General features: G+C 69.0%; 44 protein-coding genes (1 of these 44 only partly in view). 10 read left to right on the top strand and 34 right to left on the bottom strand.

Annotated elements, in window-relative coordinates:
* A protein-coding gene (locus ACL03I_RS14210) for a RelA/SpoT family protein (RefSeq protein WP_364425894.1) crosses the window boundary here: on the bottom strand, positions 1–1,562 show its 5' portion. It extends 847 nt beyond the left edge of the window; 1,562 of the gene's 2,409 nt are visible here — the first part of the coding sequence; its start codon is at positions 1,560–1,562; its stop codon lies off the left edge, out of view.
* A gap of 342 nt (positions 1,563–1,904) precedes the next feature.
* Entirely contained in the window at positions 1,905–2,882 is a 978-nt protein-coding gene (locus ACL03I_RS14215; RefSeq protein WP_412806169.1) for an alkaline phosphatase family protein, read from the bottom strand.
* Positions 2,883–3,141: 259 nt separating this feature from the next.
* Here ACL03I_RS14215 and ACL03I_RS14220 point away from each other — a divergent pair, with 259 nt between their 5' ends.
* The gene (locus ACL03I_RS14220) at positions 3,142–3,927 is read left to right on the top strand and encodes a metallophosphoesterase family protein (RefSeq protein WP_412806170.1); all 786 of its coding nucleotides are present in this window, start codon (positions 3,142–3,144) and stop codon (positions 3,925–3,927) included.
* The gene (locus ACL03I_RS14225; RefSeq protein WP_355070497.1) at positions 3,924–4,256 is read left to right on the top strand and encodes a YnfA family protein; all 333 of its coding nucleotides are present in this window, start codon (positions 3,924–3,926) and stop codon (positions 4,254–4,256) included. The genes ACL03I_RS14220 and ACL03I_RS14225 overlap by 4 nt, the downstream gene beginning before the upstream one ends.
* Positions 4,257–4,524: 268 nt before the next feature.
* Here ACL03I_RS14225 and ACL03I_RS14230 read toward each other — a convergent pair whose 3' ends face one another.
* Positions 4,525–5,034 carry a winged helix-turn-helix transcriptional regulator gene (locus ACL03I_RS14230; protein ID WP_412806171.1) on the bottom strand — a complete coding sequence of 170 codons (510 nt, stop codon included), beginning with the start codon at positions 5,032–5,034 and terminating at the stop codon, positions 4,525–4,527.
* Positions 5,035–5,114: 80 nt separating this feature from the next.
* Between ACL03I_RS14230 and ACL03I_RS14235 the strand changes: the two genes are divergently transcribed.
* Together ACL03I_RS14235 and ACL03I_RS14240 are read left to right on the top strand one after the other, a co-directional pair.
* The gene (locus tag ACL03I_RS14235) at positions 5,115–5,528 is read left to right on the top strand and encodes a nuclear transport factor 2 family protein (protein ID WP_356961648.1); all 414 of its coding nucleotides are present in this window, start codon (positions 5,115–5,117) and stop codon (positions 5,526–5,528) included.
* Between the two features lie 10 nt (positions 5,529–5,538).
* Positions 5,539–5,892 carry an MmcQ/YjbR family DNA-binding protein gene (locus tag ACL03I_RS14240; protein WP_412806172.1) on the top strand — a complete coding sequence of 118 codons (354 nt, stop codon included), beginning with the start codon at positions 5,539–5,541 and terminating at the stop codon, positions 5,890–5,892.
* A gap of 7 nt (positions 5,893–5,899) precedes the next feature.
* Here ACL03I_RS14240 and ACL03I_RS14245 read toward each other — a convergent pair whose 3' ends face one another.
* The 8 genes from ACL03I_RS14245 to ACL03I_RS14280 form a co-directional block, all read right to left on the bottom strand.
* Entirely contained in the window at positions 5,900–7,489 is a 1,590-nt protein-coding gene (locus ACL03I_RS14245; RefSeq protein ID WP_364425906.1) for an ABC-F family ATP-binding cassette domain-containing protein, read from the bottom strand.
* A 163-nt stretch (positions 7,490–7,652) separates the two neighbouring features.
* On the bottom strand, positions 7,653–8,258 hold the full coding sequence (locus tag ACL03I_RS14250) for a DUF4291 domain-containing protein (protein ID WP_412806173.1): 606 nt from the start codon (positions 8,256–8,258) through the stop codon (positions 7,653–7,655).
* A 93-nt stretch (positions 8,259–8,351) separates the two neighbouring features.
* Positions 8,352–8,924: an adenine phosphoribosyltransferase gene (locus tag ACL03I_RS14255; protein ID WP_355070486.1), complete on the bottom strand. Its 573-nt coding sequence runs from the start codon at positions 8,922–8,924 to the stop codon at positions 8,352–8,354.
* A 37-nt stretch (positions 8,925–8,961) separates the two neighbouring features.
* Positions 8,962–10,683, bottom strand: a complete 1,722-nt coding sequence (locus ACL03I_RS14260) for an ABC transporter substrate-binding protein (RefSeq protein ID WP_412806174.1) — start codon at positions 10,681–10,683, stop codon at positions 8,962–8,964.
* A gap of 18 nt (positions 10,684–10,701) precedes the next feature.
* On the bottom strand, positions 10,702–11,937 hold the full coding sequence (secF, locus tag ACL03I_RS14265; protein WP_355070482.1) for a protein translocase subunit SecF: 1,236 nt from the start codon (positions 11,935–11,937) through the stop codon (positions 10,702–10,704).
* Positions 11,938–11,942: 5 nt separating this feature from the next.
* The gene (secD, locus tag ACL03I_RS14270) at positions 11,943–13,622 is read right to left on the bottom strand and encodes a protein translocase subunit SecD (RefSeq protein ID WP_355070480.1); all 1,680 of its coding nucleotides are present in this window, start codon (positions 13,620–13,622) and stop codon (positions 11,943–11,945) included.
* A gap of 120 nt (positions 13,623–13,742) precedes the next feature.
* The gene (gene yajC, locus ACL03I_RS14275; protein WP_355070478.1) at positions 13,743–14,102 is read right to left on the bottom strand and encodes a preprotein translocase subunit YajC; all 360 of its coding nucleotides are present in this window, start codon (positions 14,100–14,102) and stop codon (positions 13,743–13,745) included.
* Positions 14,103–14,274: 172 nt separating this feature from the next.
* On the bottom strand, positions 14,275–15,765 hold the full coding sequence (locus ACL03I_RS14280) for a flavin-containing monooxygenase (RefSeq protein ID WP_412806175.1): 1,491 nt from the start codon (positions 15,763–15,765) through the stop codon (positions 14,275–14,277).
* A gap of 36 nt (positions 15,766–15,801) precedes the next feature.
* Here ACL03I_RS14280 and ACL03I_RS14285 point away from each other — a divergent pair, with 36 nt between their 5' ends.
* A complete protein-coding gene (locus ACL03I_RS14285) occupies positions 15,802–16,467 on the top strand; it encodes a TetR/AcrR family transcriptional regulator (RefSeq protein ID WP_355070474.1) in 666 nt (221 codons plus the stop codon).
* A gap of 151 nt (positions 16,468–16,618) precedes the next feature.
* Positions 16,619–17,182 carry a DivIVA domain-containing protein gene (locus ACL03I_RS14290; RefSeq protein ID WP_355070472.1) on the top strand — a complete coding sequence of 188 codons (564 nt, stop codon included), beginning with the start codon at positions 16,619–16,621 and terminating at the stop codon, positions 17,180–17,182.
* A 36-nt stretch (positions 17,183–17,218) separates the two neighbouring features.
* On the opposite strand, the gene ruvB is transcribed toward ACL03I_RS14290, so the two are convergent.
* From ruvB to ACL03I_RS14315, 5 genes are all read right to left on the bottom strand, one after another.
* On the bottom strand, positions 17,219–18,301 hold the full coding sequence (gene ruvB, locus ACL03I_RS14295) for a Holliday junction branch migration DNA helicase RuvB (RefSeq protein WP_364425919.1): 1,083 nt from the start codon (positions 18,299–18,301) through the stop codon (positions 17,219–17,221).
* A 6-nt stretch (positions 18,302–18,307) separates the two neighbouring features.
* Entirely contained in the window at positions 18,308–18,913 is a 606-nt protein-coding gene (gene ruvA, locus ACL03I_RS14300) for a Holliday junction branch migration protein RuvA (RefSeq protein ID WP_412806176.1), read from the bottom strand.
* Positions 18,910–19,479, bottom strand: coding sequence for a crossover junction endodeoxyribonuclease RuvC (gene ruvC / locus ACL03I_RS14305; protein WP_355071042.1), 570 nt, complete (start codon positions 19,477–19,479; stop codon positions 18,910–18,912). Before ruvC ends, ruvA begins: the two co-directional genes overlap by 4 nt.
* Positions 19,480–19,563: 84 nt before the next feature.
* Entirely contained in the window at positions 19,564–20,016 is a 453-nt protein-coding gene (locus tag ACL03I_RS14310; RefSeq protein WP_355070466.1) for an acyl-CoA thioesterase, read from the bottom strand.
* A 97-nt stretch (positions 20,017–20,113) separates the two neighbouring features.
* Entirely contained in the window at positions 20,114–20,629 is a 516-nt protein-coding gene (locus ACL03I_RS14315; protein WP_355070464.1) for an O-acetyl-ADP-ribose deacetylase, read from the bottom strand.
* A 115-nt stretch (positions 20,630–20,744) separates the two neighbouring features.
* On the opposite strand from ACL03I_RS14315, the gene ACL03I_RS14320 reads away from it, so the two are divergent.
* On the top strand, positions 20,745–22,181 hold the full coding sequence (locus ACL03I_RS14320; RefSeq protein ID WP_412806177.1) for an alpha/beta hydrolase: 1,437 nt from the start codon (positions 20,745–20,747) through the stop codon (positions 22,179–22,181).
* 20 nt (positions 22,182–22,201) lie between these two features.
* Here the strand turns inward: ACL03I_RS14320 and ACL03I_RS14325 are convergent, their stop codons facing one another.
* Positions 22,202–23,173, bottom strand: a complete 972-nt coding sequence (locus tag ACL03I_RS14325) for a GlxA family transcriptional regulator (RefSeq protein WP_355070462.1) — start codon at positions 23,171–23,173, stop codon at positions 22,202–22,204.
* A 97-nt stretch (positions 23,174–23,270) separates the two neighbouring features.
* On the opposite strand from ACL03I_RS14325, the gene ACL03I_RS14330 reads away from it, so the two are divergent.
* The gene (locus ACL03I_RS14330; protein WP_412806187.1) at positions 23,271–24,206 is read left to right on the top strand and encodes an NADP-dependent oxidoreductase; all 936 of its coding nucleotides are present in this window, start codon (positions 23,271–23,273) and stop codon (positions 24,204–24,206) included.
* Positions 24,207–24,248: 42 nt separating this feature from the next.
* Positions 24,249–24,455, top strand: coding sequence for a DUF5988 family protein (locus tag ACL03I_RS14335; RefSeq protein WP_355070461.1), 207 nt, complete (start codon positions 24,249–24,251; stop codon positions 24,453–24,455).
* Between the two features lie 176 nt (positions 24,456–24,631).
* Here the strand turns inward: ACL03I_RS14335 and ACL03I_RS14340 are convergent, their stop codons facing one another.
* The 3 genes from ACL03I_RS14340 to ACL03I_RS14350 all read right to left on the bottom strand — a co-directional run bounded on the left by ACL03I_RS14340 (position 24,632) and on the right by ACL03I_RS14350 (position 27,057).
* Positions 24,632–25,384 carry a YebC/PmpR family DNA-binding transcriptional regulator gene (locus tag ACL03I_RS14340; protein WP_355070459.1) on the bottom strand — a complete coding sequence of 251 codons (753 nt, stop codon included), beginning with the start codon at positions 25,382–25,384 and terminating at the stop codon, positions 24,632–24,634.
* A 118-nt stretch (positions 25,385–25,502) separates the two neighbouring features.
* Complete coding sequence (gene pdxT / locus ACL03I_RS14345; RefSeq protein ID WP_356962455.1) at positions 25,503–26,099, bottom strand: pyridoxal 5'-phosphate synthase glutaminase subunit PdxT; 597 nt, start codon at positions 26,097–26,099, stop codon at positions 25,503–25,505.
* A 136-nt stretch (positions 26,100–26,235) separates the two neighbouring features.
* The gene (locus ACL03I_RS14350; protein ID WP_355070457.1) at positions 26,236–27,057 is read right to left on the bottom strand and encodes an acyl-CoA thioesterase; all 822 of its coding nucleotides are present in this window, start codon (positions 27,055–27,057) and stop codon (positions 26,236–26,238) included.
* Positions 27,058–27,162: 105 nt separating this feature from the next.
* On the opposite strand from ACL03I_RS14350, the gene ACL03I_RS14355 reads away from it, so the two are divergent.
* Positions 27,163–27,789, top strand: a complete 627-nt coding sequence (locus ACL03I_RS14355) for a nucleoside/nucleotide kinase family protein (RefSeq protein ID WP_412806178.1) — start codon at positions 27,163–27,165, stop codon at positions 27,787–27,789.
* A gap of 112 nt (positions 27,790–27,901) precedes the next feature.
* Here the strand turns inward: ACL03I_RS14355 and ACL03I_RS14360 are convergent, their stop codons facing one another.
* The 14 genes from ACL03I_RS14360 to ACL03I_RS14425 form a co-directional block, all read right to left on the bottom strand.
* Positions 27,902–28,636, bottom strand: a complete 735-nt coding sequence (locus tag ACL03I_RS14360; protein ID WP_355070453.1) for an SDR family oxidoreductase — start codon at positions 28,634–28,636, stop codon at positions 27,902–27,904.
* Between the two features lie 178 nt (positions 28,637–28,814).
* Positions 28,815–29,312, bottom strand: coding sequence for a WKL family lipoprotein (locus ACL03I_RS14365; RefSeq protein ID WP_355070451.1), 498 nt, complete (start codon positions 29,310–29,312; stop codon positions 28,815–28,817).
* A 163-nt stretch (positions 29,313–29,475) separates the two neighbouring features.
* Positions 29,476–30,363 carry a LysR family transcriptional regulator gene (locus ACL03I_RS14370; protein WP_412806179.1) on the bottom strand — a complete coding sequence of 296 codons (888 nt, stop codon included), beginning with the start codon at positions 30,361–30,363 and terminating at the stop codon, positions 29,476–29,478.
* Positions 30,364–30,387: 24 nt separating this feature from the next.
* Complete coding sequence (pdxS, locus tag ACL03I_RS14375) at positions 30,388–31,290, bottom strand: pyridoxal 5'-phosphate synthase lyase subunit PdxS (RefSeq protein ID WP_195042546.1); 903 nt, start codon at positions 31,288–31,290, stop codon at positions 30,388–30,390.
* Between the two features lie 456 nt (positions 31,291–31,746).
* On the bottom strand, positions 31,747–32,790 hold the full coding sequence (locus ACL03I_RS14380) for an NUDIX hydrolase (protein ID WP_355071036.1): 1,044 nt from the start codon (positions 32,788–32,790) through the stop codon (positions 31,747–31,749).
* Positions 32,790–33,914, bottom strand: a complete 1,125-nt coding sequence (locus tag ACL03I_RS14385; protein WP_355070447.1) for a glycosyltransferase family 4 protein — start codon at positions 33,912–33,914, stop codon at positions 32,790–32,792. Before ACL03I_RS14385 ends, ACL03I_RS14380 begins: the two co-directional genes overlap by 1 nt.
* Positions 33,911–34,879, bottom strand: a complete 969-nt coding sequence (locus tag ACL03I_RS14390; RefSeq protein ID WP_412806180.1) for a phosphatidylinositol mannoside acyltransferase — start codon at positions 34,877–34,879, stop codon at positions 33,911–33,913. The genes ACL03I_RS14385 and ACL03I_RS14390 overlap by 4 nt, the downstream gene beginning before the upstream one ends.
* 88 nt (positions 34,880–34,967) lie before the next feature.
* Entirely contained in the window at positions 34,968–35,663 is a 696-nt protein-coding gene (gene pgsA, locus ACL03I_RS14395; RefSeq protein ID WP_412806181.1) for a phosphatidylinositol phosphate synthase, read from the bottom strand.
* Between the two features lie 23 nt (positions 35,664–35,686).
* The gene (locus ACL03I_RS14400; protein ID WP_355070441.1) at positions 35,687–36,286 is read right to left on the bottom strand and encodes an ATP adenylyltransferase; all 600 of its coding nucleotides are present in this window, start codon (positions 36,284–36,286) and stop codon (positions 35,687–35,689) included.
* On the bottom strand, positions 36,283–38,346 hold the full coding sequence (gene thrS / locus ACL03I_RS14405; protein ID WP_355070439.1) for a threonine--tRNA ligase: 2,064 nt from the start codon (positions 38,344–38,346) through the stop codon (positions 36,283–36,285). Before thrS ends, ACL03I_RS14400 begins: the two co-directional genes overlap by 4 nt.
* Before the next feature lie 223 nt (positions 38,347–38,569).
* Entirely contained in the window at positions 38,570–39,184 is a 615-nt protein-coding gene (locus tag ACL03I_RS14410; RefSeq protein ID WP_364425941.1) for a (2Fe-2S)-binding protein, read from the bottom strand.
* A gap of 2 nt (positions 39,185–39,186) precedes the next feature.
* Complete coding sequence (locus ACL03I_RS14415; RefSeq protein WP_355070436.1) at positions 39,187–39,612, bottom strand: TIGR02611 family protein; 426 nt, start codon at positions 39,610–39,612, stop codon at positions 39,187–39,189.
* Positions 39,613–39,722: 110 nt separating this feature from the next.
* Positions 39,723–41,972, bottom strand: a complete 2,250-nt coding sequence (locus tag ACL03I_RS14420) for a solute carrier family 23 protein (protein WP_412806182.1) — start codon at positions 41,970–41,972, stop codon at positions 39,723–39,725.
* Between the two features lie 244 nt (positions 41,973–42,216).
* On the bottom strand, positions 42,217–44,445 hold the full coding sequence (locus tag ACL03I_RS14425; RefSeq protein WP_412806183.1) for a SulP family inorganic anion transporter: 2,229 nt from the start codon (positions 44,443–44,445) through the stop codon (positions 42,217–42,219).
* Positions 44,446–45,025 lie beyond the last annotated feature (580 nt).

A 45,025-nucleotide genomic window follows, 5' to 3' on the forward strand; every position in this document is an offset into this window, starting at 1 on the left:
ACCTCGACGACCTCGCCGTTCTCCAGCTGACGCTCCAGCGCGACCAGGCGCCCGTTCACCCTGGCGCCGATGCAACGGTGCCCCACCTCGGTGTGCACGGCGTAGGCGAAGTCCACCGGCGTCGACTTCTGCGGCAGCGTGATCACGTCACCCTTCGGCGTGAACACGAAGATCTCCGGCGATTTCAGGTCGAAGCGCAGCGACTCCAGGAACTCGGCGGGGTCGGCGGCCTCGCGCTGCCAGTCCAACAGCTGGCGCATCCACGCCATGTCGTCGACCTCGGCGGTGTCGTTGGAGTGTTTACCCCTGGTCTCCTTGTAGCGCCAGTGCGCGGCGATGCCGAACTCCGCGGTGCGGTGCATGTCCTGGGTGCGGATCTGCACCTCCAGCGGCTTGCCGTCCGGCCCGACCACGGTGGTGTGCAGCGACTGGTAGACGCCGTAGCGCGGCTGGGCGATGTAGTCCTTGAACCGTCCCGCCATGGGTTGCCACAGCGAGTGCACCACGCCGACGGCCGCGTAGCAGTCGCGCACCTCGTCGCACAGGATGCGGATGCCGACCAGGTCGTGGATGTCGTCGAAGTCCTTACCCTTGACGATCATCTTCTGGTAGATCGACCAGTAGTGCTTCGGGCGGCCCTCGACGATCGCGTTGATCCGGGACGCGGCCAGCGTGTTGACGATCTCGGCTCGCACCTTCGCCAGGTAGGTGTCTCGCGAGGGCGCGCGGTCGGCGACCAGCCGGACGATCTCGTCGTATTTCTTCGGGTGCAGGATCGCGAAGGCGAGGTCCTCCAGCTCCCACTTCACCGTCGCCATGCCCAGGCGATGGGCGAGCGGTGCGATGACTTCCAGCGTTTCCTTGGCCTTCTTGGCCTGCTTCTCCGGCGGCAGGAAACGCATGGTGCGCATGTTGTGCAGCCGGTCGGCCACCTTGATCACCAGCACACGCGGGTCGCGGGCCATCGCGATGATCATCTTGCGGATCGTCTCGGCCTCGGCGGCCGCGCCCAGGTTGACCTTGTCCAGCTTGGTGACGCCGTCGACGAGGTGCGCGACCTCGGAGCCGAAGTCCTGGGTGAGCTGTTCGAGGCTGTAGCCGGTGTCTTCGACCGTGTCGTGCAGCAGCGCGGCCACCAGCGTGGTGGTGTCCATGCCGAGTTCGGCGAGAATGTTCGCCACGGCGAGCGGATGGGTGATGTAGGGGTCACCCGATTTGCGGAACTGATGCTTGTGCCGCTCGTCGGCCACATCGAACGCGCGTTGCAGCAGCGTCAGGTTCGCCTTCGGGTACAGCTCGCGGTGCACGGTGGCCAGCGGCTCCAGCACCGGCTTGACCGCCGCGATACCGCGCTGCCCGGTCATGCGGCGGGCCAGACGGGCTCGCACCCGGCGCGAAGCCGAGGTCGGAACGGCGGAAGAGGTGCCGGGCTGACGCGGCGGGGTCGCGTTCGCCGACTCCGGCGATTTCGGGGTCTGCGCGGCGTCGGTGGCGCCCGCACCGTTCGACCGCGGGCCCGACGTCGATTGCTCGACCTTCGCCTCGCCCAGATGCTGAGTCATGCCACCACCTCTCCGCGCCTCGATCGGACCACCCTATCCGACCGGTGCAACCTCCCGGACCACCAACTTTAGTCCGGGCGGAGCACCCACGTCCGCTCTGCTGAGGAAGGATGCGCGCCGGAGTGCCGGGACGACGAACCGGCGCGGGCGCGCAGGGGTCCCGGCCACCCTCTTCCACCGTCGTATTTCGGACACATACGGAGCGCGGCGCTCGGTAGCCTCCCTGCGCACGCGACGCTCTCCGCAGCGAGATTCATTCACTTGACCAGCGCTTTTACCCGATGAGGCGTGATACCCGAACCGGTGGGGCGAGAACTACGAGCCGAGGCGAGACAGGCGCGGTCAGCGAATGGCGGCGGGCTGGGGTCCGGCGAACGGCGTCCGGTCGGAGCCGGGCTCGGAACGAAGCGAGCGACCGTCGAGATCGGCGGCGGGAGCGACGTCGAGCAGGTCGAGCACGGTCGGGGTGATGTCGACCAGGGTGGCTCGGGTACTGGTGGCGCCGGGCCGGAAGTCCGGGCCGCGAGCGATGACGAAGTTGGTCGTCTCGTCCGAGGACTGGCCGCCGTGCCCGCCTTCGGGGGTGTGGCCGTGGTCGGCGGTGACCAGGACGGTCCACCGCTCGGCGGGGTGGGCGGCGGCGCGGGCGTCCACCGCGGCGACGATGCGTCCGACCAGGACATCGATGCGCCGCACCGCGTCGAGGTAGGCGCGCGAGGCGCCACCCGCGCCGTGACCGGCGTGGTCCACCTGGTCCAGGTGGGTGAACAGCAGGTCGGGCGCGAACCTGCCGATCACGGACGCCACGGCGTCGGCGGTGGCGGCGTCGGTGCGCGACTCGTCCGGATCGTCCGGCACGGGCGCGGTGGAGACGACGACGTCGGCGCGCGGGCTGCCGCTGCCGGTCATCGTGGCGATCTGGTCCCAGGTGGCGATGGACTGGGTCTTCGACGCGGGCCGAGCGCGTTCGAGTTGGGTGAACACCGTGGGGTAACGCGCGAACGGCGCGGCGGTGAACTGGTTGTCCGTGATGCCGTGCTTGCGATCCCACACGCCGGTCAGCACGGTGGCCCAGGACGGACCGGAGATGGTGATGTGCGGGGCGATGGACGAACGGCTGAGCAAGCCCTCGCCGCTCAGCCGCAGCAGATTAGGCGCCTGCGCGTGCTCGACCTTGCCGTACATCAAGCCGTCCAACCCGATCACGACCACTTTGGCCGCGGGCGCCTCGCCCTGCGCGACTCCGGCCGCGGCGGAGAGTGGGAGGAACACAGCCGCCGCGGTGGCAACGACTTTCGACACCAGTTGCGCTCCGCTCATATCGCGACCATGCGGGAGCGACCGGCGCGCGCGATAGTCCGACGCGGCAGTGTTCATGGACGTTTCATCGGACGCCACACTGCCCGTAGTCTCACTGAACAGCCCTTGAACAAGGAATAGCCAACAGCTATATACCGATCTCACGGCGGGTCGCTGCCGGGTGAACGCCGAGTTTCCTGCTTCGCCCCGGTCGGCCGTCGCGGACGTGCTTCGCGCCGTCGCTTGACACGCCCTTCGCCGGTATGGCTGGCTGGCCGTTGTGACCCCAGCGCGCACCGCCGAGCGCATTCGCGTCGCGGCCGTCGGCGACCTGCATATGCACGCGGCCGTGGCCGGGCGTTTTCGTCCGGACTTCCTGCGCCTGCCCGATGCCGCGGATGTCCTTTTGCTCGCAGGCGATCTCACCGATGGCGGCACCCGCTCGCAAGCCGATCTGCTGTGCGCGGAACTCGAAAGTCTTCCCGTGCCGGTGGTCGCCGTACTCGGCAATCACGACCATGACGACGAATCGGGCGACCTGATCGCGGCACGGCTCACCGCGGTGGGCGTCCATGTACTCGACGGCACTTCGATCTATCTCGAGATCAACGGCATTCGGCTCGGCGTCGCCGGAGTCATGGGCGGCAGCGGTGGCTTCCCCGGCCATCCCGGCACACCGGACGAGGGGTCCGCCGAACACCGCGCTCGCATGCGGCGCGGTCCGGTCGACGCCCTTCGCCTACGCCGGGCACTCGGCCGGATCGACTGCGAAACTCGCATCGCGCTCACGCATTTCGCGCCGGTCGTCGACACCCTGGCCGGGGAACCGCCGAAGATCTACCCCGGCCTGGGTTGCCAGGATCTGGCCGAGGCGGTCGACGCGGGCGGGGCGGTGCTCGCCATCCACGGGCATGCCCATGGCGGTACCGAATTCGGCCGCACCCAGGGCGGCGTGCCGGTACGCAACGTCTCCTACCCGGTACTGCGGCGCACCTACGCCGTCTACGAGGTCGGGCCGGGCTCGCGACGTCCGGCGGACCACGAGCAAGTACCGTCCCCGCCATGATCGTCGCCCGTTCACTGCTGCTGTTCGCCCTCGCCGCGCTCGCCGAAATCGGCGGTGCCTGGCTGGTGTGGCAGGGCTGGCGAGAACAGCGCGGCGTCGTCTGGATCGCCGCGGGCGTGCTCGCGCTCGGCGTCTACGGATTTGTCGCCACCTTCCAGCCGGACCCGAACTTCGGCCGCATCCTGGCCGCCTACGGCGGTGTCTTCGTCGCGGGCTCGCTGGCCTGGGGCATGCTGGTGGACAAGTTCCGCCCCGATCGCTGGGACTACCTCGGCGCGGCGATCTGCCTGGTCGGCGTCACGGTCATCATGTACGCGCCGCGCCGCTGACCGGAGTATCGCGGCGCCCTCGATCGTTGTCTCGCGAATCCGGTGCACGCCCTCGAGGAACGACCGCGCGAGCGTCCCGCGGGCGGGTGCTCCGATTCACTCGGGTGCGCCGAACGCCCACACCGCCGCAGGCCGGCCGGTCGCTTTGACCCGACGCCGTTCGGCGGTGCGCGCCAGTCCCGGGATGGCCGCCGGCGTCCGGTTCAGGTTCGCCGCACCGGGACGGGCTCCGGACAGCGCCGTGGCGGCCTCCACCGCCGGACTTCGGTCAGTCCGCGGCGTCTGTGGCTTCGAGCACTCCCCCGATCAGCATCGTTCCCGGCGCTTGCCTGCCACCGGGTCCGGAAAGCCACCGGACATTGTCCGCGGTGAGCGACCCACCGCACTCCCGGCACACCACCACGCCCGAGGTTGGCCGCCCGCACTCGCGATGGACCACTACGGCGGGCGGCCCTTCCGGGCCCGCGAGCCATTTGTCACCCCAGGTGAGCAGCATCGCGAGGACCGGATACAGGTCACGGCCACGTTCGGTGAGCAGATACTCGTAGCGGGCCGGATTCGATTGGTACGCCCGCTTTTCCACGATGCCGTGCTCACGCAGCACCTCCAGACGAGCGGCGAGCACATTGGAAGCGATGCCGAGGTCGCGACGCAGATCCTCGAAGCGGGTCAGGCCGACGAACAGATCGCGCAGGATCAACGGCGTCCAGCGCTCGCCGATCGCGTCGACCGTGCGCGCGATCGAGCAAACGATGTCGGAGAAAGCGGCCTTGGGCATTTGCCCAGTCTAGTCCATTGCTTTTTGCAAGTGACTTGAACTAGGTTCGGAATCAGCGACGAGCGAAGGGGTTGACCAGCATGTCCGACGCCATCACCGAGTTCCGATCCGCGACCGAAAGCGGCGACATGGATGCGCTGGCGCGGGTACTCGCGCCCGATGCCGAATTGATCTCACCGCTGTCCGGCCGACTGGTCTTCCGCGGCCGGGACGACCTGCGCGTGCTGCTCTCCGCCGCGTACGGCAGTCTCACCGGCTTGCGGTGGACCGAGGAGATCGGCGACGGCGCGCGGCGCGTCCTGCTGGCCGAAGCCGGGATCGGACCGTTCCGGCTGACCGAAGCGCTGGTGCTGCGGCTCGACGACCAAGGCCGCATCCGCACGTTGCAGCCACACCTACGTCCGTGGCTGACGCTCACCTACCTCGCGGTGCGCCTGGCGCTCGGCCTGTCCAAGCATCCCGGCCTCATGCGGCGTGCGGCCAAGGCCACATAGACTCCCACTCGTGGACCCGCTCGCCCGAATCCGCGCGATCTGCCTGGATCTGCCGGAAAGCACCGAACGGCCCAGCCACGGCTCCCCCACCTTCTTCGTGGCGGCGAAGAAGGCGTTCGTGTACTACCTCGAGGACCGGCACCGGGAGCCGGGTACGACGATCTGGTGCCCGGCTCCCCTAGGCGTGCAGGCCGAAATGGTCGCCGCCGAGCCCACCCGGTTCTTCGTGCCGCCCTACGTCGGGCACCGCGGCTGGATCGGCGTCCGGCTGGACGTGGAACCCGACTGGGACGAAGTCGCCGAGATCGTCCGGGACGGTTACCGACTCGTCGCCCCGAAGCGGCTCTCGGCGCTGCTGACCTGACGGCGGGTCAGGTCACCAGCGTCTCCGTCAATCCCGCCGCGGTGAGTTCCAGACGCCGGGTCACCCCGATGTCGTCGAGGAAGCGCGGATCGTGGCTGACCACGATCAGCGCGCCCTCGAAGCCGGCCAGCGCCTGGGTGAGGTGCTCCAGGCTGGGCAGGTCGAGGTTGTTGGTCGGCTCGTCCAGTAGCAGCAGGCGCGGCGCGGGGTCGGCCAGCAGCAGCATCGCGAGCGCCGCGCGCAACCGTTCACCGCCGGACAGCGCCGCCGCCGCGACGTCGGCGTCCGCGCCGCGGAACAGGAAGCGGGCCAGCTGCGCCCGGATCCGCTCCGCGGAGGCGTGCGGCGCGGTGGAGGCGACATTCTCGAATACCGTCTTCCGCTCGTCGAAGACGTCCAAGCGCTGCGGCAGCATCCGCCACGGCACCTTCGGCCCCTCCTCGACGATGCGCCGCAGCAGCGTCGTCTTGCCGACGCCGTTGCGGCCGGTCAACGCGATCCGCTCCGGACCGGACACCCGCAACGCCACCGTCGGCCCGCACGCCAGCTCGACTCCGTCCAGCTCGATGACGTCCTGACCGGGATACAGCCGCGTGTCGGGCAACTCCACCCGGATCTCCCGATCGTCGCGCAACAACTCCTTGGCCTGCTCGAGCTGTTCCTTGGCGGAGTCCAACTTTTCGATGTGGTTGTTGCGCAACTTGCCCGCGGACACCTGCGCCTGCCGTTTGCGTTCGCCCATCACGATTTTCGGCTCCCGCTTCTGGTCCCACATCTTCTGCCCGTACCGCTGCCTGCGGTCCAGTTTGATGCGCGCCTCGACGAGTTCGCGTGCCTGCTTGCGGACATCGCTGCGCGCGTCCCGGATCGCGGCGCGGGCGGCCTCCTGCTCGGCGGCGACGATCCGCTCGTATTCGCTGAAATTGCCGCCGAACAACCGGAGTTCGCCGTGGCGCAGCTCCGCGATGGTCGCCATCCGATCCAGGAGCGCACGGTCGTGGCTGACCGTGAGCACCGTGCCGGAGAATTGGCCGATCACCTCGTAGAGCCGCGCGCGAGCCACCCGATCCAGGTTGTTCGTCGGTTCGTCCAGCAACAGCACGTCGGGCTCGGCGAGCAGCTCGGCGACCAGTCCGAGCAGCACCGTCTCGCCGCCGGACAGGGTGTCGAGCGTGCGATCGAGATGCTCCACCGAGTCGGCGACATAGTGCAGGCCGAGCCGGGCCAGCAGCGCCAACGCCCGCTCCTCGACATCCCACTGGTTGCCGACCGAGTCGAAGTCGGCCTCGCTGCCGACTCCGGATTCGATGCGGTGCAAGGCTTTTCGCACCTCCGCGATGCCCAGCACCGCGTCGACGCGCTGCCCCAAGCCCAGACCGAGGTCCTGGCGCAGATACCCGAGATGCCCGGCGACCGTGACGGACCCGCGAACGGGCTTCAACTCCCCCGCGATCAACCGCAGCAAAGTGGATTTACCCGCACCGTTCCCGCCGACCAGGCCGATGTGACCGGGCCCGAGCACAGCGTCGAGGCCCTCGAAAACGGGGGTGCCGTCCGGCCAGCCGAAAGTGAGATCGGAAAAAGACAGATTGGTCATGCCAGCTCCCAGAGGTTGCGACGAGACACGGCGCGCGAATGTGGGCCGCACGGTGGCTACCTCAAATGAGCAACGGCAGAACTCCGATCAACGGAAATAAGACCTCTACAGGTTAATCACAACTTCGGCAGATGCGCCAGTGCGATTCGGATCACACGGTTCGTCAGGACGACGCGCCGATGGCGGCGGCGACGGCCGCGGGCAACGGATAGGGGCGCTCCTCGGGAAGGGCCCGAGTCGCCGCCTCCAGCTTCCCGTCCGCTACCAACTGCCGCAGCTGCCGCGCTTCCCCGGTGACATCACGGATCCCGGTGATCCAGCGGTCGAGGAAATGCCCCACGGCGATACCGCCCAAGCCCACTTGCAGGGAGCGGTACGCCAGCGGACGATGCGCGTGGTCACGTTCCGGATCCCACTGGACGCGTACCGGACTCGCCCGCAACCGCTCGGCCCACACCTCACGATCCGGGTGGAGCTTCCGGTCGTAATGGCTGAGGCAGGCATGCGCCAGTGCCCATTCGAACCCGGCACGGGTGATCGTCACCGCCAAGACCCGCTCCTGGCCGGGCTTGCTCGCCCACCCGCAGCGATACATCATCCACAGGAACGAGGGCTTGATCCACGTCATCCGCTCCCGGCGAAACGGCTCGACGAAAGTCCCAGCGGCAACGGCGGGTTCGGCGATCTCCGGGGAGTAGGCCTGATAGACGACGATCGTCCGCTCGTCGTAGACCGCCCGGATCCGGCGCGGCGGCTCCTCAGGTCGCATGCCGCGATCCTGACAGTCGCCGCGGTGGCGAGCAACAGAATTAGGCTGCGAGCGGCTCCCCGCGGGCGGCCCCCGCGCACGGCCGGTGTCGGCTCAGAGCTGAACGATCGAGGTCAGCGGGTAGTCGCCCTGCCGGGCGCGCCCGCCAAGGAAGCCGAGTTCCAGCACCACCGCGGCGGCGGCCACTTCGGCGCCCGCCTGCTTGAAGAGCTCGGCCGCGGCGGCGAGCGTGCCGCCGGTGGCGAGGACGTCGTCCAGCAACAGAACGCGACGGCCGGTCAGGTCGAGGCCGTCCGCGGGAATCTCCAGCGCGGCGGTGCCGTATTCGAGGCTGTACTCGCGGCTGATCACCGGCGGCGGCAGTTTGCCCGCTTTGCGGACGGCGAGCACGCCGGTGCCGAGGGACGCGGCGACACCCGCACCGAGCAGGAAGCCACGGGCGTCGACGCCGGCAACCAGATCGGCGTCGGGCGCGCACGCGGCCAGGCAATCGACCACGGCGCGGAAGCCCTCGGCGTCGGCGAACACCGGGGTGAGATCCGCGAAACGTACACCGGGCGTGGGGAAGTCGTCGTGCCAACGGGTCAAACGGTCGACCACCTCGGCGGCTCTGGTGGTCCGTTCGGCGGCTACATTCTCGGACTCGATCGCCGCGTGCTTGCTCATCGACACCTCTCCATGATCACATCACCCACACCGTCTATCACCGCTCGAGCACCCACCGGTCCATGTTCCAGCCGGTTCCGGCCTGGTTGGGGGCGGCGATCCCGTTGCGCAACCCCTTGCCGAAGGCGATCGTGCGCGGGGTGGCGAACAACGGAATGCTCGGCAGCTCCGCCCACAGCAGGTTCTCGGCCTCGGTGAGCAGATTCAGCTGTGCGGCCGAACTGTCGTCGGCCCCGAGCTGATCGGTGATCGCATCGTAACGGCCGTTGCCGTACCGTCCGAAATTGAGACCGTTACCGGTGCGCAACGCGCTGGTCGCGGCCACTCCCCCGATCGAGCCCGCCGGACCGGGGGCCGACGCGGTGCTGCCGAGGACGGCGTCGACCTTGCCCTCGGTGAGCCGGGCGGGAGTGAAATCGGGCGCTGCGGCGTCCACCACGGTGATACCCGCGGGTTTGCAGGCCTCGGCGATCATGGTGACCGTCTGCGCGCGCCGGTCGTCCGGACCCGCGTAGCCGATCCGGACGGTGGGATTCGGGGCGCCGGAGGCGGCGACGGCCCTGGTCGCGTTCGCCACGTCACCGCCGGAATATTTGTTCGACGCGCCGATGACCGCCGGGTAGAGCAGTGAATCCTGTTGCAGGATATGCGCGTTCAGCGGTCCGGAGCCGAGCCCGGCCTTGGGTGCGTCCGGCACCTTCCCGAGCTTGTCGAACAGCGTCTGGCGCGGCAGGCACAGCGCGAACGCCCGGCGCGCCTCGACCGAGGCGAATACCCCGCCGGTGGACAGCGTCAACTGCTCGGCGCCGCGGCCGGGCAGGGTCTGCACCGAGAATCCGTTCAGATTCAGGTCCTTCACCGAGTGCGCACCGACGTCGAGCACGCCGACGGCGTTGTCGCCGACCTTCTTCTTCAAGTCGAAGGTCTTCGGCCACACCACGATCCGCCCGGTCGCCGGTTTGTTTCCCCACCAGCGCTCGTTGGCCACCAGCACCAAACCGTCTTCGCTGCCGAAGGATTCGATGCGGTAGGGCCCCGACGAGGGGAACCGCGACAGGTCGAGCCGTCCGTCGGCCGGAATGGTCCATCCGGTGTTCCAGAACTCCGCGATCCTGCCGAGGGCGTTCGGATCGCCGGTCTGCAACGCCGACACCACGTTGGGCACGTTCGCCACTTGGGCCGCGACGTGCGCGGGCATCAGCTCACCAGCCGCGAACAGGTTTCGCCACGGCAGGTACCGCCTGCCGGGCCGGAACACCACCGTGGCATCCCGCGAGCCGGGCTGGCAGTCGACCCGCTCGATGGCGTCGTAGCCGCTGGTGCTCGCGGCGTCGAACAGCGGAACGGGGCCCCGATCACCGGGTTTGGTGTACCGCCCGCTGCGGGCGGCCCAAGCAAGGACCAAGTCGTCGCAGGAGGTCGGCACACCGTCGGAGTACACGCCGTCGGGATTGAGGCGGTACTGGATGGTCTGCGACTCGCCCGGCACCTCCTTGGCGGTCCCGAAGTCGGTGTCGGCGACCTGCTGGCCGTCCGGACCGGTGTAGAAGAAGCCGGTCAGTACCCGGGAGAACACCGCGGAGGACCCGGAACTCGCCCCGAGCGAGCTGGCGCCGTTATAGGTGGCGATGGTGGCATCGGTCGCGTAGCCGATGGAGGGCACCTGATTCTTGCTGGAGCAGCCGACCATCAGCCCGGCGGCCAGCGTCCCCGCAGCGAGCGCTCCGATCAGTCGTACCGCACTGCGTGGCTGTCGCATGAAACCCCTTGCCTGGTGTCAGTTCCGCCTCTTGTGCCGTTTGCCGCTCGGGCGCGCGCCGGGTCGCGGCGCCTGCCCGGCCGCGCGCTGCTTGCGCGGCGCCTCTTCGTAGTCCCGCCCGGCTGCCACGCTCGCGCGGCGCTCCGCCGCGACGCCCGCACGGGCGCTCGCCGCGCCGGCCCGCTTGGCCAGAACCTTCTTCGTGTGCGCCGCCACGGGCCCCCAGCGTTCCTTGATCGAGACCAGCAGCGGAGTAGCGAAGAAGATCGAGGAGTACGTGCCGACCAGCAGACCCACCAGCTGTACCAGCGCCAAATCCTTCAGGGTGCCGACGCCCAGCATCCACACCGCGATCACCATCAGCCCGACGATCGGCAGGATGCCGATCAAGGCGGTGTTGATCGAGCGCATGAGCGTCTGGTTCACCGCGAGGTTGGCCTGTTCGCCGTAGGTGCGCCGAGTCAGGTGCAGGATACCGTGGGTGTTCTCCTCCACCTTGTCGAACACGACGACGGAGTCGTAGAGCGAGAAGCCGAGAATGGTCAGGATGCCGATCACGGTCGCCGGGGTGACCTCGAACCCGACCAGTGAGTACACGCCCGCGGTGACCGTGACGTCGAAGGCCAGCGCCGCCAGCGCCGCGATGGCCATGTGCGCCTCGTAGCGGATCGCGATATAGCCCGCGACGAGCACGAGGAACACCGCGAGCGCGATGATCGCCTTGCGCGTGATCTGGCTGCCCCAGGTCTCGCTGACGTCGGAGGTGCTGATCGCGGCCCGGCTCGGGTTGCCGGACTTGTCCTTCGGCTGGAACTCGGCGAACAGCGCGCTGTTGAGCGCCTCGACCTGCTTCTGGTTCAGCGCCTCGGACCGGATCAGCATGGTGGCCGATCCGCCCGCGCCGACGGTCTGCACCGAGACCGGGTCGGTGCCGATCGCGCCGCGGTAGACATCCTCCACCGCGCTGGTGGTCGCGTTCCCCGCCGGGAACTGGATGCGCGAACCGCCCTCGAAGTCGATGCCGAAGTTGAAGCCGCGGAAGATGATGCTGCCCAGCGAGACGAGCACGATCGCGGCGGTGATGATGTACCACATCCGGCGTTTGCCGATCACGTCGATCGCGCCGGTGCCGGTGTAGAGGCGGTTGAAGAAGCCGTGCTTGGGGGTCTGCGCGTCGCCGACCGCCGCGAACACGTCGGTGATCTCGGTGGCGCTCGTCTTGTCGAGCGACGGGGTGGTGTGGCTGTTGGTCATCGTCCTCACGCCTTCCCGAGTGCGGCCTCGGCCGCCTTCCGCTCGCGGGCGACCTGCTGGATCGCGCCGAGGCCGTTCACCGACGGCTTGGACCAGAACGCCGTCCGCGAAGCGAGCAGCACCAGCGGCGAGGTGACCAGGAACACCACGACCACGTCGAGGATCGTGGTGAGACCGAGGGTGAACGCGAAGCCCTTGACCTGTCCGACGGCCAGGATGTAGAGCACCGCCGCGGCGATGAAGCTGACCGCGTTGCCGGACAGGATGGTCCGGCGGGCACGCTGCCAGCCGCGCGGAGCGGCGGAACGGAAGCTGCGGCCCTCGCGCATCTCGTCCTTGATGCGCTCGAAGAACACCACGAACGAGTCGGCGGTCATACCGATACCGATGATCAGACCGGCGATGCCCGCGAGGTCGAGCGTGAACCCGATCCAGCGCCCGAGCAGCACCATGATGCCGTACACCGCGAATCCCGATGCCACCAGCGACAGACCGGTGACGAATCCGAGCATCCGGTAGTACAGGAGGCAGTACAGCAGCACCACCAGCAGGCCGACCGCGCCGGCGAGCAGGCCCGCTTTCAGCGAGGACAGGCCGAGCGTGGCGGACACCGTCTCGGCTTCCGAGGTCTGGAACGACAGCGGCAGCGAGCCGTACTTCAGCGTGTTCGCCAGTTCCTTCGCCGACGTCGCGGTGAAGTTGCCGGAGATCTGGGTGCGGCCACCCTGCTGCGGGCCCTGCTGCACGACTGGTGCGCTGACCACCTTCGAGTCGAGCACGAACGCGACCCGCTTGTAGACGTACTCACCGGTGAGCGACGCCCACGCGTCACTGCCGCCGGACTTGAAGTCCAAGTAGACCTCGTGCCTGGCCTGCTGCTGGTTCAGGCCCGAGGTGGCGTCCTTGATCTCCTGGCCGTCGATGCGGCTCTTGTCCAGCAGGAAGACCTCGGTGCCGTCGGTCGAGCAGGTCACCAGCGGAAGGGCCGGGTCGTCGTTGCCCGCGAGCGGATCGGCCTTTCCACAGTCCATGGTGGCCAGCGCGGCCTGCTGCACCGACTGGTCGGTGCTCTGGCGCAGGGCCTTGGCCGCCTGGATCTCCTTGGTCGACTCTTCGGTGGGCTCCAGACCGGGATTCGTGGGTGGCTGCGTCGGCTGCTGAGCGGGGAACACGCGCTGCTGCGGGGCGGGCGCGGGCTCGGTGGTCTCCGGCGCGGCGGGCTGCGTGGTCTCCGGCGTCGTCGGCTGCGCGGCGGGCGCGGGCTGGGTGCCCGGCGCGGTCTGCGGGGTCGCTCCGCGTCCCGCCGCGGGCACGGCCTGCAGCACGGGACGGATGTAGAGCTTGGCCGTGGTCGCCAGCGCGCGCGCCTGCTGCCCGTCGTCGCCGGGCACGGTGATCACGATATTGTCGCCGTCGATGACGACCTCGGATCCGCCGACACCGAGGCCGTTGACCCGGTTCTCGATGATGTCCTGCGCCTTCTTCAGGCTGTCCTGGCTCGGCTTGCTGCCGTCCGGCGTGCGCGCGGACAGCGTGACGCGGGTGCCGCCCTGCAGGTCGATACCGAGCTTGGGTGTCGGGGACTTGTCACCGGTGAAGAACACCAGCGCATAGATCACGGCCAGCAGCGCGGCATAGACACCGAGCAGCCGCAGCGGGTGCGCCGATCCCTGGGAAGGTGGCACAGTACGTCATCTCCTAGGCGGGAAGTCGAGGATGGAACATGCGGACGTGCACCAGCGCCGCCGGGTGCGCGGACGGACGGCCGCGGCGACATCCGGCGAGCCGGGGCACAACCGGAACGATCAGTCCTTGGTCAGGCGGGTCTCGGTCTGCTCGGCGGATTCCTCGACGGCCTCGGTGGTGTCCGAGCCGGTGGTCTCCGAGCCGGTCTCCTCGGTGCTCACCTGGTCGTCGGTGCGCACCTCACGGATGGCCTGGCGCAGCCACGTGGTGACCACGTCCTCGGCGATCTCGAGGTCGACCGTGGTGTCGTCGAGTTCGACCACGGTGCCGTACAGACCCGACGTGGTGACGACCTGATCGCCGATCTTCAGGCTGTCCTGCATCTGGGTGACCTTCTCGGCTTCCCGCTTCTGACGGCGGACACCGAGGAACATCGGCACGAGCAGGGCTACCAGTAGCAGCGGAAACAGCAGTTCCATCGTCGAAGTCAGTCCCTAGTGTCGTGGGTGGGATGGGCAAGTACCCACACAGTCTGCCAGTTCGCTGCGCGGGTGCCACACCCGCACGCCCGCTGGGCAGCTACAACGGCCCAGATCGCACACCGGCTCGCCCGCCGGGACACGCTCCGGCGGGCGAGCCGAGGTAACGGTGTCAGGCGGTCTTGCCGTAGACGTAGTCCTCCAGCGGGAAGGCGACCGCTTCGCGATGGGCGTTCAGTGTGCTGGTGGGCCGCAGCAGGGCGGCCTCACCGTGCTGGTTGAAGTAGTAGCTGCGCGCGGTGGCGCAGTCGCCGCCGTAGAAGACCGAGGAGCCCAGCTTGTCGGTCACCCGGTCCAGGAACGCGGCGTTGGCCTGCTCGCTGACCTCGAAGGTGGTCTCGCCCCTGCGGCGCAACTCGCCGAACAATCTGCCCATGTGCTTCATCTGGGCTTCGATGGTGGTGAAGTAGGACAGGCCGCTGTAGGAGTACGGGCTGTTGAGGCTGAGGAAGTTGGGGAACTTCGGCACAGTGATGCCCTCGTAGGCTTGGAAACGGTTGTCCCGCCAGAACTTTCCGAGGTTCACCCCGTCCCGGCCGATGATCTCGATGGCCGGGAAGTTCACGTCCCACAGATTGAAGCCGGTGGCCAGGATCAGGGTGTCGATCTCGGTCTTGTGCCCGCCGGCGGTCACGATGCCGTCCGGCTCGATGTGGTCGATCGAATTCGTCTCCAGGCGCACGTGCGGCTGGTTGAACGTGGTGAAGTAGTGGTTGGAGAAGGTCGGCCGCTTGCACCCGAAATCGTAGTGCGGTGTCAGCTGCCTGCGCGTCTCCTTGTCGCGCACGGACGCCCGCAGGTGCGCCTTGGCCAGCGCTCCCGCCCCCTTGTTCAGCAGCTTGGCCTGCTTGAAGTGCAGCACCCCGACCAACATCAGCGCCTCCAGCAGGCTGGTGTTGACCAGCCGCGCGGCCTTCTGCGTGGCGGGAACCCGTTCGAACAGCTTGCGCACCGGGGCGGGAATCGCGGTGTCGACCTTCGGCACCACCCAGATCGGGGTGCGCTGGAACACCGTGAGCGCCCGCGCCTTCTTGGCCACCTCGGGCACCAGCTGCACGGCGGTGGCGCCGGTGCCGATGATCGCGGCCGTGCGTCCGGTGAGGTCGAAGTCGTCCTCCCAGGCGGTGGTGTGGATGATCTTGCCCGCGAACGAGTCGATGCCGGGGAACGGCGGAGTATAGGGCTGGGACAGGAATCCCGTCGCCGTCAGCAGGTATCGGCCCGTGACGGTTTCCCCGCCCGCGATCGAGACCACCCAGTGTTGCCGCTCTTCGTCCCAGCGCGCGCCGTCGACGACGGTGCCGAAGCGCATGCGCCGGCGCAGGCCGTACTTGTCGGCGACGTGCGCGGCGTACTTCTTCAGCTCCTCGCCCGGCGCGAACAGCCGCGACCAGTGCGGATTCGGCTCGAACGAGTAGGAGTAGGTGACCGAGGCGATGTCGACCGCGAGACCCGGATAGTGGTTGACGTGCCAGGTGCCGCCCAGGTCGTCCTCGCGTTCGAGGATGACGTAATTGCTCAGGCCGAGCCGATCGAGCTGAATACCGGCCCCCATACCGCCGAACCCCGCACCGACCACGACCGCGTCGTATTGAGGCGCCACACCGAACCTCCTGCTAGCTGAACCACATATCACGGAATGACACATCATTCCGTTTGTGATGACTGTATCATCGGGAAGGTGACGAAGCCATCCACGCGTGCCGAGCGACGGAAAGCCGAACTGCGCCAAGAGATCATCGACACCGCCTTCGTCTGTTTCGCGGAGAAGGGCTATCACGCCACCGGCATCGCCGACATCGCGGGCCAGCTCGGCATCGGTCACGGCACCTTCTACCGCTACTTCAGCAACAAGCGCGAGATCATCGACCACGTCATCGATGACCTCGCCGCGCGCATCATCGCCGCCCTCGGCACCGAGAACGCCCCGGACGCCGCCGCCACCCTCGACGAATACCGCGCCCAGATCGACCGGATCGGGGTGGCCCTCACCGAAATCCTGCTGACCGATCGCCGGGTCGCCCAGCTGTTGCTGTTCCACGCCACCGGCATCGATGACGAACTCACCCAGCGGCTGTACGGATTGCTCGACACCGCCGACGCGCTGACCGCGGGCTATCTCGACCACGGTGTCGAGCAGGGCTACCTGCGCGCCGACCTGGACACGTCGAACACCGCGCGCGCGGTGACCGGCATGCTGATCGGGGGCATCGTCTACTCACTGCGCGAACCCGACGAGGCCGCGATCGCGGGGCTGAACCAGGCGATCCGCCGCCTGCTCGTGGACGGCGTGCGCAAGGACTGAGCACCTCGGCAATCCCCCTGACACCGCCACCGGCGCTAGGGTGAGGCGCACTGATCCGACGCTTTCGCCAGGGGGACGGCCCTTGTTCGCAAAAGGCCAGGGAATCGCGAAGTTTCCCTTCCGATCGGCCGGACGCGCCGAGCCTGACAGAATGTCGCCCGTGACTCCGGAGGACGTGCGCCGCACCCGTTTCGCGACCCCGACGCTCGGGCATCGCGGCTATCACGCGGATGAGGTGGATGCCTTCCTCGAACTCGTCGCCGCGACGCTGGCCGGGCACGGCGTTCTCGCCGCCGACGATCTGCGGCATGTCGGTTTCGGCGCGCCCCGGCTCGGCCAGCGCGGCTACCGCGCCGACCAGGTCGACGAGTATCTCGACCAACTGCGCGCGGAACTGGAGTTCCGGCAGCGCGGCGTCCGTCCGGTGCCCGCCGCGAACGGCAACGGCCACGCCATGCTCACCTTCGACGATGTGCAGCGCATGCGATTCAGCCAGGCCCCGGTGGGCAGGCGCGGATACAACGAGGAAGAGGTCGGCGCGTTCCTCGATCTGGTCGCCGCGACCCTCGCGCACGGCGGGCCGGGCAGCCTCACCCTCACCGACGTCGAGGCCGTCCGCTTCACCGAGGCCCGCCTCGGCACTCGCGGCTACCAGCGCGACGAGGTCGACGCTTTCCGCGACTTGGTCGCCGCCGCCCTGCGCCATCGCCGCTGACCCGCCACCGCGGCGGCGATCACCCGAGCGCGCGGCTCATTCGAACAGGTCGAGCGTGGGGTGCGGCTCGCGACCGCGCACTTCGATGGAACCGAACACCAGGTCGGGCGGCGGAACGAGACCGAGATGCTCCCACGCGGCGGCGGTGGCGACCCGGCCGCGGGGTGTGCGCGCGACCATGCCCGCGCGAACCAGGAACGGTTCGCAGACCTCTTCCACGGTCGCGGCCTCCTCCCCGACCGCCACAGCCAAGGTGGACACCCCCACCGGGCCACCGCCGAAACTGCGCACGAGCGCGCCGAGCACCGCGCGGTCGAGCCGGTCGAGACCGAGCACGTCCACGTCGTAGACCTCCAGCGCGGCCTGGGCGATGGGGCGGGTGATCCGGCCGTCGGCACGCACCTCCGCGTAGTCGCGCACACGGCGCAGCAAGCGATTGGCGATACGGGGCGTGCCGCGTGAGCGGCCCGCGATCTCGGCTGCCGCCTCCTCCTCGATGACGACACCGAGGATGTGTGCCGACCGTTGCAAGATGCGCAGCAATTCGCCGGGTTCGTAGAAGTCCATGTGCCCGGTGAAACCGAAACGGTCGCGCAGCGGACCGGTCAGCGCTCCGGATCTGGTGGTGGCCCCGACCAGGGTGAACGGTGCGATATCCAGGGGAATGGAGGTCGCCCCCGGCCCCTTGCCGACGACGACGTCCACCCGGAAGTCCTCCATCGCCAGGTAGAGCATCTCCTCGGCGGGGCGCGCCATCCGGTGGATCTCGTCGATGAACAGTACGTCGCCCTCGACCAGGTTGCTGAGCATGGCGGCGAGGTCTCCGGCCCGCTCCAGCGCGGGACCCGACGTGATCCGCAGCGCGGTGCCGAGCTCGGCCGCGATGATCATCGCCATGCTGGTCTTGCCCAGACCCGGCGGCCCGGACAGCAGGACGTGATCCGGTGTGCCGCCGCGCTGTTTGGCGCCGCGCAACACCAGCGCGAGCTGTTCGCGGACACGGGGTTGCCCGATGAAGTCGTCCAGCGACTTCGGGCGCAGACTCGCCTCGATCTCGCCGTCGGACTTCAGATAGTTTGCGCTGACCTGCGATTCGGTGGGTTCCTCAGGATGATCCATGACGCCTTACCGGTTCTTGCCGAGCAGGCCGAGCGCCGCCCGGAGGGCGGCGGAGGTGTCGGCGGCGGGCTGTTCCGCCAGCACCGCGTCGATCGCCTGTTCGGCCTGTCTGACGGCGAAACCGAGGCCGACGAGCGCTTCGGTGACCTGGTCACGCACGGGGGTGACCACCGCGGCGGGCGCGGATCCGGGCGGGCCGGCAGGCACGGGAACGAGATTCACCTTGTCGCGCAGTTCCACCACCATGCGCTCGGCGCCGCGCTTGCCGATGCCGGGGACCCGGGTCAGTGCCGCCACGTTGCTCTCGGCCAGCGCTTTGCGCAGCGCTTCGGGTTCGAGTACGGCCAGCACCGCCATGGCCAGGCGAGGCCCGACGCCCGAAACGGTCTGCAACAGGCCGAACAGGTCGCGGGCCTCGGTGTCGGCGAAACCGTAGAGGGTCATCGAGTCCTCGCGGACGATCATCGCGGTGTAGAGCCGGGTTTCCTCGCCTCGGGTGAGCCCGGCCAGGGTGGACGGAGTGGCATTGAGCCGGTAGCCGACGCCTGCCGCCTCGATCACCGTGTGGTCGAGGGCGATTTCCAGCACTTCACCGCGTACCGACGCGATCACCCGTGCACCGCCTTCCGTTGTTCGGCCAGCCGCTCCCGGTATCGGCGCTGCGCCGCGGCCGCCTTGGCCTCCGCCGCCGCCATCCGCTCCAGCAGCGGCGCTCGCCAACAATGGCAGATCGCCAGCGCCAGCGCATCCGCCGCGTCCGCCGGTTTCGGCGCGGACGGCAGCCCGAGGATACGGGTGACCATGGCGGTCACCTGCCTCTTGTCCGCGGTGCCGTTGCCGGTCACCGCGGCCTTCACCTCGCTGGGTGTGTGGAACGCGACCGGGATTCCCCGGCGCGCGGCGGCCAGCGCGATCACGCCGCCCGCCTGCGCGGTGCCCATGGCGGTACGGACATTGTGCTGAGCGAAGACGCGTTCGATGGCGACGGCCCCCGGCTCGTGGATGTCCATCCAGCGTTCGGCTGCGTCCGCGACCGCGAGCAGGCGCTGCGCCAGATCCATATCGCCGGGAGTGCGGACCACATCGACGTCCACGGCGGTGACCTTCCGCCCCGATCCGCCCTCCACGATGCTGAGGCCGCAGCGAGTGAGTCCGGGGTCGACGCCCATCACCCGCACGACAACCCCTCTCGCAGACACGAACAACTGTTCGAGAGTCTAGCGGAGGCTTCGCCTTTCGCCGTCCAGCGACACAGCCCCGGGCTATTCGCCGACAACCGCCGCTTCCCGCGCGGCGCCCGGCAACCCCAGCAACTCCGGACGGTTCGCGCGTGCCGCCCACTGCCGCGCAGGATCGGCCACGAGGCGCCGCGCCGCCAGATCGAGCAAGCCACTGACATTGGTCACCGTCGCGGCCACCACGCCGTCGGCGCGGGTCAGGACGTGCTCGACACGATAGGTCTTGCCGTCTCCCCACTGCCAGGCGCACGAGACGTCCACGGTGTCGCCACCGCGGAGTTCGCGCTGGAAGCGGAGCACGGTCTCCAAGTTGACCGGCCCGAGCCCGGAGGCGATCAGCTCGTCCACCGACACGCCCGCCGCCTGAACACAGGCGAAACGGGCGTGATCGGCGAATTGGTGGTAGGCCGCGCCGGTGACGTGCAACTGGGGATCCAGGTCGGAGACCCGGATTTCGATGCGAGTACTGAACGACACACGCCGACTATGTCAGCGGGGACCGACAAGTTCGGCCCACCGGTGCTGCGGACCTGTCGTACCCGTGACGACACGGCGGCTGCCGGCGCAGGAGGTCTCAAGTCCCGCAGACCTGCCGCGCGAACGCACCGTGAGCCCGTTCGTCGAAGAGAACGAATCGCGCCTCCGATACCGCCGTCTCGGTCGTACGAACCGTGTCGACAGCGATTCGCGCCCCGTCGTCCATCGGCCAGCCGAAGATCCCGGTCGAGATCGCCGGGAAGGCGACCGTGCGCGCCCCCAATTCGTCCGCCACACGCAGGGATTCGCGATAACAGGAGGCCAGCAGAGCGGAGCGGTCCTCGACGTCCGACCACACCGGCCCGACGGTGTGGATGACCCACCGCGCGGGAAGCCGACCCGCCGTGGTGGCCACCGCCGCTCCGGTGGCAAGTCCCGCGCCGTAGTGGGACGCCCGCAATCGGCGGCATTCCGCCAGGATTTCCGGGCCGCCGCGCCGGTGGATCGCTCCGTCCACTCCCCCGCCGCCGAGCAGCGACGAATTCGCCGCGTTGACCACCGCGTCGACCTCCTGTTCGGTGATGTCGCCGCGCACCAGCACCAGTTCGACCATGCTCGCATTCTCCTCGCGCACCCCGGACGGCACGACAACATTTCGGGCCGGTCGCACAGGAGGACCTGAGCCGATTCACAGCGTCTCTCGAGCAACCGCCTGCACAATGCCGGACGTGCCGATACTCGCCGCGCCCACGTCTCCGGCGCCACCGCAGGTTCCCCCGGCGAGTCCGGCCTCGAACCAGCAGCACACCTTCCACCACGGGATCTCACTGCTGCACGGCTGGCTGCCGGTGACCGTCGCGCTCCTCGCCGCGGTGGTCGTGCTGCTCGCCGTCGCTCGGCGCGGCAGACAGTGGTGGCTGATCCAGCTGCCGGTTTGCGTGGCGCTCGGCGTCGCGGGATCGCTGGGCGCCGCGTGGTACGTGGCCGACGAGGGATTGGCCTCCGATCCGGCGCCCACCCGATTGTGGGCGTGGGTCGGCGCGACCGCCGTCGCCAGCGCCGTCGCGGTCGTCGGCTGGCCGGGCGCACGCTGGTGGCGGCGCGGGATCGCGGTCCTCGCCATCCCGCTGACCCTGGTGAGCACCGGAATCGTGCTGAACCAGTGGGTCGGCTACTACCCCACCGTGCAGGCCGCCTGGGGCGCGGTCACCGCGGGTCCGCTCCCGCACGAAACCGACCTCTCGGCGTTGCCCGGCCTGCGGAACACCGCCGTTACCGACGGCAAACTGGTGCCGGTGCGCATTCCCGACGCGGGCAGCGGATTCCCGCATCGCACCGAATACGTCTACCTGCCACCCGCGTGGTTCGCCGGACCGACCCCGCCCGCTCTGCCGGTGGTAATGATGATCGGCGGCGAGTTCAACACGCCGGCGGACTGGATCCGCAGTGGCCAGATCATGCCCGCCCTGGACAGCTTCACCAAGGCCAACGGCGGACGCGCGCCGATCCTCGTCTTCGTCGACTCCAGCGGCAGCTTCAACAACGACACCGAATGCGTCGACGGCCCTCGCGGCGACGCCGCCGACCATCTGACCGAGGACGTGCCCGCCTATGTCGAATCGCGTTTCGGCGCCGCGGCCGATCCCGCGAATTGGGCGGTGGTCGGCTGGTCCATGGGCGGCACCTGCGCGGTGGACCTCGCGGTCATGCACCCCGATCTGGTCCACACCTTCGTCGACATCGCCGGTGACCTCGGGCCGTCGTCCGGCACCAAGGAGCAGACCATCGCCCGGCTCTTCGGCGGTGACTCCGCCGCATGGGCCGCGTTCGACCCGCTGACCGTCATGGCCGCGCACGGTCCCTATAGCGGCGTCGCCGGCCTGTTCGACGACCTCGTCCCCGCACAACGCTCCGGCGGGGGGACGAGGCGCGCGCCCGTTCCAGACGACGACCGCGCGGGCCTCGGCGGCCGCGACGGGATACCCGATTCCGGTGAGGTCGGAGCCGCCGACAAACTCTGCGCCGCGGGACGCGCGGTCGGCATCGATTGCACCGTCTACACCACCCAGGGCGGCCACACCTGGCAGTTCGCTTCGGCAGCGTTCACCTCGTCGCTGCCGTGGATCGCAGGCCGCGTGGGTCTGCCCGTCACGGCCGCCGACTGAACCGGTCGGCGCACCGGCGTTCAGCTCGCCGCGGCGCCTGCTCGTGCACGGAACGTACGCCGATAAGCCTGCGGTGACACGCCGATCGCGTCGGCCAGATGTTGACGCAACGAAGTCCCGGTGGCGAAGCCGACCTCGCCCGCGATGCGATCGACGGTCAGGTCGGTGGTTTCCAGCAGGTGCCTGGCGCGGAAGACCCGCTGCTGGATCAGCCACCGTCCCGGGCTCATGCCGACCTCGTCACGGAAGCGCCGGGCGAAGGTTCGTTTACTCATCCGGGCGCGGGCTGCCAGTTCATCGACGGTCAGCGGATGGCGCAGGTTCTCCAGGGCCCATTGCCGGACCGCGGCGGTCCCAGCCGACGTCTCGGGCGGCACGGGTTGCTCGATGTATTGCGCTTGGCCGCCGTCGCGCCACGGGGGAACGACGCAACGGCGCGCGACCGCGTTCGCGACAGCGCTGCCGTGATCGCGCCGCACCAGATGCAGGCAGACGTCCAGTCCTGCCGCGGCGCCCGCCGACGTGAGGACGTCCCCGTCATCGACATAGAGCACGTCCGGGTCGAGGCGGACCCGCGGGAAGGTGCGCCGGAACAGACCGGCCTGATTCCAGTGCGTCGTGGCCGGTCGATCATCGAGCAGCCCTGCGGCCGCGGCGATGAAGGCACCGGTGCAGATCGCGACGATCCTGGCCCCCGCCGGAATCAGCGCGAACGCGTCGAGCACCGGCTGCGGCAGCGTGCCGGTGAGAGCCGTCGTGATGTCGCAGGCGGGCAGCACCACGGTGTCCGCGTTCCGCAAGGCGCGGCTGTCGTGGGCCACCGCGATGTCGAAATCGGCGGCGCTGCGCACCGGACGACCGTCGACCGAGCAGGTGATCACCTCGTATCTACCTGCCGCACTGCCGAACACCCGATTCGGGATACCGAGTTCGAAGGGGTAGACCCCCGCCAGCGCCAACACCACCACTCGATGAGGCGCCGTCGAATCCATGGCATGATCATATCGAAGAATGGCAATCGTGCCATTTTCTTTGCCGTCGGATACCGGCAGGCTGACAGCCGTGACCGAAATCGACAGCACCGCGACCATGCGCGCGATCAGCCAGCAGACCCTCGGCGGACCCGAGGTGCTCACCGAAGTGAAACTGCCGCAGCCGGTGGCCGGCCCCGGCCAGATCCTGGTCCGGGTCCGCGCGGCCGGGCTCAACCCGACCGACTGGCGCCACCGCGCCACCGCGGGACTGTTCCTTCCCGAGCCGCCGTTCGTCCTCGGCTGGGACGTCTCCGGCCAGGTCGCGGCCACCGGCATCGGCGTCACCCTGTTCCGTCCCGGCGACGAGGTGTTCGGCATGCTCCCTTACCCGTACGGCCACGGTTCCTGCGCCGAATACGTCGTCGGCCCCGCCCGCGCCTTCGCCCCCAAACCGGCCGCGCTCGACCACACACAGGCGGCGGCGATCCCGCTCGCCGCGCTCACCGCCTGGCAGGCGCTGGTCGACACCGCCGGGATCAGCCCCGGGCAACGCGTACTGATCCATGCGGCAGCGGGCGGCGTCGGCCACTTCGCGGTTCAGATCGCCAAAGCGCGCGGGGCGTACGTCATCGGCACCGCCAGCGCGCCGAACCACGCGTTCCTGCGCGATATCGGCGCCGACGAGGTGATCGACTATCGCGACACCGACGTCGCCGAGGCGGTCCGCGACGTCGACGTGGTGCTGGACTCGATCGACGACGACAACAGCATCCGGTCCCTGCGCACCCTGCGTCCAGGCGGACTGCTGGTGACGTTGCGGGCCTTCGGCGCGGTCGACTTGGCAGTCGAGGCGGAGGCGCTGGGCGTGCGCGCGATCCGGATGCTGGTGGAGCACGATCACGCGGGCATGCTCGCTCTCGCCGGACTCGTCGAATCCGGCGCGTTGCGCCCGGCGGTCGCCCGGTCGTTCCCGCTGTCCGCGGCAGCCGAGGCGCACGCGCTCGGCCAGACCGGGCGAACCGTCGGCAAATTGGTACTCACCGTGCCATGAAATATGCCACGATCAGGACCTTCGCGCTTCTACCATCCCAGGATGAGCAAAGGCGCAAAAGCAGTCCTCGAAGGCGGGCCGCACGATCTGCCCTCGCGCATCGTCCCGATCACCCCACCCGGCGTGGAATTGAAGGTGCCGTTCCGCGGCGGATACGAGCACTTCAAGGTCAGTCAGCGGGAGCAGGACACGCCTGAAGGGCGGCTGCGCGTGTACGAGTGGTGCGACCGCACCGAGATCGCGGAGTGAGTCCGGCCCCACCTCCCCGGCGGCCGCAGCGCCGACCGGAAGGTGGGGGCGCGGCCGCCGAGCGGTGCGCTGGGAACCAGGAATGAACCCACTCGGGGCGGCCCGTACACAGACCGGCCGCCCCGATTTCGCGCTCAGCATCCCGCCGTGCGGGAGTACGGCGCGCGGTCGATCGACTAGTCCTCGAGCTCGGCGAGCACGTCGTCCGGGATGTCGACGTTGGTGTAGACGTTCTGCACGTCGTCGCTGTCCTCGAGGGCATCCACGAGTTTGATCACCTTGCGGGCGCCGTCGACGTCCACCGCGACCGACACCGACGGCTGGAAGCCGGATTCGGCGGAGTCGTAGTCGATACCGGCGCCCTGCAGCGCGGAGCGGACCGCGATCAGATCGCCCGGCTCGCTGACGATCTCGAACGACTCGCCGAGATCGTTGACCTCCTCGGCGCCCGCGTCGAGCACGGCCAGCAACACGTCGTCCTCGGACAGCCCGTTCTTCTCCAGGGTGACGATGCCCTTGCGATGGAACAGGTAGGCCACCGAGCCAGGGTCGGCCATGTTGCCGCCGTTGCGCGTCATCGCGACCCGCACCTCGCCCGCGGCCCGGTTGCGATTGTCGGTGAGGCACTCGATCAGCACGGCGACGCCGTTGGGACCGTAGCCCTCGTACATGATCGTCTGCCAGTCGGCGCCGCCGGCTTCCTCGCCGCCGCCGCGCTTGCGGGCGCGCTCGATGTTGTCGTTGGGGACCGACGACTTCTTCGCCTTCTGGATGGCGTCGTACAGCGTCGGGTTGCCTTCCGGGTCACCGCCACCGGTCCGGGCCGCCACCTCGATGTTCTTGATCAACTTCGCGAACAGCTTGCCGCGCTTCGCGTCGATCGCAGCCTTCTTGTGCTTGGTGGTGGCCCATTTGGAGTGGCCGCTCATTCCCTACTTCCTTCAGGTCGGTGGCACGTCTGGTGGTGTGTACGGTACCGGCACCGCCGGGCGGACAACTTCTCCAGCCTACTCGGGCCTCCACCACGGCCGTACAGAGCGGCCCCGACTACGCGGCGGCCGAACGGACGATCTCCACGAACATGCGGTGCACCCGCAGATCGCCGGTGACCTCGGGATGGAACGACGTCGCCAGGACGTTGCCCTGCCGCACCGCGACGATCCGGCCCGCGGCGGGGCCATCCGGCACCGTGGCCAGCACCTCGACGCCCGCACCCGCCCGCTCGACCCACGGTGCGCGGATGAACACCGCTCGCACCGGACCGTCGGTCAGGCCGGAGAACGGCAGGTCGGTTTCGAACGAGTCGACCTGACGGCCGAACGCGTTGCGCCGCACCGTCATATCGATGCCGGACAGATGCTGGGCGTCCGGGCGGGTGTCGAGCACCTCCGAGGCGAGCAGGATCATGCCCGCACAGGAACCGAACGCGGGCATACCGTCGCGCAGCCGCGCGCGCAGCGGCTCCAGCAGGTCGAAGGCCTGCAGCAGCTTGCTGATCGCGGTCGACTCGCCACCGGGCAGCACGAGCGCGTCCACGGCCGCGAGCTCCGCCTCGCGCCGGACCAGCACCGGCTCGGCGCCGCAGTGCGCGAGCGCGGCGACGTGCTCCCGGACGTCGCCTTGCAGCGCGAGCACGCCGATCATGGGACGGGACCGCGCCTGTCCGGTGTCGGCGGCGGGTGCGGTGACCGAGGAAGCGTTCACGCCGGAAAGCTTACGAGCCGTACCGATGTGGGCCCGCTCACGGTCGGCCGCATCCGCGTCGCGATGGCCCGCCGGGTCAGTCCTCCCGCAGCCTGCGGATGAGGCCTTCCTGCACCACGGCCGCGACCAGCGTGCCTTCTCGGGTGAAGATCTTGCCGCCGGTCAGCCCCCGGCCGAAAGCCGCTGACGGCGAGGACTGGTCGTAGAGCAGCCATTCGTCGGCGCGGAACGGGCGCAGGAACCACATCGCGTGGTCGAGCGAGGCATTCTGGGTCGGCTCGTCGGGATGGATGACCTTCGAGGAACCCAGCAGCGTCATATCGCTCATGTAGGCGAGGGTGCACACGTGCACCAGCGGATCGTCGGGCAGCAGGTGCCGGTAGCGGAACCACACCTGCTGCTGGGAGACCACACCATCGCGGCGGGACACGTTCTCGTGCGGGACCATGCGTATGTCCCAGTGTTCCCACTCCCGCATCGCCCATAGCCGTTCTGGCGTCATCGTGGTGCTGGCGTCGGGCAGATCCTCCGGCATCGGGACATCGGGCATGACATCTTGATGCTCGGGCCCCTCGTCGCCGACGTGGAACGAGGCCGACATGGTGAATATCGCGGCGCCGTCCTGGATGCCGGTCACCCGGCGGGTGCAGAACGACCGCCCGTCCCGGATGCGCTCGACCTGGTAGACCGTCGGCTCCTGCGGATTACCCGGACGGAGGAAATAGCCGTGCAGGGAGTGCACCTGAAATCGCGGTTCCACCGTCCGGACCGCGGACACGAGCGCCTGGCCGGCAACCTGGCCGCCGAACGTGCGCGCGAGCTGGGTCTTGGTGGACGCGCCACGGAAGATGTCCCGCTCCAGCCGCTCTATTTCCAGCGCCTCTTCGATTGTCGCCATGCGCAGAGATTATCCCGGCCGCTCCCGGCGTCGCCGTTCGGCCGCCGGTGAACGCCTGGCTACGCCCACGCCGCACCGGCCGTCGCACTTTGCTGAGATGGATGGGTGCCGCGCTTCCTGCCCATCACGCCCGACGCCCTCGTCACGCAGGTGATCCAGCCCGTGCTGACCGCGACCGCACACACGGTGATCGCCGTCGACGGCGCGGACGCCGCACAGCCGGTGGCGCTCGCCGACCGGATCGTGGAGGCGCTGCGCGACGCGGGCCGGTCGGCCCACGTGGTCTCCTTGCATGACTACGTGCGTCCCGCCTCGCTGCGCATGGAGTTCGGCCGCACCGACGAGATGTCCTATCGCACCGCGTGGTTCGACTACGCCGCGCTGCGCCGCGAAGTCGTGGAGGCGCTGCGCGAGCACGGCCGGTGGCTGCCCGCGTTGTGGGATGAAGCCGCCGACCGCTCCGCGCGCGCCGCGATCCGCACGGCGCCGCCCGCGACCACCGTTGTCGTCGCGGGCCCGATGCTCGCGGGCCGCCACCTCGACGCCGACCTGATCCTCCGACTGGAGCTGTCCGAGGCCGCGCTCCGCCGCCGCACCCCGCCCGAGGCGCAATGGACCATCCCGGCCCTGCTGCGGCACGATGCCGATAACCCCTACACGCCGACCTTCTTCGTGCGCTGGGACCACCCGGATCGTCCGGCGCTTCGAGTCGACCAGGACCGGGCCGACTAGGTTCCCGGGTCCTTGTCGATTACCGCTCGAGCTCGGCTTCTGTGGTGAGGCACAATCCCATGATCAGATGCGCATAACCGCGTAGCCATATGGGTTTCCCGCCGCCCAGCGGTCAGACCAGCCGATGCCCGCCGTCCACGTGCAGGACCGTGCCGGTGATGAAGGGATTGCGCATCACGCCCAGCATCGCCTGCGCGATATCGGAAGGGCGGCCGATGCGCCCGACGGGCAGGCGTGCGGCGAGCTGCTGGTGGCGTTCGGTTTTCGCGGGCCCGGCGATGGTGTCCCAGATCGGTGTGTCGACCCACCCCGGCGAGACCACGTTGACGCGGACCGGGCCGAGCTCCAGGGCCAGCGCGTAGGCCAGCGAGGCGAGCGCGCCGTTGACCGCCGCCACCATGGCGCCGCCCGGCGCGGGCCGATACGCCGCGACGCCGGAAGTGAACGTCACCGAGCCGCCCGGTACGACCCGGGCGTGCTTGGCGAGCAGCATGGGGCCGATCAATTTGGCGGAAACGAGGTTCCGAGCCAGGTCGGCGTCGAACCGATCCAGCTGCTGATAGGCGCCGGTGACATCGGCGGCGGTGGTGACGACATGATCGACCGGCTCCGATTCGGCGAACAAACGCTCGAGGTCGGCTTCGCGGGTGATGTCCGCGACCACCGAGCGCACCGTGCCCGGCCCCACGGACAAGATGCGCTCCGCCGCGGCGAGCCGTTCGGCGGAACGGCCCGCGATGGTGACCTGCGCGCCCGTATCGATCAGCGATGCCGCCAGCGCGAGTCCCATGCCGGAGCTGCCGCCCACGATGACGACGCGTTCGGGTGTTGTGCTGCTTGCTGTCATGACTCCACCCGACCATCGCCGCGGTCGAGTGTCCATGTCGCACTGTCGAATACGCCTTAGGCACGGGCTAACACCGCAGGCCGTGGACCGATTCGGTGCACGGACCGCGGTGGGTGGAGCCGACGCCGGTCACGACGAAACGAACGTCACCGCCCGCGCGCCGGGCCGGCTCCCGTCATCACGCGGTGCAGGCCGGGGACTGCTGGTTCAGGTTGGCCAGCGCCTGGCAGGCCCAGGCCTTCTGGACCTTCCACTTGCCGTCTTCGAGGACGAACGGAACGTCGACCTGGTTCGCCTGCCCGTTGACGGTGAACGTGGCCTGGGCGGTGACCGTGTCACCGAAGGCGGTGACGCCCGTGACCACTGCCGTGGCGTTGGCCTGCTGAAACGCCTGGGCCAAGCGATTGGGCAGGCTCGGATCGGCCTCGATGCCCTGCACGAGGTCGAGCTTCTCCTCGTTCGGCACCGCGGGGTCGAGCGCACGCTGCAGGTTGGCGTTGAGTTCTTCTTTGGTGGGCGGGGCAGGTACCTTCGCGGTCGCCGAAGCGGCGGCGGTGGTGGTGTGGGTGGAGTTGTGCGAATCGCTCTTGTCGTCGCTGCCGCAGGCGGCCAGGCCGAGGGCGGCCACAAGGGCCAGGCCCGCTGCTGCGATGCGTCCGGTCTTGAGAAGCTTCAACTGTTCGTCCTTTGCGCTCGGATCGATCCGACGGTGATAGGGCGCGATATGGCCGGGACGGCCATCGAATGGCGAAGCTACTGAGCGTGATTGTGAGAACCATGAGACGACCTTCTGGCCGCCGTAAGAAGTGAACCTAGCATCGGAAGCGGTACCGGCGGGCTCATTCCGGCGACAGTTCGGACGCCAGTGCCGCGAGCAGCGCCGCGACGGCCGGATCGCGCACCGCCGCGCGCCAGGCGATCGCATAGGTCACCCGCAGGGGCGCGCCACGTAACGGCCGCCAAACCAGACCGGACAGTCCGTTTACGCGCGACGAGCTGAGCCCGATCGCGTCGGGACGTGACGGCAGCACGGCCAGCATCTGCGCATGGCCCATCGCGCTGTCGCTCAGCCGTACCGCCGCGCCGTGGTCGGCGAGCGTACGCAACAGCGAATCATGCAGGCCCGCGGCGGATTCGCGGGAGAACAAGATCAACTCGTGCCCATCCAGCTCGGCCGGGTCCAGCGGCGCCGCCGCCCCGGCGAGCGGATGCCGCTCGGACATCACGACGCCCAGCTCCTCGCGGGCAACCGGACGTTGCGCGAAGCGTTCGGGCAGCTCCACCGGGGCGCGGACCAACGCGAGATCGACTTCGTCGTCATCGAGAAAACGCACCTGATCGGCGGTGGTCCCACCGGTGAGCACCATCCGGGCATCGGGCAGCACGGCGGTGAGCAGGCCGCCGATGTGGGCGGGCAGCCAGGGCGGGACGCCGTTCAACAGCCCGAGACGCAGCACCGGGGCACCGGCGGCGGCAGCGCGCCTGGTCTCGCGCATCGCCTCGTCCATCGCGCGCAGCACGTTCCTACCGGAGCGCAGCAGCACCGCGCCCGCGGCCGTCAGCTCCACCCGCGGCTCCCGGACCAGCAAGGGGCCGCCCAGCTCCCGCTCCAGCACCTTGATCTGCTGGCTGAGCGTCGGCGTCGAGATGAACAATCGCTCCGCGGCCCGGCGGAAGTGCAATTCCTCCGCGAGAACCACGAAGTACCGCAGCTGCCGCAACTCCACGCGGCCGACGCTACCGGCCCGAGCTCACCAGCCGCGCTCGGCCAGGCGGTGCGGCTGGGCGATCTCTTCGACATTGATGCCGACCATGGCCTCGCCGAGCCCGCGCGACACCTTCGCCAGCACGTCCGGGTCGTCGTAGAACGTGGTGGCCTTGACGATGGCGGCGGCACGCTGCGCCGGGTTGCCGGACTTGAAGATGCCCGACCCCACGAACACACCCTCGGCCCCGAGCTGCATCATCATCGCGGCGTCGGCGGGAGTGGCGATGCCGCCCGCGGTGAACAGCACGACAGGCAGCTTGCCCGTCTCGGCGATCTCACGGACCAGCTCGTAGGGCGCCTGCAACTCCTTGGCCGCGACGAACAACTCGTCCTCGGGCAGCGACGACAGGCGACGGATCTCCTGGCGGATCTTGCGCATGTGCGTGGTCGCGTTGGACACGTCACCGGTACCGGCCTCGCCCTTGGAGCGAATCATCGCCGCGCCCTCGGTGATTCGGCGCAACGCCTCGCCGAGGTTGGTGGCGCCGCAGACGAACGGCACGGTGAAGTTCCACTTGTCGATGTGGTTGGCGTAATCCGCGGGGGTGAGCACCTCGGACTCATCGATGTAGTCGACACCGAGGCTCTGCAGGATCTGCGCCTCGACGAAGTGGCCGATGCGTGCCTTCGCCATGACCGGGATGGAGACAGCGTTGATGATGCCGTCGATCATGTCCGGGTCGCTCATCCGGGAGACCCCGCCCTGGGCACGGATGTCGGCGGGGACCCGTTCCAGCGCCATCACCGCGACCGCACCGGCGTCCTCGGCGATCTTGGCCTGCTCCGGCGTGACGACATCCATGATCACCCCACCCTTGAGCATCTCGGCCATGCCGCGCTTCACGCGGGCGGTACCGACGGTCTGGGTGGTCTCGGGGGTGGTCACGGCAAACTCCTCCAGGCATGTGCGCCAAATCGATCACTCGCATACGAACGCCACGATTCTAGGTGGGCGCAAAAGGCCACTTGATAGCCAGTTGGAGTGCACTGGCCTGGTGTGATCTCGGTAATGGCGCCTTACGCCGGGAAGGCTCGGCCGCAGTGCCGTCCCGGCGCCGCACTGGCCTGCCCGGTTCGCGCCGGGCGCCCGATCACAGCGGGCCGACCACCAGCAACTGCGCCCAGTACTCCGCGGCCGCGGGACCGATCAGCGGCAACAGGAAATCGAACAGCAGGTACGACATGAACCAACTACCTCCACAACCGAACAGGAACAGCCCCGCCGTCAGCGGGACCACGACACCGAAAGCACATGCGTCCCCGACAGCAATACCCTCCGGCGCCCTGGATCATCGCGACGCTATCACGATCGTGAAACACATCACACGTGTTCCGTGGCCGGTCAGCGGATGGAGCGGACCTCCGGATCGCCGGTGCCCGACGCGGCCTGAGCTGCTTCGGCCAGCAGTTCGTCCAGGTGATACGGGTAGACGGTTTCGCCGGAGCGGTCCAGCGTGACGATGTCGGCGGCGGTGCACCATCGGTGCCCGGTGATGGAGCGGCGTTCGATCGCGGTCAGGTTCGCCGGTTGCGGGTCGAAACCACGCACCCGCAGGGCGAAGAACAACTCCTCGCTCCGGATCAGCTCCCCGTTGAAGGGGAATACCGCTACCCGCCGCCAGATCGGACCGCGCAGGGCGGCCGGATCCCCGCGATATCCGGTCTCCTCGTACAGTTCCCGTACCGCCGCCGCGCGCAGGCTCTCCCCCGGCTCCACGCCGCCGCCGACGGTGAACCAGAACGACACCTGCGGCGTCTTCGGATCGTTGCCGCGCATCAGCAGAGTCCGGTCGTTCTCGTCGAACAGCACCACCCGCGCGGTGGTGCGGATGGTGTCCACCGCGAGGCCCGTGGACGCGGCCGGGGTAGCGCGCTCGGTGATCTCGAAGTAGGACGGCAGCGGCGCGGTACCCCCCAGGTGCAGGACGCGGACCGGGCGGCGCGTGCGCAGCGCCAGCGTGTCGCGTACAGCGTCGTTGTGGAAGCGGCGTGCGATCAGCACCCTGGCCTCGGCGTCGGCCAGTTCGGCGACGAGTTGCGGGCGCAGCGTGCCGATGTCGACCGCCGACAGCGCGGTGGACAAGCGGTTCTCCACGGTCTCGCGCTCGGCGCGACCGGCGCGCTCGGCCCGGTCCGCCAGCGCTGCCAGTTGTCCGGCCTGCTCCGACAGAGCCGGATCGGACACCGGACCCGCGATCGCCATGGCGACCGACCTGGCCACCACCGCCCGGCGGGCCAGCGCCGCGTCGAGCGCCTGCCAGGACTGATCCGAGCGCACGTGCAGCCGGTCGAGCCGGTTGGCGGTGGAGTACGCCCACAGACCGATCGCGACGACAACCGCCGCGATCAGCGCGAGGACGAGAACGGTCGTCGCGGAGAAGGTGATCATCCGGCGGCCCGCACTCTCGTGTCGCCCACGGTCACCGTCTCGTAGACGCGCAGGATCTGTTCGGCCACCACCGGCCAGTCGTACTCGCCGACGACCTGGGTCGCGGTGTGCACGAGCCCCTCCCTGCGCACCTCATCGGTGAGTACGGCATGCAGCGCGGTGGCCAGCGCCGCCGAGTCGCCGACCGGGACCAGCATGCCCGCCGAACCGTCCCGCAGTACCCGGCGGAAGGCGTCCAATTCACTGGCCACGACCGCGGTGCCCGCCGCCATCGCCTCGATCAGGATGATGCCGAAGCTCTCGCCGCCCAGGTTGGGCGCCACGTACACGTCGGCGCTCCGCATCGCGGAAGCCTTTTCCTCGTCGGACACCTGGCCGAGGAAACGCAAGTGGCCGGACAGGTCGCCCGCTTCCCGGCGCAACCGGTCCTCGTCGCCGCGGCCGACGATCAGGATCTCGACGTCGGGATGTTCGCGCACCAGCTCGGGCAGCGCGCCGAGCAGGACCTCCATGCCCTTGCGCGGCTCGTCGTAGCGCCCCAGGAACAGCACCGTCCCGCCGGGGCGCGGATAACCCGGCAACATCGGCGCGCGCGCGAACGCAGGGACGTCGACGCCGTTGGGGATCTCCACCGCGTCCGAGCCGAGCGCCTCGACCTGCCAGCGGCGCGCGAGCTCGGACACCGCGATACGACCGGAGATCTTCTCGTGATACGGCCGCAGCACACCCTGAAAAGTGCTCAGCACCAGCGATTTCGTCGTAGAGGTGTGGAAGGTCGCCACGATCGGGCCCTCGGCGATCTTCAGCGCGAGCATGGACAGGCTCGGCGCGTTCGGCTCGTGGATGTGCAGCACGTCGAAGTCGTTGCCCTCGATCCACCGGCGGATCCTGGTGTAGGCCATGGGCCCGAACGACAGCCGCGCCACCGACCCGTTGTACGGGATGGCCACGGCGCGCCCCGCCGACACCACGAACTCCGGCAGCGGGGTGCCCTCGGACGCGGGCGCCAGGACGCTCACCTTGTGCCCGCGTTCGATGAACACTCGCGCCAGTTCGACCACATGCGCCTGCACCCCGCCGGGGACGTCGAACGAATAGGGGCAGACCATGCCGATCTTCATGGCGATACGTCCCCCTGTTCGGCTTTGATGCTCGCCTGCGCGGTGGCGATCCTGGCACGCCGCTGCGGCGAGAGATCGCTCTCCCACAATGGTTGCAGCATGTGCCAATCCGCGGGGTGCTCGGCGATATTCGCCGCGAAAGTTTCCGCCAACGCCTGGGTGGCCGCTGCCACGCCATCGGAAACATTCAGCGGCGCTTCGACTTTCAGGCCCCAGTCCTCTCGGCCATCGGCGTCGACCTCGAACCAGGCGTGCACCGGCAGCAATGCCGCGCCGGTCTCGATCGCCAGTTTCGCCGCACCCGCCGGCATCCAGGTGCGCTCGCCGAAGAACTGCACGGGCACGCCCTTGCCCGTGAGGTCGCGTTCGCCCAGCAGGCACACGATCTTGTTCTGTCGCAGTCGGGCCGCCAGCAGACCGAACGGCGGCTGCTCACCGCCGGTCAGCGGGATCACCTCGAAGCCGAGGCTCTCCCGATAAGCGACGAACCGCTCGAACAGCGACTCCGGCTTCAGCCGCTCGGCCACGGTGGTGGGGCCGCCGTAGTGCTGCACCAGCCAGACGCCCGCAATGTCCCAGTTGCCGGAATGCGGCAGCACCAAGAGCACGCCTCGGCCCCTCGCAATCGCGGCATCCAGATGCTCCAGCCCGCCGACGTCATAGTCGATCGCTGCATGGTCCATCGTGGGCAGCCGGAACGCCTCCCGCCAGTACCGCGCGTAGGACCGCATGCTGGCGACGATCAGTTCGTCCGGCACGTCGGCGGGAAGCACGCCGAGCACGCGCGCCAGATTGCGCCGCAACTGGTTCGGCGCGCCGCCCGCGTGGAATTCCCGATTGGCGCGACGGGCGACCCGGTCGGCGCCCCACTCGAACAGTCGTCGTGCCGTCGTCTCCGGCAGCGCACGCACCAGTCGCCAGCCCGCCGCGTATCCGGCGGCGCCGAGCTGTTCCCCGATCGTCATCCGAGCCCCCGAGCCGCAGGTCCGCAATTCATCGTGACGGATACCCGGACGCCACCGTCGATCGGTTCGCGCCCGGCATCGGGTGAGGTCACGTCGGAAGCCCCGAGGCGTCGGCGGTGCCCGCGCCAGGGCGCTGCGACTGCCCGGTCGGGATCACGGTGCGCGCTCCCGGCGAGTTGCGTACGGCCAGCACCCGCTGAACCACGGTGACGATGCTGAGCACGGCGAGGACCCACATGGCCACGTGCACGGCGTACGTCAGCCATTCGATCCCCCAGTAGCCACCGATGCCGGTGAATCCGGCGCCGACCAGCACGATGATCAGCCGGTCCGGCCGCTCGATGAGGCCGCCGTCCGCGGACAGCCCACTGGCCTCGGCGCGCGCCTTCGCATAGGAGATCACCTGCGAGGTCACCAAGACGACCAGCGTCGCGGCGAACAAGGGCTTGTGCTGCTCGTGGAAGACCGCCCACCAGGCCAGCCCGCCGAAGATCGCCCCGTCGGCCAGCCGGTCACAGGTGGCGTCCAGCACCGCGCCGTACTTCGTGCCGCCACCGCGTGCCCGCGCCATCGCCCCGTCGAGCATGTCGAACATGACGAACAACCAGATCACCATGGTTCCCCAGAACAGGTGTCCGGTCGGGAAGAGCGTGACCGCGGCGACGATGGAGGCGGTGGTGCCGATCAGCGTCATCGCGTCCGGCGTCAGTCCGGTGCCGACCAGCGCGCGGCCCAGTGGAGCAGTCGCCTTGGCGAACGTCTCGCGGCCGAAGAAACTCAGCACGGCCGACCCGCCCGGTCGCTCATCTACGCCTCCTTCCAGGCCGCCGACAGCAGCGCCCTGGTCTCCCGCAGCAGTTGCGGCATCACCTTCGCCCCGCCGATGACCGTGATGAAGTTCGCGTCGCCACCCCAGCGCGGGACGATGTGCTGGTGCAGGTGGTCGGCCAGCGACCCACCGGCCACCCCGCCGAGATTCAGCCCCACGTTGAAGCCGTGCGGCCGGGACACCTTCTTCATCACCCGGATCGCCTGCTGGGTGAAGGCCATCAACTCGGCGCTCTCCGCCTCGGTGAGATCCTCCAGGTTCGCCACCTTGCGGTACGGCACCACCATCATGTGTCCCGGGTTGTACGGGTACAGGTTGAGCACGGCGTACACCAACTCGCCCCTGGCGACGACCAATCCGTCCTCGTCGGACATCTTCGGGATGTCGGTGAAGGGGTGGCCGGTCGAATCCTTGGGACCGGTGGCCGCCTCCGCGATGTAGGACATGCGATACGGCGTCCACAGGCGCTGCAGCCGATCCGGTTCGCCGGCGCCGGTGTCCACGATGCTGCCCGGCTCGGCCGAGGTCGCGGTCCCGTCCAGATCCGCGAGCCCCTCCGGCACCGTCCGCTCGGTCATGCCCCACCCTTGTTCGCTGATCGGATTTCGAAACCCTCGGCCGTCGGCGACGCGTTCTCCCGGTGGGCGATCCACGCGACGATGGTGGCCACCGCGTCGTCGACCGGCACGCCGTTGACCTGGGTACCGTCGCGGAAGCGGAAGCTCACGGCGTTCGCGTTCACGTCGCGCTCACCGGCGAGCAGCATGAACGGCACCTTCTGGGCGGTGTTGTTGAAGATCTTCTTCTGCATCCGGTCGTCGCTGCGGTCCACCTGTGCCCGGATGCCCTCGTCCTGCAACCGTTCGATCACCCGATCCAGGTGCGGGGCAAAGGTATCCGCGACCGGGATGCCGACGACCTGCACCGGAGACAACCAGGCCGGGAACGCGCCCGCGTAGTGCTCGGTGAGCACACCGAAGAAGCGCTCGATCGACCCGAACAGCGCGCGGTGGATCATGACCGGCCGCTGCTTGGTGCCGTCCGACGCGGTGTACTCCAGGTCGAAGCGCTCGGGCAGGTTGAAGTCGAGCTGGATGGTCGACATCTGCCAGGTGCGCCCCAGCGCGTCCTTGGCCTGCACGGAGATCTTCGGACCGTAGAAGGCGGCGCCGCCGGGATCGGGTACCAGCTCGAGACCGGAGGCCGAGGCGACCTTGGACAAGGTCTCGGTGGCCTCCTCCCAGATCTCGTCGGAACCGACGAACTTCTTCGGGTCCTTGGTGGACAGCTCGAGGTAGAAGTCGTCGAGGCCGTAGTCCTTCAGCAGATCCAGCACGAACCGCAGCGTGTCGGTCAGTTCGCTGTGCATCTGCTCTTTGGTGCAGTAGATGTGCGCGTCGTCCTGAGTCATGCCGCGCACCCGGGTCAGACCGTGCACCACGCCGGACTTCTCGTAGCGGTAGACCGAGCCGAACTCGAACAGCCGCAGTGGCAGCTCCCGATACGACCGGCCGCGGGCACGGAAGATCAGGTTGTGCATCGGGCAGTTCATCGGCTTGACGTAGTAGTCCTGGCCGGGCTTGCGGACCGTGCCGTCCTCGTTGAGTTCGGCGTCCAGGTGCATCGCGGGGAACATGCCGTCGCGGTACCAGTCCAGGTGGCCGGAGACCTCGAACAGGTGGCCCTTGGTGATGTGCGGGGTGTTGACGAACTCGTAGCCCGCCGCGACGTGCCTGCGGCGCGAGTACTCCTCCAGTTCCTTGCGGATGATGCCGCCCTTGGGGTGGAACACCGGGAGACCGGAACCGAGCTCGTCGGGGAAGCTGAACAGGTCCAGTTCCAGGCCGAGCTTGCGGTGATCGCGGCGCTCCGCCTCGGCGAGCAGGTGCAGGTGCTCGTCGAGCGCCTCCTGGGACTCCCACGCGGTGCCGTAGACGCGCTGCAGGTCCTCCCGGCTCTGGTCACCGCGCCAGTAGGCGGCCGAGCTGCGGGTCAGTTTGAAGGCCGGGATGAACTTGGTGGTCGGGATGTGCGGGCCGCGGCACAGATCGCCCCAGATCTTCTCGCCGGTGCGCGGATCCAGATTGTCGTAGATGGTCAGCTCTTTGCCGCCGACCTCCATGACCTCTGGATCATCGATCCCGGACTTGTCGCTGATCAGCTCCAGTTTGAACGGCTCACCGGCCAGCTCGACCCTGGCCTCGTCGACCTCGACCACCCGGCGGGAGAAACGCTGCGCGCCCTTGACGATCTTCTTCATCCGGGATTCCAGCTTGGCCAGATCCTCCGGGGTGAACGGCCGCTCGACCCGGAAGTCGTAGTAGAACCCGTCCTTGATGTAGGGACCGATGCCCAGCTTGGCCTCGGGGAATTCCTGCTGCACCGCTTGGGCGAGCACATGCGCGGCGGAGTGCCGGATGACGTTGCGGCCGTCGGGGGTGTTCGCCGCGACCGGCTCCACGTCGACGTCCTCGTCCGGGGTCCAGGACAGATCCTTGAGTTCGCCGTCCAGCCGGACGACGACGACGGTCTCCGGCCCCTTGGTGGACAGTCCGGCCTCGCGCACCGCGGCGCCCGCCGTCGTCCCGGCCGGCACCCGGACGAGGGCGACTGGGCTGATGGCGGCTGAGGTGGTCACGGCTGCGCTCTCCTTGGCGTTTCTCGTGCGCGGGCGGGGTCCCGCTGGATGGTGGCCGATCGCAAGTTCGTCCGGCGCGACCATGCTACTGTCCCGCCGCTTCGGCCCGCCCCTCCGGGTTTTGGGCCGTAGCGGTCGGGTGGCGCGAGATTTGCGTTCGGGTCTTTCTCCGGGTGACGCCGGAGTTCCTGGCGTTCCCGTCGAGTTGTCGCGCGCCGGATGGTCAGCCCTCGGCGGCCAGGTCCGCGAGCAGTGCGATGCGTTCGGCGGCAGAACGTTTCGGGCAGCTGGTGCACATCTCGCAGCCGGGGACCTCGAACACCAGGCAGCAGGAGATGCGCCGCACGAAGGTGCGTCCGCCGATCTCGACGAAACGCGGAACCGGAAGTTTGCCGCCGACCTCGGCGGCCAGCCGTGCGCCCGCGTCCGGCGACCCGGCATCCAGTGCCCGATTGCCGATCGCGTCGGCCACGATCGCCCACAACGCGGGGACGCCTGCGCTCGACACCCGGGCGACCGGCGGGATGACGGTCGCCAGCGTCTCGCGCAGCGCCGATGCGCTACCGGAAGCCCGGGCGCCGTCCACCGGGATGCGCACCCGTTCGATGCCGCCGTCGGGGCGCACTTCGCATTCCAGCCGGTCCAGCGCGGCCTCGGGGGCGTCCGCGTCGTGCGCGTACGCCCGCGCGATCTGCTCCACCAGCGCGGACGCGGCCATGCACCACCACAGCGTGCCCGCGATACGCAGCGACGTGGTCCCCCAGGAATGGCCCATCTCCGCGATACGCGCGGCCAGCCATTCCGGTTGGGTGAGCATGCGCCCCGGAACGGTGGTCACCGTTACAGGGGGCTGCGCAGCCATTCCCATTCGACTCCGATCCAACTACCCACAAGCCCGAAGGTTCCCAACACCCACAGCGTCGCCACGACCAGCGCGGCGGTGCCGACCGCCCCGGCCACCTGCACGGCCAGACCTTGCCGGGAGTACCAGTCCATCAACTGCCGATACCGGTCCCGCAGCCAGGTCAAGACCCGGTGCGCCCAAGCGAATTCGGTGGCGAGGATGCCCAGCCCGGCGAACACGATCGCCCAGCCGGGACCGGGATAGGGAATCGCGAGCACACCGGCCGCGAGCACGGCTACACCGACCACCGCGACCACGATCCGGTAGCCGAGGTACAGCGTAGGTCGTCGTTCGAGCCCGGCGCGGAAGGCGCGCCAGCGGGTCGGCCGATCGTCCGAGCTCGTTTCGAGGTCTGCCGTCACGTTTCCCAGGGTACGAGGGTCCGGCACAGCGAATCGCGATCCCACTCGCCCGGACAACGGTGACCCCGCCCGAGCAGGCCGCCCGGGCGGGATCACCCATCCCCGTCCGATCAGACGAGTTCGGGAGCGGGCTGATGGCCCGCGTCATCGATGTGCGCGATCCCGTTCTCGGTCACCTCGACCACCCGGGCACTGGCGATGTCGAAGAACAGGCCCGACACCTTGACGCCGCGCTCGGCGACCGCCTTGCGCACCGCTGGGTGCCGGTGCAGCAACTCGAGCTGCACCGCGACGTTCACCATGGCCAGCTGATCGACCTCGCCGAAACCGGCCTCCCGCGCGGCACTCGCCACCGGGTGGCCCGCGTGGAACCGCTCCAGGCTCGGTCGCGCATGGGCGAGCCAGGCGTCCACGCCGGGGACCTGGGCCCCGGCGTGCAACGCCTTCATCGCACCGCACGAGGAATGCCCGCAGACCACGATCGAGCGGACGTTCAGCTGCTCGAGCGCGAACACCAGCGCGGCCTCCACCGACGCGTCACCCTCGGCGGGCGCCAGGTTGCCCACGTTGCGCACCGTGAACAGATCGCCCGGCCCGCTGTTGGTGATGATGTTCGGCACGATCCGCGAGTCCGAGCAGGTCAGGAAGAACGAATCCGGGTCCTGCGTGTCGCGCAACTCGTCCAGATGCGGCCGGACGACGTGCGCGTGGCTGCGGTGGAAGGCCGCCACACCCGCCGCCACCGGATTATCGTGCCGCTCGTCGCGCCGCCAAGGGCCGAGGATGTCGTCCCAGACCGAGCGGGCGAAGCTGCGCGCGGGCGGCTGCGCCGCGGCGTGGGCCATCCTGGCGCCGCCGATCTCCACGAAATCGACGTTGCCGCCGTGGTTCACCTGCTGGCGGGCGAATTCCTCGATGGCCTCGAACGCCGCGTGATCGAGGAAGTCGACGGTCATCTCCACCGTGACGTCGGCTCCCGGAGGGATCTTCGCGAATTGCGCCGACAGTTTCGGCAGCGCGAGGAAGGTGGCCGATCCGTCGATGGTGACCAGCCAGCGCTGCGTGCCGGGTACCTGTCGGGCCTCGATCGCCACGCGCACCACCCGCCACAGCAGCAGGCCGAAGGCCAGGCCCAGACCGATCAGCACGCCCTCGAGCAGGTTCGCGAACACCACGCCGAGCACCGTCACGGCGTAGACCAGCAGGTCGCCGGTGCGCCGCGCCAGTTTGATGTGGGCCAGCTTCACCAATTGGATGCCGATCACGATGAGCAGACCGGCCAGCGCGGCCTTCGGGATCTGCTCCACCACGGAGACCAGGGCCACCGAGAACACCAGCACCCAGACCCCGTGCAGGATCGCGGAGGCGCGGCTGTGCGCGCCCGCCTGCACGTTGGTGGCACTACGCACGATCACGCCGGTGACCGGCAGGCCGCCGAGCAGACCGGACAGCACGTTCGCCGAGCCTTGGCCGATCAGTTCCCGGTCGAAGTCGGTGCGCTTGCGCGAGTGCATCTTGTCCACGGCCACCGCGGACAGCAGGCTCTCCACGCTGGCGATCAACGCGATGGTGACGACTGCCAGCGCCAGACCCGACCAGTCGCCGCGAGGCAGCGCGGGCAGGCCGATGGCGTCGAACAGCGAGCCGTTCAGCACGATGCGCACCGCGTCGAGCGGAAGCACCAGCGACAGCGCCGTACCCACGAGCACCGCGACCAGCGGACCCGGCACGACGCGGACCCTGGCGGGCAGGTACTTCCAGCCGAGCATGATCGCGATCACGACCACGCCGATCAGCGTGCCACCGCCGTGCAGGGACAACAGCTGCCCGGGCAGCTCGACGATGTTCCGCCAGGCCGAGCTGTGCGAGGAACCGCCGAGCAGCACATGGATCTGCTGCAGCGCGATGGTGATGCCGATACCGGCGAGCATCGCGTGCACCACCACGGGCGCCACGGCGAGCGCCGCCCTGGCCACGCGGCTCAGGCCGAGCAGGATTTGCAGCACACCGGCGGCGAAGACGATGAAACACGTTGTGCGCCAACCGAATTGATTGATCGTCTCGGCGACCACGACGGTGAGGCCCGCGGCGGGGCCGCTCACCTGCAGGACCGAACCACCGAGGCTGGCGGCGACGACACCGCCGATCACGGCGGCGATGAGCCCGGCGGCGACGGGGGCTCCGGAGGCGATCGCGATGCCGAGCGAAAGCGGCAGCGCGACAAGGAAAACAACGATCGATGCGGGCACATCGTGGCGCAGGATTTCGGTGAAGCGATCGGACAGCGGTCCGGAACTGCGGCTCGAACCCGCCGGTGCGGGCTTCGACGGTGGCGGGGCCAAATCGTGATCGATAGCCATGACTCTCCTTCGCCGACTCGGCTGTTTCGCCGAGGTCGGTTGACGATCAACATGTCCAGCAGGGCACAAGACCGCGAACCGGCATCTCGCGGTGAAGCAGTCCCGACACAGCGATGAGTCGAGATGTAAACGAGTGCAAGTCTATTGGTAAAGACTTAGCAAAGCCTGAGAAGTTCGCCGATTGTGTGCGATTCCCCACTATCCGGTCGTCGTCCATCAGCATGATCCACCGCACAATGCCTGGTCAGACGGGTTCCGCCGCGATACCGCGCCGCTCGTCGCCGAACTCCGCGATGCCGTCGGCCATGACCTCGATCACCCGGGCCGTGGCGAGGTCGAAGAACAATCCCGACACCGCCACGCCCCGCTCCTCGATCCCCCGGCGCACGACCGGGTGCGCGTGCAGCGTCTCCAGCTGCACGGCGACGTTCACCATGCCCAGCTGATCCACCGGGCCGAATCCCGCGACGGCCGCCGCGGCGGCGACCGGATGCCCCAGCCGGTAGCGCTCCAGGCTCGGCCGGGCGTGCGCCAGCCAGTCGCCGAGCCCCGCCCCGGCCCGCACCTCGCGATGCAGCGCCTCCATGGCACCGCAGCCGGAGTGGCCGCAGACCACGACCGCGCGCACGTCCAGCCGCTCCAACGCGTAGATCAGCGCCGCCTCCACCGAGACGTCCCCACCGCGCGTAGGCACCAGATTGCCCACGTTGCGCACGGTGAACAGGTCGCCAGGGCCGCTGTTGGTGATGACGTTCGGCACGATTCTGGCGTCCGCACAGGTGAGGAAGAACGAGTCGGCGTCGTGCCGATGGCGCAACTTGTCCAGGTGCGGGCGCAGCAGGTGGGCGTGGCCGCGGTGGTAGGCGGCGATGCCCGCCGCGATGCGGTCCTCCCGGTCGCCCGTGCGCCGCCACGGTCCGATGACCTGGTCGACGACCTGCCTGAAGTGCCCGCGCTCGGGCGGTCCGGCCAAGGCGGTTGCCATCCTTTCGCCGCCGAGTTCGACGAATTCCACTGCACTACCGTGCGTTTCGCGCTCGCGAGCCCATTCGGTGAGGAACTCGTGCGTAGCGTGGTCCAGGAAGTCGACGGCCATCTCGACGGTCACCTCGGCGTCGGCCGGGACCTTCGCCAGTTCCGCGGTGAGCTTCGGCAAGGCCAGGAAGGTGCACGTGCCGTCGATAGCGACCACCCACCGGCGCGAGCCGGGTACGGGAGCCGCGACGATCAGCACGCGCACCACCCGCCACAGCAGCAGCGCGAACGCGAGCACGAGACCGATCAGCATGCCCTGCAAGAGATTCAGGAACACCACACCCAGCACCGTCGCCAGGTAGACGTACATTTCACCGGCCCGCCTGGCCAGCCGGATGTGCGCCAGCTTGATCAGCTGCGCGCCGACGAAGATGAGCAGTCCGGCCAGCGCGGCGGTCGGGATCTGCCGCACGAGGCCGGCCAGGGCCACCGCGAACAGCAGGATCCAGACTCCGTGCAGCACGGTCGCCGCCCTGCTGTGAGCGCCTGCGTTCGCGTTGGTGATGCTGCGCACGATGACGGCCGCGATCGGCAGGCCGCCGAGCAGGCCGGAGACGACGTTGGCCGATCCCTGCCCGATCAGCTCCCGGTCGAAATCGGTGCGGTGACCAGGCCGCATCTTGTCCACCGCGACCGCCGACAGCAGGCTTTCGACGCTGGCGATGAGCGCGATCGTGATCACGGTCGAGGCGACGGCCGCCGGGCCGCCGGAGGGGATGGCGGGCAGGCCCAGGGACTCCAGCAACGACTCGTTCAGCACGAGGTGCTCGACCCGCGTGGGCAGGACGAGCGCCAGCAGCGTGGCGGTGACCACGGCGACGAGCGGTGCGGGGAGCACGCGCACCCGCCGTGGCGCGAAGCGCCAAGCGACCAGGATGCCGATGACGACCAGGCCCACGCACAGGTCGCCGGTGCGCACCGACAAAAGCTGCCGCGGTAACCCCACCAGCGCGGCGAACGACGAACTCAGCGAGCTGCCCCCGAGCAGCACGTGCACCTGTTGCAGCGCGATCACCACGCCGATGCCCGCCAGCATGCCGTGCACGACCACCGGGGCGATGGCCAGCGCGGCGCGCGCGACCCGGCTCAGCCCGAACAGGATCTGCAGCACACCCGCTCCGACGGTGATGAAGCACGTTGCCGCCCAGCCGAATTGGTGCACACTCTCGGCGACGACCACGGTGAGGCTCGCGGTGGGCCCGCTCACCTGGATCGCGGAACCACCCAGCAATCCGGCCACCACACCGCCGACGACGGCTGCGATGAGTCCTGCCGCCACCGGAGCGCCGGAGGCCACCGCCACACCGAGCGAAAGGGGAAGCGCGACCAGGAAAACCACGATCGAGGCAGGTAGATCGGCACGGCCGACGCTGGTCAGGCGACCGGCGAGGTGTGCGTGCGGCGACGTCCGTGGTGCGGAATCGGTGTCGGTGGACATATTTTCTCCTTCGCCGGGGTGGCCCCGGTTCATCGGTCAAACATGTTCTTGGCATCGAAAGCGAGCGGCGGGCGAAGCTCGGGCCGTTCCTCCGTCGGTGGAGGCGACCCCGTGACACAGTGATCGAAACGATAGTAAAGAGTTCGCAAAGGGTGTGGAAAGGTTCCCGGTTCCCAGAAAGGCAACCGCTACCATAATGTGACTCAGGTCACAGCGCAACAAAGAACGTCGACGGCTGCCGATTCGAGGAGCTTCGCAGCGACAGGACGCTCGACTGGACGGATGGCCAAGGAGACAGCCCGCTCACCGGCGAACGACGTCGAAGACGAATCCCTCGATCGTGACTCCCGGTGCGAACGAGAACGCCCACGCCACCAGCCCAGTGGAGCACGCGATACTTCGCCCACCCGGACGTTCCGCCTGAGGCTCACGAAGAGCGTCTCCGCGGTACGCGGGCCGAGGCAGTCGACGAGGTTCTAACGATCGGATACGCAAAATCCCCCCGACCTGGCAATCTGTCGAGGGGAATCGAGTGGTCCCAGCTGGGATCGAACCAGCGACCTTCCGCGTGTGAGGCGGA

It is taken from the genome of Nocardia sichangensis, from assembly GCF_047200615.1.
In the GTDB taxonomy this organism is placed as follows: domain Bacteria; phylum Actinomycetota; class Actinomycetes; order Mycobacteriales; family Mycobacteriaceae; genus Nocardia; species Nocardia sichangensis.

Excerpts from the sequence above, each read along its gene's own strand:
- ACL03I_RS14215 (WP_412806169.1), bottom strand. The coding sequence starts at position 2,882 with ATGAGCGGAGCGCAACTGGTGTCGAAAGTCGTTGCCACCGCGGCGGCT.
- ACL03I_RS14225 (WP_355070497.1), top strand. The coding sequence starts at position 3,924 with ATGATCGTCGCCCGTTCACTGCTGCTGTTCGCCCTCGCCGCGCTCGCC.
- ACL03I_RS14230 (WP_412806171.1), bottom strand. The coding sequence starts at position 5,034 with ATGCCCAAGGCCGCTTTCTCCGACATCGTTTGCTCGATCGCGCGCACG.
- ACL03I_RS14235 (WP_356961648.1), top strand. The coding sequence starts at position 5,115 with ATGTCCGACGCCATCACCGAGTTCCGATCCGCGACCGAAAGCGGCGAC.
- ACL03I_RS14245 (WP_364425906.1), bottom strand. The coding sequence starts at position 7,489 with ATGACCAATCTGTCTTTTTCCGATCTCACTTTCGGCTGGCCGGACGGC.
- ACL03I_RS14250 (WP_412806173.1), bottom strand. The coding sequence starts at position 8,258 with ATGCGACCTGAGGAGCCGCCGCGCCGGATCCGGGCGGTCTACGACGAG.
- ACL03I_RS14255 (WP_355070486.1), bottom strand. The coding sequence starts at position 8,924 with ATGAGCAAGCACGCGGCGATCGAGTCCGAGAATGTAGCCGCCGAACGG.
- ACL03I_RS14260 (WP_412806174.1), bottom strand. The coding sequence starts at position 10,683 with ATGCGACAGCCACGCAGTGCGGTACGACTGATCGGAGCGCTCGCTGCG.
- secF (WP_355070482.1), bottom strand. The coding sequence starts at position 11,937 with ATGACCAACAGCCACACCACCCCGTCGCTCGACAAGACGAGCGCCACC.
- yajC (WP_355070478.1), bottom strand. The coding sequence starts at position 14,102 with ATGGAACTGCTGTTTCCGCTGCTACTGGTAGCCCTGCTCGTGCCGATG.
- ACL03I_RS14285 (WP_355070474.1), top strand. The coding sequence starts at position 15,802 with ATGACACATCATTCCGTTTGTGATGACTGTATCATCGGGAAGGTGACG.
- ACL03I_RS14290 (WP_355070472.1), top strand. The coding sequence starts at position 16,619 with ATGTCGCCCGTGACTCCGGAGGACGTGCGCCGCACCCGTTTCGCGACC.
- ruvB (WP_364425919.1), bottom strand. The coding sequence starts at position 18,301 with ATGGATCATCCTGAGGAACCCACCGAATCGCAGGTCAGCGCAAACTAT.
- ACL03I_RS14315 (WP_355070464.1), bottom strand. The coding sequence starts at position 20,629 with ATGGTCGAACTGGTGCTGGTGCGCGGCGACATCACCGAACAGGAGGTC.
- ACL03I_RS14325 (WP_355070462.1), bottom strand. The coding sequence starts at position 23,173 with ATGGATTCGACGGCGCCTCATCGAGTGGTGGTGTTGGCGCTGGCGGGG.
- ACL03I_RS14330 (WP_412806187.1), top strand. The coding sequence starts at position 23,271 with ATGCGCGCGATCAGCCAGCAGACCCTCGGCGGACCCGAGGTGCTCACC.
- ACL03I_RS14335 (WP_355070461.1), top strand. The coding sequence starts at position 24,249 with ATGAGCAAAGGCGCAAAAGCAGTCCTCGAAGGCGGGCCGCACGATCTG.
- ACL03I_RS14340 (WP_355070459.1), bottom strand. The coding sequence starts at position 25,384 with ATGAGCGGCCACTCCAAATGGGCCACCACCAAGCACAAGAAGGCTGCG.
- pdxT (WP_356962455.1), bottom strand. The coding sequence starts at position 26,099 with ATGATCGGCGTGCTCGCGCTGCAAGGCGACGTCCGGGAGCACGTCGCC.
- ACL03I_RS14350 (WP_355070457.1), bottom strand. The coding sequence starts at position 27,057 with ATGGCGACAATCGAAGAGGCGCTGGAAATAGAGCGGCTGGAGCGGGAC.
- ACL03I_RS14360 (WP_355070453.1), bottom strand. The coding sequence starts at position 28,636 with ATGACAGCAAGCAGCACAACACCCGAACGCGTCGTCATCGTGGGCGGC.
- ACL03I_RS14385 (WP_355070447.1), bottom strand. The coding sequence starts at position 33,914 with ATGAAGATCGGCATGGTCTGCCCCTATTCGTTCGACGTCCCCGGCGGG.
- ACL03I_RS14390 (WP_412806180.1), bottom strand. The coding sequence starts at position 34,879 with ATGACGATCGGGGAACAGCTCGGCGCCGCCGGATACGCGGCGGGCTGG.
- ACL03I_RS14400 (WP_355070441.1), bottom strand. The coding sequence starts at position 36,286 with ATGACCGAGCGGACGGTGCCGGAGGGGCTCGCGGATCTGGACGGGACC.
- ACL03I_RS14420 (WP_412806182.1), bottom strand. The coding sequence starts at position 41,972 with ATGGCTATCGATCACGATTTGGCCCCGCCACCGTCGAAGCCCGCACCG.
- ACL03I_RS14425 (WP_412806183.1), bottom strand. The coding sequence starts at position 44,445 with ATGTCCACCGACACCGATTCCGCACCACGGACGTCGCCGCACGCACAC.